Source organism: Lachnospira hominis (ex Hitch et al. 2025), assembly GCF_040096395.1.
Classification (GTDB): domain Bacteria; phylum Bacillota; class Clostridia; order Lachnospirales; family Lachnospiraceae; genus Lachnospira; species Lachnospira hominis.
Window position 1 is genome coordinate 1 of the sequence record NZ_JBBMES010000022.1, and the last position, 43,282, is coordinate 43,282.

The 43,282-nt window shown below is 36.3% G+C and carries 48 protein-coding genes and 3 pseudogenes; 13 read left to right on the forward strand and 38 right to left on the reverse strand.

Annotated features, from left to right (window positions below; genetic code table 11):
* Nucleotides 1–1,170: pseudogene (dinB, locus tag WMO38_RS13355) on the reverse strand (DNA polymerase IV); the annotation flags it as partial.
* Nucleotides 1,171–1,381: 211 nt separating this feature from the next.
* Between dinB and WMO38_RS13360 the strand changes: the two are divergent.
* From WMO38_RS13360 to WMO38_RS13370, 3 genes are all read left to right on the forward strand, one after another.
* Complete coding sequence (locus WMO38_RS13360; RefSeq protein WP_008115820.1) at nucleotides 1,382–2,077, forward strand: XRE family transcriptional regulator; 696 nt, start codon at nucleotides 1,382–1,384, stop codon at nucleotides 2,075–2,077.
* A gap of 83 nt (nucleotides 2,078–2,160) precedes the next feature.
* Nucleotides 2,161–2,442, forward strand: coding sequence for a helix-turn-helix transcriptional regulator (locus tag WMO38_RS13365; RefSeq protein WP_186837485.1), 282 nt, complete (start codon nucleotides 2,161–2,163; stop codon nucleotides 2,440–2,442).
* Nucleotides 2,435–2,698: a hypothetical protein gene (locus WMO38_RS13370; protein ID WP_117699036.1), complete on the forward strand. Its 264-nt coding sequence runs from the start codon at nucleotides 2,435–2,437 to the stop codon at nucleotides 2,696–2,698. Before WMO38_RS13365 ends, WMO38_RS13370 begins: the two co-directional genes overlap by 8 nt.
* A 103-nt stretch (nucleotides 2,699–2,801) precedes the next feature.
* Here the strand turns inward: WMO38_RS13370 and WMO38_RS13375 are convergent, their stop codons facing one another.
* The gene (locus WMO38_RS13375) at nucleotides 2,802–4,220 is read right to left on the reverse strand and encodes a methyl-accepting chemotaxis protein (protein ID WP_349163042.1); all 1,419 of its coding nucleotides are present in this window, start codon (nucleotides 4,218–4,220) and stop codon (nucleotides 2,802–2,804) included.
* Between the two features lie 32 nt (nucleotides 4,221–4,252).
* Between WMO38_RS13375 and WMO38_RS15335 the strand changes: the two genes are divergently transcribed.
* Together WMO38_RS15335 and WMO38_RS13380 are read left to right on the forward strand one after the other, a co-directional pair.
* A complete protein-coding gene (locus tag WMO38_RS15335; protein WP_498072068.1) occupies nucleotides 4,253–4,591 on the forward strand; it encodes a transposase family protein in 339 nt (112 codons plus the stop codon).
* Nucleotides 4,494–5,267, forward strand: a complete 774-nt coding sequence (locus tag WMO38_RS13380) for a transposase (protein WP_186837487.1) — start codon at nucleotides 4,494–4,496, stop codon at nucleotides 5,265–5,267. The genes WMO38_RS15335 and WMO38_RS13380 overlap by 98 nt, the downstream gene beginning before the upstream one ends.
* A gap of 144 nt (nucleotides 5,268–5,411) precedes the next feature.
* On the opposite strand, the pseudogene ftsH reads toward WMO38_RS13380, so the two are convergent.
* From ftsH to WMO38_RS13395, 3 genes and pseudogenes are all read right to left on the reverse strand, one after another.
* A pseudogene (gene ftsH / locus WMO38_RS13385) lies at nucleotides 5,412–7,227 on the reverse strand (ATP-dependent zinc metalloprotease FtsH).
* A gap of 50 nt (nucleotides 7,228–7,277) precedes the next feature.
* Complete coding sequence (gene bsh, locus WMO38_RS13390) at nucleotides 7,278–8,267, reverse strand: choloylglycine hydrolase (protein ID WP_349163043.1); 990 nt, start codon at nucleotides 8,265–8,267, stop codon at nucleotides 7,278–7,280.
* Between the two features lie 21 nt (nucleotides 8,268–8,288).
* Nucleotides 8,289–8,480, reverse strand: coding sequence for a phospholipase D-like domain-containing protein (locus WMO38_RS13395; protein WP_117482452.1), 192 nt, complete (start codon nucleotides 8,478–8,480; stop codon nucleotides 8,289–8,291).
* A gap of 151 nt (nucleotides 8,481–8,631) precedes the next feature.
* Here WMO38_RS13395 and WMO38_RS13400 point away from each other — a divergent pair, with 151 nt between their 5' ends.
* The gene (locus WMO38_RS13400; RefSeq protein ID WP_007887600.1) at nucleotides 8,632–8,970 is read left to right on the forward strand and encodes a hypothetical protein; all 339 of its coding nucleotides are present in this window, start codon (nucleotides 8,632–8,634) and stop codon (nucleotides 8,968–8,970) included.
* Between the two features lie 207 nt (nucleotides 8,971–9,177).
* Here the strand turns inward: WMO38_RS13400 and WMO38_RS13405 are convergent, their stop codons facing one another.
* The 10 genes and pseudogenes from WMO38_RS13405 to WMO38_RS13450 form a co-directional block, all read right to left on the reverse strand.
* Nucleotides 9,178–9,750, reverse strand: a complete 573-nt coding sequence (locus WMO38_RS13405) for a CDP-alcohol phosphatidyltransferase family protein (protein WP_055053943.1) — start codon at nucleotides 9,748–9,750, stop codon at nucleotides 9,178–9,180.
* On the reverse strand, nucleotides 9,740–10,804 hold the full coding sequence (locus WMO38_RS13410) for an FUSC family protein (protein ID WP_349163044.1): 1,065 nt from the start codon (nucleotides 10,802–10,804) through the stop codon (nucleotides 9,740–9,742). The genes WMO38_RS13405 and WMO38_RS13410 overlap by 11 nt, the downstream gene beginning before the upstream one ends.
* Before the next feature lie 31 nt (nucleotides 10,805–10,835).
* Complete coding sequence (locus WMO38_RS13415; protein ID WP_349163045.1) at nucleotides 10,836–11,879, reverse strand: HAMP domain-containing sensor histidine kinase; 1,044 nt, start codon at nucleotides 11,877–11,879, stop codon at nucleotides 10,836–10,838.
* Complete coding sequence (locus WMO38_RS13420; protein WP_003693048.1) at nucleotides 11,879–12,589, reverse strand: response regulator transcription factor; 711 nt, start codon at nucleotides 12,587–12,589, stop codon at nucleotides 11,879–11,881. The genes WMO38_RS13415 and WMO38_RS13420 overlap by 1 nt, the downstream gene beginning before the upstream one ends.
* Complete coding sequence (locus WMO38_RS13425; RefSeq protein WP_349163046.1) at nucleotides 12,568–14,001, reverse strand: phospholipase D family protein; 1,434 nt, start codon at nucleotides 13,999–14,001, stop codon at nucleotides 12,568–12,570. The genes WMO38_RS13420 and WMO38_RS13425 overlap by 22 nt, the downstream gene beginning before the upstream one ends.
* A 175-nt stretch (nucleotides 14,002–14,176) precedes the next feature.
* Nucleotides 14,177–14,602, reverse strand: coding sequence for a MarR family winged helix-turn-helix transcriptional regulator (locus tag WMO38_RS13430; RefSeq protein ID WP_006858455.1), 426 nt, complete (start codon nucleotides 14,600–14,602; stop codon nucleotides 14,177–14,179).
* A 1-nt stretch (nucleotide 14,603) separates the two neighbouring features.
* Complete coding sequence (locus WMO38_RS13435) at nucleotides 14,604–15,968, reverse strand: citrate/2-methylcitrate synthase (protein WP_349163047.1); 1,365 nt, start codon at nucleotides 15,966–15,968, stop codon at nucleotides 14,604–14,606.
* A 254-nt stretch (nucleotides 15,969–16,222) separates the two neighbouring features.
* Nucleotides 16,223–17,782 (reverse strand): cardiolipin synthase, encoded by a 1,560-nt coding sequence (gene cls, locus WMO38_RS13440; RefSeq protein WP_186837496.1) that lies wholly within the window; start codon nucleotides 17,780–17,782, stop codon nucleotides 16,223–16,225.
* 35 nt (nucleotides 17,783–17,817) lie between these two features.
* Nucleotides 17,818–18,498 carry a GTP pyrophosphokinase gene (locus tag WMO38_RS13445; protein WP_186837497.1) on the reverse strand — a complete coding sequence of 227 codons (681 nt, stop codon included), beginning with the start codon at nucleotides 18,496–18,498 and terminating at the stop codon, nucleotides 17,818–17,820.
* A 37-nt stretch (nucleotides 18,499–18,535) separates the two neighbouring features.
* Nucleotides 18,536–18,670 (reverse strand): annotated as a pseudogene (locus WMO38_RS13450) (linear amide C-N hydrolase); the annotation flags it as partial.
* 2 nt (nucleotides 18,671–18,672) lie between these two features.
* Between WMO38_RS13450 and WMO38_RS13455 the strand changes: the two are divergent.
* The gene (locus tag WMO38_RS13455; RefSeq protein WP_186837498.1) at nucleotides 18,673–19,407 is read left to right on the forward strand and encodes a transposase; all 735 of its coding nucleotides are present in this window, start codon (nucleotides 18,673–18,675) and stop codon (nucleotides 19,405–19,407) included.
* A 148-nt stretch (nucleotides 19,408–19,555) separates the two neighbouring features.
* Here WMO38_RS13455 and WMO38_RS13460 read toward each other — a convergent pair whose 3' ends face one another.
* From WMO38_RS13460 to WMO38_RS13510, 11 genes are all read right to left on the reverse strand, one after another.
* Nucleotides 19,556–19,750, reverse strand: coding sequence for a hypothetical protein (locus tag WMO38_RS13460; protein ID WP_186837499.1), 195 nt, complete (start codon nucleotides 19,748–19,750; stop codon nucleotides 19,556–19,558).
* A 141-nt stretch (nucleotides 19,751–19,891) separates the two neighbouring features.
* On the reverse strand, nucleotides 19,892–20,191 hold the full coding sequence (locus WMO38_RS13465; RefSeq protein WP_186837500.1) for a hypothetical protein: 300 nt from the start codon (nucleotides 20,189–20,191) through the stop codon (nucleotides 19,892–19,894).
* 29 nt (nucleotides 20,192–20,220) lie between these two features.
* Nucleotides 20,221–20,952, reverse strand: coding sequence for an AlkZ-related protein (locus tag WMO38_RS13470; protein WP_186837501.1), 732 nt, complete (start codon nucleotides 20,950–20,952; stop codon nucleotides 20,221–20,223).
* 15 nt (nucleotides 20,953–20,967) lie between these two features.
* On the reverse strand, nucleotides 20,968–21,606 hold the full coding sequence (locus WMO38_RS13475) for a hypothetical protein (protein WP_186837502.1): 639 nt from the start codon (nucleotides 21,604–21,606) through the stop codon (nucleotides 20,968–20,970).
* 1 nt (nucleotide 21,607) lies between these two features.
* On the reverse strand, nucleotides 21,608–22,417 hold the full coding sequence (locus WMO38_RS13480) for a helicase C-terminal domain-containing protein (protein WP_243105604.1): 810 nt from the start codon (nucleotides 22,415–22,417) through the stop codon (nucleotides 21,608–21,610).
* Nucleotides 22,414–23,181 carry a hypothetical protein gene (locus tag WMO38_RS13485; protein ID WP_349163048.1) on the reverse strand — a complete coding sequence of 256 codons (768 nt, stop codon included), beginning with the start codon at nucleotides 23,179–23,181 and terminating at the stop codon, nucleotides 22,414–22,416. Before WMO38_RS13485 ends, WMO38_RS13480 begins: the two co-directional genes overlap by 4 nt.
* Nucleotides 23,182–23,238: 57 nt before the next feature.
* The gene (locus WMO38_RS13490) at nucleotides 23,239–23,859 is read right to left on the reverse strand and encodes a nuclease-related domain-containing protein (protein WP_243204409.1); all 621 of its coding nucleotides are present in this window, start codon (nucleotides 23,857–23,859) and stop codon (nucleotides 23,239–23,241) included.
* Between the two features lie 271 nt (nucleotides 23,860–24,130).
* Nucleotides 24,131–24,466 carry an ASCH domain-containing protein gene (locus WMO38_RS13495; RefSeq protein WP_021866287.1) on the reverse strand — a complete coding sequence of 112 codons (336 nt, stop codon included), beginning with the start codon at nucleotides 24,464–24,466 and terminating at the stop codon, nucleotides 24,131–24,133.
* 496 nt (nucleotides 24,467–24,962) lie between these two features.
* Nucleotides 24,963–26,597, reverse strand: a complete 1,635-nt coding sequence (locus WMO38_RS13500; protein WP_349163049.1) for an HNH endonuclease — start codon at nucleotides 26,595–26,597, stop codon at nucleotides 24,963–24,965.
* 215 nt (nucleotides 26,598–26,812) lie between these two features.
* Nucleotides 26,813–27,193 carry a DUF7225 domain-containing protein gene (locus tag WMO38_RS13505; protein ID WP_349163050.1) on the reverse strand — a complete coding sequence of 127 codons (381 nt, stop codon included), beginning with the start codon at nucleotides 27,191–27,193 and terminating at the stop codon, nucleotides 26,813–26,815.
* A 504-nt stretch (nucleotides 27,194–27,697) separates the two neighbouring features.
* Nucleotides 27,698–28,033: a nucleoside triphosphate pyrophosphohydrolase family protein gene (locus WMO38_RS13510; protein WP_117915781.1), complete on the reverse strand. Its 336-nt coding sequence runs from the start codon at nucleotides 28,031–28,033 to the stop codon at nucleotides 27,698–27,700.
* 456 nt (nucleotides 28,034–28,489) lie between these two features.
* Between WMO38_RS13510 and WMO38_RS13515 the strand changes: the two genes are divergently transcribed.
* Nucleotides 28,490–28,732, forward strand: a complete 243-nt coding sequence (locus WMO38_RS13515) for a DUF6061 family protein (RefSeq protein WP_008397019.1) — start codon at nucleotides 28,490–28,492, stop codon at nucleotides 28,730–28,732.
* Between the two features lie 180 nt (nucleotides 28,733–28,912).
* On the opposite strand, the gene WMO38_RS13520 is transcribed toward WMO38_RS13515, so the two are convergent.
* From WMO38_RS13520 to WMO38_RS13560, 9 genes are all read right to left on the reverse strand, one after another.
* Nucleotides 28,913–29,275 (reverse strand): hypothetical protein, encoded by a 363-nt coding sequence (locus tag WMO38_RS13520; protein WP_008397018.1) that lies wholly within the window; start codon nucleotides 29,273–29,275, stop codon nucleotides 28,913–28,915.
* A 138-nt stretch (nucleotides 29,276–29,413) separates the two neighbouring features.
* Nucleotides 29,414–30,097 carry a hypothetical protein gene (locus WMO38_RS13525; protein WP_008397017.1) on the reverse strand — a complete coding sequence of 228 codons (684 nt, stop codon included), beginning with the start codon at nucleotides 30,095–30,097 and terminating at the stop codon, nucleotides 29,414–29,416.
* Nucleotides 30,097–30,732 carry an ABC transporter ATP-binding protein gene (locus WMO38_RS13530; protein ID WP_015559483.1) on the reverse strand — a complete coding sequence of 212 codons (636 nt, stop codon included), beginning with the start codon at nucleotides 30,730–30,732 and terminating at the stop codon, nucleotides 30,097–30,099. The genes WMO38_RS13525 and WMO38_RS13530 overlap by 1 nt, the downstream gene beginning before the upstream one ends.
* Before the next feature lie 14 nt (nucleotides 30,733–30,746).
* Nucleotides 30,747–31,547, reverse strand: coding sequence for a hypothetical protein (locus WMO38_RS13535; protein WP_008397014.1), 801 nt, complete (start codon nucleotides 31,545–31,547; stop codon nucleotides 30,747–30,749).
* Complete coding sequence (locus WMO38_RS13540) at nucleotides 31,534–32,364, reverse strand: ABC transporter permease subunit (RefSeq protein WP_008397012.1); 831 nt, start codon at nucleotides 32,362–32,364, stop codon at nucleotides 31,534–31,536. Before WMO38_RS13540 ends, WMO38_RS13535 begins: the two co-directional genes overlap by 14 nt.
* A gap of 54 nt (nucleotides 32,365–32,418) precedes the next feature.
* Nucleotides 32,419–32,838, reverse strand: coding sequence for a hypothetical protein (locus WMO38_RS13545; RefSeq protein ID WP_008397010.1), 420 nt, complete (start codon nucleotides 32,836–32,838; stop codon nucleotides 32,419–32,421).
* 18 nt (nucleotides 32,839–32,856) lie between these two features.
* Nucleotides 32,857–33,135 (reverse strand): cyclic lactone autoinducer peptide, encoded by a 279-nt coding sequence (locus WMO38_RS13550; RefSeq protein WP_306787648.1) that lies wholly within the window; start codon nucleotides 33,133–33,135, stop codon nucleotides 32,857–32,859.
* 98 nt (nucleotides 33,136–33,233) lie between these two features.
* Nucleotides 33,234–33,905: a hypothetical protein gene (locus tag WMO38_RS13555; RefSeq protein WP_008397007.1), complete on the reverse strand. Its 672-nt coding sequence runs from the start codon at nucleotides 33,903–33,905 to the stop codon at nucleotides 33,234–33,236.
* Nucleotides 33,906–33,920: 15 nt separating this feature from the next.
* A complete protein-coding gene (locus WMO38_RS13560) occupies nucleotides 33,921–34,442 on the reverse strand; it encodes a matrixin family metalloprotease (RefSeq protein WP_008397006.1) in 522 nt (173 codons plus the stop codon).
* A 337-nt stretch (nucleotides 34,443–34,779) separates the two neighbouring features.
* Here WMO38_RS13560 and WMO38_RS13565 point away from each other — a divergent pair, with 337 nt between their 5' ends.
* The 3 genes from WMO38_RS13565 to WMO38_RS13575 are packed head-to-tail and all read left to right on the forward strand — an operon-like array spanning nucleotide 34,780 to nucleotide 37,426.
* Nucleotides 34,780–36,132, forward strand: a complete 1,353-nt coding sequence (locus WMO38_RS13565; protein ID WP_349163051.1) for an ATP-binding protein — start codon at nucleotides 34,780–34,782, stop codon at nucleotides 36,130–36,132.
* The gene (locus WMO38_RS13570) at nucleotides 36,129–36,863 is read left to right on the forward strand and encodes a LytR/AlgR family response regulator transcription factor (RefSeq protein ID WP_015559482.1); all 735 of its coding nucleotides are present in this window, start codon (nucleotides 36,129–36,131) and stop codon (nucleotides 36,861–36,863) included. The genes WMO38_RS13565 and WMO38_RS13570 overlap by 4 nt, the downstream gene beginning before the upstream one ends.
* On the forward strand, nucleotides 36,860–37,426 hold the full coding sequence (locus tag WMO38_RS13575; protein ID WP_008397001.1) for an accessory gene regulator B family protein: 567 nt from the start codon (nucleotides 36,860–36,862) through the stop codon (nucleotides 37,424–37,426). The genes WMO38_RS13570 and WMO38_RS13575 overlap by 4 nt, the downstream gene beginning before the upstream one ends.
* Before the next feature lie 74 nt (nucleotides 37,427–37,500).
* Here the strand turns inward: WMO38_RS13575 and WMO38_RS13580 are convergent, their stop codons facing one another.
* Nucleotides 37,501–39,066, reverse strand: a complete 1,566-nt coding sequence (locus tag WMO38_RS13580; RefSeq protein WP_015559481.1) for a MobA/MobL family protein — start codon at nucleotides 39,064–39,066, stop codon at nucleotides 37,501–37,503.
* Nucleotides 39,067–40,120: 1,054 nt separating this feature from the next.
* Complete coding sequence (locus WMO38_RS13585; RefSeq protein ID WP_008396997.1) at nucleotides 40,121–40,354, reverse strand: helix-turn-helix domain-containing protein; 234 nt, start codon at nucleotides 40,352–40,354, stop codon at nucleotides 40,121–40,123.
* A gap of 237 nt (nucleotides 40,355–40,591) precedes the next feature.
* Between WMO38_RS13585 and WMO38_RS13590 the strand changes: the two genes are divergently transcribed.
* Together WMO38_RS13590 and WMO38_RS13595 are read left to right on the forward strand one after the other, a co-directional pair.
* Entirely contained in the window at nucleotides 40,592–41,215 is a 624-nt protein-coding gene (locus WMO38_RS13590) for a helix-turn-helix domain-containing protein (RefSeq protein ID WP_008396996.1), read from the forward strand.
* Between the two features lie 83 nt (nucleotides 41,216–41,298).
* Nucleotides 41,299–42,597 (forward strand): tyrosine-type recombinase/integrase, encoded by a 1,299-nt coding sequence (locus WMO38_RS13595; RefSeq protein WP_008396995.1) that lies wholly within the window; start codon nucleotides 41,299–41,301, stop codon nucleotides 42,595–42,597.
* 148 nt (nucleotides 42,598–42,745) lie between these two features.
* On the opposite strand, the gene WMO38_RS13600 is transcribed toward WMO38_RS13595, so the two are convergent.
* The gene (locus WMO38_RS13600; protein ID WP_117915780.1) at nucleotides 42,746–43,198 is read right to left on the reverse strand and encodes a hypothetical protein; all 453 of its coding nucleotides are present in this window, start codon (nucleotides 43,196–43,198) and stop codon (nucleotides 42,746–42,748) included.
* Nucleotides 43,199–43,282 lie beyond the last annotated feature (84 nt).

The following is a 43,282-nucleotide window of genomic DNA, read 5'->3' on the forward strand; positions in this document are numbered from 1 at the left end:
GACAGAATCCTGTCCCGGTACATGAGTCCCCTCTGGATACTGTAAAATCCAAATCTTCTGCGTATCTCATCCACCGCCGAATCCATCTTCATCTGCTTTTCACGCTTCTCCACACTTGAGAACAAATCAATCTGTTCCCAATAATTATCTGTCACTAAATCTGCACCTCGGACACCAACACTGCGGATTGGCTTTGTATAGCCTGTATCCAGCCTCTGCAATCTCTTTGGTGATATTGCTCGCATTCTGTAACTTTACCTGTTTTGAAAAATGGAACAGTTCTTTGTCACGGACACTGATCTCAACAGTCCGGCACCGGAAACCATTCTCCCGGAGTCTTGCCGCTACACTTTCTGCCAAAATGTATAACACAATCTTGACATCTTCATCTGTTTCCATATCCTTGGGCGTTGTTGTACTGTTGCCTACGGACTTGACCGGAGCTGATGTGTTTTCCAGCTTTACCGGAGATTCATCATATCCATTAGCAAAAGCCCACAGAATACTTCCCATCTTGCCAAGTTTTCTGACTAGCAGGGTTTCATCAGATTCTGCCAGATCTCCGATAGTCCGGATTCCCATGCTATATAACTTTTTATTCGTTGCATTTCCCACATATAACAGATCAGAAACTGGAAGACACCAGGCTTTTCTCTGAAACTCATCCTCATACATAGTAGTAATGGCATCCGGTTTCTTGTAATCCGAACCAAGTTTTGCAAAAATCTTGTTGAACGACACACCCACGCTCACCGTAATGCCAAGTTCTTTTTTCATCCTGCTGCTTATTTCCTGTGCAATGTGAAATCCATCTCCCTTGAGAGTTGCACTGTCTGTCACGTCCAGCCAGGACTCATCAATTCCGTATGGTTCCCTCTTATCTGTATAGTCAGCATAAATTTCCTGTGCCATTCTGGAAAATCTGAGATACAGGTCCATTCTTGGAGGAAGAAATGTTATGTCCGGGCATACCTGTTTTGCCTGCCATAATGCCATTCCGGTTTTTACACCATATCTCTTGACCGTATAATCAGCGGTCAGCACAATTCCATGTCTCGCCTCAGGATCACCTCCTACTGCTACAGGCTTTCCCCTAAGCTCCGGATGATGCAGAAGCTCTACTGATGCATAAAAACAGTTACAATCACTATGCAGTATTGTCCGGTTCACTGAATCACCTTCTTTCCTGCTGCCGGATGATATGCCATCCGTCTACATGGCATAATATAATACTTTTTATATTGCTATTCAACGGTAATTTATTGCATATTATCAATACAGTTGATATTGTGTATTGATTTTTAGGGATTCTTATGCTAATCTTGATATATCCCAATAGGGAGATCATACCTGATATGATTACTTAGAAAGGCATAATACTATGAAAGATTTAGGAAAGACCATTGCTAAATACAGAAAAGAACATAAGCTGAACCAGAGCCAGCTTGCAAAAGAACTGGAAAACTATGACATCTATGTAAAGCAGAATTCAATCAGCGCCTGGGAGCTTGGCACAGCAACACCAAATGCCAGACAATTTCTCGCCTTATGTGAAATTCTTGAAATATACGATATCTATACGGATTTTATTGGTCAAAGTCCCCTTAACCCATTCCGAAACCTGAATGAAACGGGAATGAACAAGGTTCTTGAATATATCAGAGATCTGGAAAGCACCGGCAACTATAAACCGGCAGATATCATTCCTATTCACGTGATCCAGGAAAGAAAAGTATTTTACAATACAGTTTCTGCCGGTACCGGCTCTTTCCTCGATAGCGATGAATATGAGATGATTTCCTCTCCTGATATTCCGGAAGCCGCAACCTTCGGTGTATATGTAGATGGTGACAGTATGGAGCCTAGATATCATAATAAGGATCTCATCTGGATTGAACAGACAGCATGCCTTGATGATGGCGAAATAGGTATTTTCTATCTTGATGGAAACGCATATGTGAAGAAATTTCAGAATAACAGACTCGGAACCTATCTCATATCACTGAATAAAAAATATGATCCAATCCCGGTTACAGAGAATAGTTCCTTCAAAATATTCGGCCGTGTTCTTTCATAAGTCCTTTTTTGGGGACACTTAAAACTGTAGTATTATTATAGCGGAACAGACCTGAACAATTCTTAATTTGGAGGTGCATATATATGAATACTGATATGGATATAGACATAAACACCATGACAGACACAATTACTTGCAAACTTGTTGAAGCAAGGGCAGATCTTGGCATTACCCAGAAAGAACTTGCATCAGCAACCGGCATCAGCCTGAAAACTATTGCCAATATCGAGTCAAAACAGCATATTCCTTCTCTGCTATACGCCATGAGAATTGCAGATTTTTTTCACAAACCGGTAACAAGCCTGTTCTGCTATCATCCTGGTGTTCAGCAGACTCCCTCTAAAGGAGATGATCTGAATGAATAATAAAAAAATGTTAGATTTCCAGACAATCGCTGTTGATTTTGATGGCACTCTCTGCTACAGCAAATGGCCGGAGCTTGGTCAGCCAAACCAGGCACTGATCGAATATCTCCAGGAATGGAAACGCAATGGCAACAAACTCATTCTCTGGACCTGCCGCGCCGGTGAAGCTCTGTCGAATGCTGTCGAATGGTGCCGGGAACAGAATCTTGAATTTGATGCAGTTAATGACAATCTTCCGGAAAACGCAAAGGCATAGAACCCGTAATGGGACTATGCCTTTGTGCTTATTCTGGCATTCATTTTTAGTTAGTGCAGGTTATTTACCTAATACAGTTCTTCTCATAATAAAAATCTGTTAGTTAAACTTTTTCAAATTTTGCTACTTCATCCGATAAATCTTCCGAAAGGTTCATATTTTCGTCCGCCTGCACTGTAATTGCTGAAATTGCTGTTACAAGTTGTGATATCTCTTGTGCTACGTTTGTAACACCTTTTGCAGATTCTTCAATTGCTATAGAAATGTTATTGATACCTTCATTCATATCATTCATTGTACCTAAGCTATCTTTTGACTTAACTGCAAACTCGTTAAATGTATTACTTGCCTGATCAGAATCAGCATCATAATTTCCAATAATTTTTACAAAGTTGTCATAATCAAGTGCTACCTTTTCATCTACAAAACGAATCATTTCCGTTGCATTTCCAGACAGATTGTTTACTGCCTCAATAACTTTTCCACTGATTTCCTGAATATTGTTTGCTGTATCACGTGAACTATCTGCAAGCTGTCTGATTTCATCTGCAACAACGGCAAAGCCCCTGCCTGCTTCCCCTGCTCTTGCTGCTTCAATCGATGCATTAAGTGCTAGAAGATTTGTCTGTGCTGCGATATTTAAGATATTTTCTGTAAGTTTTGCAATTTCATTTACAGACTTAGATGCTTCTACTGCCTCCGCGACATCCTTTTGAATGCCATCAAATGTTTCTACTGTTTTTTCTTTTGATGCAATCGCTTCTTTATAGCTATTTTCTGCAGTAAGCTTCACTTCATGCATCTTCATTGCAGAGTTCTTAGCATCCTCATTCATGCCTTCCATTTTCTTTAGCAGATTATTACATCCTTGGGCTAAATCATATAGAGAAGCAGATACCTCTTCCATGGATGCTGCAAGTTCTTCCGATGTTGCACTCACATTGGATGCACTCATATTTGAAGATTCCGCCTCATTTTGTACAAGATAGGAAGATTCTTTCATATCTTTTGATACACTCTGAATCTTTACCATAAGATTTTGTAATGTTTCAATAAAATGGTTGACACCACTTGCAAGCTGACCAATTTCATCACTGGTTTCATCAAATACTCTTAACGTAAGATTACCCTGTCCTGATTCTATACCTAAAATGATATCATCCAAATCATTCTTTGCTCTTTTTGCTGGACGAACAATGGACTTATTAATAACAATCGAAAGAAGTACGATTACAATAATATCAGCTACCACAAGTGCAAGATCAAAAATGATGCTTCCATTTATTCTGTAGTTGATATGTCTGATGGCTTCTGCCACTTCTCCTTTTGCTGTTTCAAAAACCGCGGTATCATTATTTTCCACTGCTTCTTCATATTGTTCAAACTGTTCTATAAGCACATCATTCTTTCCTCGAATAGCTTGTAATGCCATTAAATTCAAGGCTGTAATCAAAACTGCAAAAAAGCCTACAAACACTAACATTGTTACTAACTTTTTTCCCAAGTTCTTTCTCTTTTTCATGTTTATTTTCCTTCTTTCTGCGAAAAGCACCAATGCGTTATGTTTTGGAATTTTTTAGCATCATTCTACCCCACCCCACAAAATTTTGTCAATACTTTATTCTCTTGATAGAAAATTTTAATCTTTACTCTGATGAGGATGGCGTGAAACACATCCGTATCAAAGCCAGACCTAATAAATGGCATGAGAATGACTGCCCTTTCTGTCACAAGTCATGTCCTGCTTATGACAAACATTCCAGCAGACCAACCACTTGGAGGGGACTGGACTGGGGTGGTATTCTGGTCGAAGTTGAATACCAGACGCATCGTATCATCTGCCTTGAACATGGGGTTATATGTTGCCGAAGTTCCATGGGCATATCCAGGTAGTAGATTTACCAAGGATTTCGACCTTACCGTTGCATGGTTTGCATCCTATCTTCCAAGAAGTACCACATCATACTTCATGAGAGTGGACTGGGAAACTGTAGGCCGCTGTGTCAATCGTGCTCTTCACGATTTAGAACCGGAGCACTCAAGAAGACTTGATAGTCTGGTTAATATCGGCATTGACGAAACCAGTTACAAAAAGGGTCACAAGTACATTACAGTAATCGTTAATCACGATACCAACACAGTGGTATGGGCATCGGAAGACCATGGCAAATCCGTTCTTGAAAAGTTTTATAAACAGCTTACTCCAGAGCAGCTATCCAGCATCAAGGTTGTTACAGGTGATGGTGCCAAATGGATCACAGAGTGTGTAAATGAATACACTCCTGACTGTGCCCATTGTGTTGATTCCTTTCACGTAATCGAGTGGGCTATGACAGCTCTCGATGAAGTCAGAAAAGATATCTGGCATGATGCCTACAGCGAATATAAGCAGGTCAAAAAAGATAATCCATGTAGCAAGGGTCGTCCTAAAAAGGATGATCCTGAACTTGCTATTGTGAAAGCAGCTAAAGCTAAAGCAGATGAGATAAAAGGCTCTGCATACATGATAAAGGTTCTCTGTTTCCTTTTTGATACCAAATATCATATGCATTATATAATATCTTTCTAAACTCTTCCATGTTTCTATTATTGATAGTATTAAAATCTCCTATGAGAATATACTCTTCGTTAGAATGTTTCTGTAAAAATGAATACAATTCATTCCAAAATTGTTCATCATATTTGGGTGGAATTGGTTATCTAATTAACTACATTATTTTCTGTCTAAAATATCCATAAATTCGTCACCTGTAATTGTTTCCTTCTCATACAGGTACATAGCCAGTTCGTCCAGTTTTTCCCTGTTTTCAGCAAGGATTTTTCTTGCTTTTTCATGCTCTGCTTTTACGAGCTGCACGACTTTTTCATCAATTTCCTTCTGGGTATCTGCGGAACAGGAAAGAGACGTATCGCCGCCAAGATACTGGTTGGTCACGTTTTCCATTGCCACCATGTCGAATTCATCTGTCATGCCATAGCGGGTGATCATCGCTCTTGCAATTTTTGTTGCCTGTTCGATATCATTGGAGGCTCCGGTCGTGATCTCACCAAATACGATCTCCTCTGCCGCACGTCCGCCTGTAAATGTAGCAATCTTATTCTCAAGTTCTTTTTTCGTCATCAGATATTTATCACCCTGCTCAACCTGCATAGTGTAGCCGAGTGCACCTGAGGTACGTGGGATGATCGTAATCTTCTGGACCGGTGCTGAATGACTCTGCAATGCAGCTACCAGAGCGTGTCCTATCTCATGATATGCAACAACCTTCTTCTCCTGATCTGAAAGAACCGCATTCTTCTTCTGATATCCTGCAATAACCACTTCTATACTTTCTTCGAGATCAGATTCATTTACAACGGTCCTTCCACTACGGACAGCACGTAATGCTGCTTCATTTATAATATTGGCAAGCTCCGCACCGGATGCACCCGATGCCATACGTGCAATCGTATGCAGGTCAACATCATCAGATGCTTTTATCTTCTTTGCATGAACCTTTAAAATTGCTTCACGGCCTGCAAAATCCGGCAGTTCAACCGGCACACGTCTGTCAAAACGTCCCGGACGTGTAAGTGCCGGATCTAACGACTCCGGACGGTTCGTTGCAGCAAGAATGATGACACCATTATTTCCTTCAAATCCGTCCATCTCTGTAAGAAGCTGGTTTAAGGTCTGCTCCCTCTCATCATTTCCGCCCATTTGTCCGTCACGCTTTTTACCAATGGCATCAATTTCATCAATAAACACGATACATGGTGCCTTTTCCTTTGCCTGTCCGAAAAGATCTCGAACTTTGGAAGCTCCCATACCGACAAACATCTCAACGAACTCTGATCCGGACATTGAGAAAAATGGTACATTTGATTCACCCGCCACTGCTTTCGCAAGCATTGTTTTGCCGGTTTCCGGAGGTCCTACAAGAAGGACACCTTTTGGCATAGACGCACCTACATCGGTATACTTCTTCGGATTGTGAAGATAATCAACGATCTCTGAAAGGTTTTCTTTCGCCTCATCTTCTCCTGCAACGTCTGAAAAACGGATTCCCTCACTGGATTGCACATAAATCTTCGCATTGCTTTTTCCCATTCCAAAAGCCATCGAATTTTTTCCTCCGGCATGCTCCATCAGTTTCTTCGCCATATAATTTCCCAGTGCGATAAAAATGATCAATGGCAAAATCCCGGTCAGCAGGAAGCTGATGATCGGTGACATCTGTTTATCGATATCTTTTGCGAATACTGCTCCACATTCATATAGCCTGTCCGTCAGGTTCGGATCGTTCATCAGACCTGTTTTATAAATATTTTTTTTGATTTTTATCTGTAAAGATGATCTGATTGTCCTCAACTTCTACTTCACCAATATTCTTCTTCTCGATCATGCTCATAAAAGTGCCATAATCCGTTTCCTTCACCTTATGCTCCATAAGGATTGGTGTGACAACCAGATTAAATACGATCAGCACTATTAACACAATCCCATAATAATATGCCAGTGGTTTTTTCGGTGTTTTAACTTCTTTCATGTTCTTTCCTCCTGTTGTTCTGCGTTATGCTTTCTCCGTGCATTTTCGTATTATTTATTCTGCCATCTGACTTTGCCCTTGGACAGAAGCGGATAACAGATCAGCTGATCTGAATCCAGATTTTCGGCATGCATGTCAACCGCTGTGATCTGATGATTATCATAAGTCGTATAATAGTAAATACCTTTTGCTGTATTACAACAGGACGTGTATATCGTGATCTCATATTTGCCTTCTGTCACCTCACAGCATCCACGCTGCTGATCTACGGATCCTAAGATATGGAAGAACTGACTTACACTCTCATCCTCTTCTTCACCGGAGATCGAATTTAATTTTGTAAAGGCAACTTTCACAAATCTTGACTGGCTGGAAAGATCTCCAGGTATTCCCATTCCACCCATTCCTCTGCTATATGCATCAAGCTGTAATACTCCTGCAAAAGTACTCTCTGGCTGTTTTCTGGATACTCCGGCATAATTATTCAGTGCAAACATCTGACTCAGGAATGGTGGATTATTGGTAAGCACTCCTACCGGATTATCATATACATGCAGCCCATCTTTCATAGACTCAACAACGATACAGGAGTCTTTGTCTGCAATGATCCAGTGAAGCTGTGCTGTCGGCAGCTGTTCACTGAATGCTGTACCTGTCAGTCTCATTGTTGCCAGCTTCTCTCTCGCCTCTGCTACAGTAGCACACTGTGTAAGGATCCATGGGATGAACTCAAACTGTGCCACCTGGCTGACTTCTGTTTCATCTTCCGGCAAAGCCTCTTCATATGCCGCATTGCCGACAAAATTAAGACCTGCCATTCCAAGGCCTTTTTCATTAACAGCATCATAATAAAGCGGATAACCTTCTGCAACAAATGCCATTCCGATCAAAGCATAATGGCTTTTTATCTTCCCGGCAAACCGGAAATCAAATTCGTAATTTCTTGGCGTTATCGCGATCTGTTCCCCATAGGAAAATTCATAATCAAGCGTTCTGCCCATATAAAAATCTTTTGTTTTGTAAGTTGCTGCTGTACACATATCGAACACCTCTTCTTTCTGCTATAATAATCCTGCAAACAATCGCATAAACAACTGTCCGAGCCGTAAATATGCACTCCGTCCTGTGCGGTACTTTTCTGTCACTTCCCTGCATTCATTCATGGTTGCTCCCAGATCATCTCTTATATCCAAAACTGTCTGACTATCCGCCATAAAACAACCATTTTCAAAGTGGTGATAAAGCAATGCCATTCAGTTAAGCATCATTTTAGTGGTTTTCCGTCATAGAAAGCCACTGTTTTTATACCTAAAAACTTTAAAAATATTACAAAAAACAGTTGACAAGTAAGCCAATATATGTTGCGCAAGCCTTGATTATAAACATATTTCAAGGAGGCTCATTATGGCTGATTTTTTCTTATCTAATTTAAAATCCACACTCGACAACTGCATCACAGAACTCGATGAAATCCACTCCATGTTCTGCCGTAATCCGGAAAGTGATTTTACCAGGAACCGCAAACTTTCTTTCCGCGAGTATATTCAGTTTATGCTCCAGATGCAGAGTAAATCCGTTTCAAATGCAGTAAACATATGCAGGGCATATCTCAAACACGATGGTAACGAAACAGAGTCCATGCTTCTCATACAAAAGTATCTGACACCTGTCAAGTACAATCGAAAATATCCTATCCACCTCCGTCCAAAGAGAAATAGGGATTTCATGTATCGGGTTGCATAAATCTCGTTACCATTATTCTGCATTATAAGGCAGATAAGCAATCTGTCTTTTTGTCATAAAAAACCTTATCTAAATGACATTGAATGATTTATTTTCTATCTAAAATTTTATTAAACCGACTAAAGACTCCATAGTTTGTGTGTTTGACTTACTGTTTATATCTATCTTCTCCTAAATATTTTTCTAGTCATTGCAATATAAAATTGCTTATACAGTCTCTCCCTTAAGAGTCCTGGTATTCTGGATAATATACAAAGCGACCGATATGACCATCATTATAGCGCACAAACCAATCAACAGATCTGATACCATCGGTGTAATGTGGAACCATATAATATGCACCGCTGCAGTTCCATATAATAAAAAGGTTACTATCTTTCCATGCCAGTCTGCACCATGTACTTTTCCTGTCTTTTGTATCACAAGACATCCACTGACTACCATATACAGCTCCTTACCTGCCATTATTACGATTAAAAGAAGCACATGCGGAAAACGAGTAAACAGACAGATTAACATCGCTGCCTGTGTCAGCTTATCAGCCACCGGATCAAGTATTTTTCCTAAATTACTAATCCTATGGAATCTTCTTGCGATATATCCATCAGCAAGATCCGTAAGACCAGACAGCAATAAGATTTCACCAGCTAACAGAGGATTTTTCTTTACACAATAACTCCATATAATTACCGGAATCAGACAAAGCCGAAAAAAAGAAAGAAGATTAGGAACCGTAATAATTCTATTCAAATTTTCTTCCTGATTCACTTCACTCTGCATGTACGGTCACATCACTTTCCTTTTTTTTAGACATAAACCAATAAAATATAACACAAAATGCTAAAGCAAACACAACACCAAAAACATTTTGAATCACTCTAAGACTAACCGCTCCTTGTAGTCCATAAGTCTCTACAGCAATGGCTAAAGCACCAAATGTGTTAAATACTGCCTGCCAGCCATATTGTGCTGAAAATCCTACACCGATTCCTCCAAGAATTCCTATATATGCATAGATTGACGAAGGAAGCAGAAAATATAACACTGTAAAACATATAACACCTGCAATATTTCCGACAATCCTTTTACGGACTCTGTAGTGCATATCTTCCATAAATGGCAAAATCGCTGACATGGCCGCAATACCAGCCCACATTGCACGTGGCATATTACAAAGTTCTGCAATGCAAAGGACAATCGGCACGCATAAAATCTGACATATCTGCCATTTTGTTCTGGAAGAAGTGATATCAAATTCTTGTATCAGATCTTTCAGATTTCTTTTATAAGTTCTGTTTTTATGATTTCGATAAAATACGAAGCAGGTAAGTGCTGCACCGAAAGCCATTCCGACTAATCGCATCTGATAGCTTTTTCCCGTAACATCATAACCATATAACAGTAGATACCCAAGAACCAATGTAGATTGATTAAACATGAATGGATTATGGCATCCGAACAGAATCAACACAGCCAGTGCCGCAATATTTAACAGCATTCCCAATACCGGTGAAAACTGATTTGCTAAATGCGGACATACAGTCATAATTACAAAGAACAAAGCCAAAAGCATCGTAGATTGTCCGGTGTGGATCCCCAGATCCGCATTCCGAAATACCATAAGGCATAATAAAACTACTACACCCACAATACTATTCTCATTTCCAAATAGGATGCTGAAAATAGTAACAAATAAAAAACAAAATGCCATTGTAACAGCTATCTTTACCAAATATACCAGTATATGATATGATTTTTCTTTCACTGTTTCACTATTTTTCAACAGATTTTTAGAACCTGCCTGATTTAACTGCAATTCCTGATAAAATGTCATGTAATTCCTCCTCTATCTGTTTTTCTTAAACTTATATGGCCTCATCTTTCTGTATTGGAAGCTCTACAACAAATCTGCATCCACCATATTCCCGGTTTTCTGCCTTGATTGTCCCGCCAGCACTATCTACGATCCGTTTCACAAGTGCAAGGCCGAGACCATTTCCTTCTGCTTTGTGAGAACCGTCTGCCTGATAAAATTTATCAAATATTCTGGATTTTACATCATCCTCTATTCCCGGTCCTTCATCTTCCAGAATAAACATTACAGAATCCTTTTCCTGCTTCAGAAACATCATAATTGTCCCCTTTGCAGGACTGAACTTAATCGCATTATCCAAAAGATTTATCCAGATATGCATAAAAAGTCCTTCATTCCCAGTATATTTAACTTCCTCCAGCTCTACCTGGAAACCAATTTCTTTTTCTGTCCATTTTGTTTCCAATGAAAGAAATGCCTGGCGGATCTGTTCATCCAGACGATATTCTGTTTTTTTCATTGGTATATTCTGATTCTCTAACTTGGATAACAGCAAAATATTACCAACCAATCCGGAAAGTCTTTGGGTGTTAAATAAGATTTTTTCTACATATTCCTCTTGATCTGGAGACAGTTCTTCTCCCTGAAGCAGCATTGTATACCCTTCAATGGCATTAATCGGGGTCTTAAACTCATGAGAAACATTAGATACAAAATCCATCTGCAGCACCTCTGTTGCACGAAGTTCTTTTGTCATAACGTTAAAACTTTGATAAGATTCTCCAACTTCTGCTATACGGCTGTTCGTTTCCAAATGCTGTTCAAAATCTCCCCGAGAAACTTCCTTCATTGCTTTACTAAGCCTAGTAATTGGTTCCAGTAACTTTGCATTGATAAAGGAAGTGATCAGCCCTGCAATCAATGTATTGAAAATCAAAAGCCAGCCAAGCACAGGTATGCTGCCCGGCAGATTAAAAAAATGATTCAAAAAAGCAAATAATAAAGCAGATATGACTGTTGAAAATACAAGTGCCAGCCAGATTGCACCAGTCAGACAGGATCGGATCCGCAATCCTTTTTCTTTCTTTTGTTCCATTATTTTTTCACCACCTTGTATCCAATTCCACGCATTGTTACGATTTCAAAATCAGGGTTATCTTTAAAACGCTCTCTGATTCTTCCTATATGTACCTCTATCGTATGTGGGTCTGCCTCCGTCTCGTATCCCCATACTTCATCCATCAACTGTTGTTTTGTAAATGTTCTGCCTGGCGAAGCTGCAAGCTTATATAAAAGCAGGAATTCTTTTTTAGGCAAAACAAGACTTTCCTTATCAGTTGTAACCGTCATTGCATCATAATCAAACTCTGTTGAACCGATCACAATTTTGTGTTCATTCAGTATCTGTGCACGGCGAAGCAGTGCTCCGACTCTTAAAACCATTTCATTCACATTTACCGGTTTTACCATATAATCGTCACTTCCCGAAAGAAATCCCTGGCGCATATCATCAAAGGAACCTTTCGCAGTGATCATAAGCACTGGTATCTGATATCCTGCTGAACGAAGTTCTGACACCAGTTCATAGCCATCCATAACCGGCATCATAATATCAGAAATGATCAGATCAATATATTCCTTATCCAATACTTCTAATGCCTGTGCTCCATCCGATGCACTTTTGACTTGATATCCATTCTTCTCAAGCACTTTTTGGAATAGCTGGCTTAATTCTTTATCATCTTCTACAATCAATATTTGAAACACGTTTTCCTTCCTCCTTATTAAAACAGATACCTTGCCCATCCAAGCAGATGCTGTACCAAAAATATTTTTCTCTGACGTTTCTTTGTTAATTCGATTGGCTCTACATGATATGGATCACGATAGGTTCCATCTTCCAATACCTGGCGGGACACTCTTTCATATTCCATCATGCCCTCTTCCAACTGTTTATTAATATCTTTACTGCGAATTACAAGCATCAGTTCCGTATCCAGATATGCACTTCTCATGTCCATATTAAAGGAACCGATTACAGACAGATCATCGTCAATCAGAATACTTTTTCCGTGGTATGAATAACCGCCTTCATATTCCCAGATATTAATTCCTGTACTTAAGATTCTATTTCTGTTTTTCGCATAATCGGCAGCCCCAAATGGATTCCCATTGTTGGCAACCGAATTGGTCATGATAGAAAAATCCGGAACTCTCTCCGCAATCTCTTTCCATGTATTATACATCATATCATTGCAGATAATATATGGTGTATGAATTTTCACGCGCTCTTTTGCATTTTTCATTAGTTCTCCCAGTTGATACCAGACTACTGGTTCCTTGGGACCTGTGTGGATAGGATTTGACACTAATGCAATCTTTTCTGTCTCAAAAGTTTCGTCCGTGTAATCGGTATCGCAGATTCTTTCCTTATTCTCTTCAAAATATTTCTGATAGCCGTTCTGCAGCTCTAAAACTGCGTTCTTTACAGATTTTCTATTTGCCAGTTTTTTATTGTCATGAAAATAACCACTGTCTTCTTGTTCCCATATCGTTTCAAAATACTCTAACAACTGGTTAACTGAATTTTCTTTCTCAGGTTCATCGCAAACCACTAACACGTCTCTGTCATAGTTCTTATGTCCCGGAAAATCACCCAGGAAATAATTGTATGTATTTCTTCCCCCAAGAATATATCTCTTTCCATCTGCAATCAAATATTTATCATGCATTCTACCCATCGTCTTCCATGGTTTCAACGGATTGGCCTTATTATATAGTTTAATTTCAACATTCTCATGGGAAGATAATCCATAGAAATACGGATTTCCTTCCATATCAATCCAGCTCTCCATTCCATCTACTAACAGACGAATATGTACACCTCTGTCTGCCGCATCATGCAGTGCTCCTAAAATCAATTTTCCACTTTCATCGGATTGAAATGCAAAAGTAGAAAGAATAATTTCCTTTTTTGCATTCTTGATCAAACGCACTCTTTGTAAAAGCGCTTCTGGATTCTTTTCTATGATTACTGCCCGTTCTGTATTTTCACTGCATTCGTTCCATGACCCATTTTTTGTTTCTTTTTTGGTTGTATTGGACACTTCCGGCTGCTTTTTATATGCAACGCAGATTCCGAGCAATTCATAAAAAGCCACACATAAAAAAATTGCCAGTATAACAAGAAGGATTTTACATATTTTATACTTTTTCATTGTACATCACCTGATTCCTTTTTATTTCATACTGATACAATACAAAGTCAATCTCAATTTAACCTCAACAAAATTTATTTTTCATAAAAAAATATGACAGGCTTCTTTTTAAAGAAACAGTCATATTTTTATTCTAATATATGAAGGAGCTTTTCTTACTCCGTTGTATTAATCACTATTTTATTTCTTCCATAAGCTGTCGGATTTTTCTCAATGTACACCGTGTAACTGCCAGGTCATCTTCTTGTATATTCGATATGATTTTTTCATAAGCTTCTATCATTTTTTCTTTCTGACAATTACTTAATTCAATTGCCTTGTTCGTCAAAACAAGGTACGTTCTTTCTTTTTTTTCATCTAATTTCCAGATAATATATCCTTTATTTTCAAGACTTTTTACCATCTTAGATGTTTCTGGAATCGATAATTTCATGTATTCTGCCACTTCTGAAAGATATACTCCTTCATGACAGTCTGATTTTTCAACACATTCCTTTATACTATAAAGGAACAAATAATCTGTTCTTTCGACAAATTCAAATATACTTTCAACATTGATGCTCTTTAAAAAAAACTCCTCTGCACTGGTTCCTGCTCCCATATTATCGTTCCTCTCTTTCTATATATTCTTTTTTGCTGACTAGACTCTTATATGCCGGGCGAATGATCTTATCTGTAGTTATCAATTCTTCCAGGCGATGTGCACTCCAACCAGCAATTCTTGCTATCGCAAATAATGGCGTGTACAATTCTCTTGGAATATTCAACATGTCATACACAAAACCACTATAGAAATCTATATTAGGACTTACTCCTTTGAATATCTGACGCTGCTTTGCAATCAACTTAGGTGCAATCTTCTCAATATTGTTATAAAGGGGCATATCTTTCTCACGTCCTTTATCCCTTGCGAGTTGTTCTACAAAGCCTTTGAACACCCTTTCTCTCGGATCGGAAATAGAATATACAGCATGTCCCATTCCATAAATAAGTCCTTTCTGATCAAACGCCTCTTTCTTCAAAATCTTACTCAGATATGATGCAATTTCCTCTTCGTCTTCATAATCTTTCACATGACTTTTAATATCATCCATCATATTCATTACCATCAGATTTGCACCGCCATGTTTTTTTCCTTTTAAGGATGACATTGCTGCTGAAATAACAGAATAAGTATCTGAACCTGAAGATGTTACTACCCGTGTAGTGAATGTAGAATTGTTACCACCACCATGTTCCATATGTAACAATAATGCTATATCCAGTACTCTTGCTTCCAGTTCTGTGAATTTTGTATCTGGTCTTAATAGGCGCAGGAAATTTTCAGCAATAGATAAATCTTTTTCAGGTCTATGAATATACATACTTTCGTTTTTTTCATAATGACAATAAGCATGGTATGCATATACTGCTAACATAGGAAATGCTGCGATCAACTGCATACTCTGCCTTAGCACATTCGGAATTTCAAGACTTTCTTTCTCCTTATCGTAAGAGCCCAATGTAAGAATACTTCGAGTCATAGAACCCATAATATCTGATGTAGGTGCTTTCATAATGACATCTCTGGTAAAGTTAGTTGGTAGTTCCATACAATCAGATAGTCTTCCCTGAAATTCCATTAACTGTGTATCAGTTGGCAATTCTCCGAATAAAAGAAGATATGCTCCTTCTTCAAAGACAAACCTTTTTCCTTTACTTCCTGTTACTAAATCTTTTATATTATAACCACGATAAGATAACTCGCCATCACATGGACTCTTTACTCCATCACGATATTCAAAAGCTTTTATATCAGAAATATTTGTAAGCCCCGTCAACACACCTTGGCCTTTTTCATCTCGTAAGCCTCTTTTTACACCATACTCTGAATACAGATTCTTACTAATGCTATCATTTTGTTCACAAAAAACTGCTTGCTGTTTCATATAATTTTCCAAATTGCTCATTTGAACCGCTCCTTTCATTCTGTTACGAACTTACATACTATACTCAGATATTCTTGTTTCCAGTGCATTCAGCATTGTCTGTTCTTTTTCTTATTCTTATTCATTAGCAATACAATACAATGGAAAACTCAATTTAACCTCAACAAGGTTTGTTTTTTCATCCATGCAAAATCTTCTTTGTACAACAGACTGTTAGATATAGCAAAAACGGCCTTTCAAAAACAGTTAACTTCTAAATCAACTGTTTTTTGAAAGGTCGTTTCATCAGATTCTTATAGCAATCCAGCAAATAATCTCATAAATAATTGTCCCAGTCGCAAATATGCACTTCGTCCGGTTTGATATTGGTCTGTCACATCACGACATTCTCCCATCGTTCTTATCAGATCATTTTTTATTTCCACAACTGCCTGACAATCTGCCATAAAACAGCCGTTTTCAAAATGGTGATATAAACTTCGATAATCCAGATTAATTGTTCCACAAGTTGCCATACAGTCATCTGCCACACTCATTTTTGCATGACAGAAACCAGGAGTCCACTCATAAACACGAACACCATGTTTAACTAATCCATGATAAAAAGAACGAGTTATATTATAAATGAATTTTTTATCAGGGATACCAGGTGTGATAATTCTTACGTCTACCCCTCGCTTAGCAGCCAGACATAACGCATGCGTCATTTCATCTGTTATGATTAAATATGGAGTCATAAACCAACAATATTTTTCAGCTTTATTTATCATACTGATATAAACTTCTTCTCCTACCTGCTCATTATCCATAGGGCTGTCTGCATAAGGTTGAACAAACCCAGTTTGCTGTGCCGCATAATCATAGTGGAAAAGGTATTTACTAAAATCAGGATCATTAGCATCCTTAGCACTTACTGCATTCCACATTTCCAAAAATGTCACCGTAAGCGACTGAACAGCATCTCCTTCTAAACGAATACCTGTATCTTTCCACTGTCCATACGGGTGTGTGTAATTAAAATATTCGTTTGCTAGATTATATCCACCTGTAAATCCGACTTTTCCATCAATAACTGTTATTTTTCTATGATCACGATTGTTCAAAAACAGATTTAAACCTGGCATAAACGGATTGAATACACGGCAATGAATTCCTATTGCCTCCATCTTTTTCACAAAATCTGTGTTAATAAAGCCTATAGAACCCATATCATCGTAGAATACCCTGACTTCCACACCTGCTTTTACTCGCTCTTCCAGAACATCTTGAATCTTATGCCATGCTTCAGCGTCTTCTATCGCATGATATTCCATAAAGATAAACTTCTGTGCTTTCTCCAAATCCTTAAGCTGTGCCTCTAATCCTTTCACTGCTTCATCAAAATACACAATATCCGTATTCTGATAGATTGGATACTGCGAATTTCTTTGTATGTAACTTGCTATATTTCCTGCTTTCGGAATTGTTTCTTTTATTCTGCTCAAACACTCCTGACTGTCCGGAAGCATTGGTAACAATTTGCTATCAATTTCTGCATATCGCTCACGCATTTTATGTGTGCCACCATTCAAACCAATCAACAAATACAGGCCTACACCCATAATTGGGAAAATTAGAATTAAGATGACCCAAGGCATTTTCATAGAGGATGTCTTATTTGATGCGTACAATCCCAAAACCAAGATTCCACTCAAAATCCTTGTAAATAAATTTATGATTTCTGCATATTCATTCAAGCGTGTTACGATAGTAATAATAAAAATCACTTCCAAAAGAATGCAGATTATGGAAAAACACAGCCGTTTTACCCCATTTTTTGTTTTTGCTTTGCCCTCTAAAGTATCTTGTTTCATATATATTCCACCTTCCTACTTGCTCAGTTTTCTCCCTAAATTTCATGGAACATACCAATTTTGTCTTTTATTCTCTGCATTTCATTATCTGCTTCAATGATAGCTCTTGCAGAATGAAGTAATTCTTCACTTATCTCATCATAGCCAGGCATTTCTTCAATTCCTTTTTTATAGCGAAGTTGATGTTCCAATGTTGCCCAGAAATCCATACCATTGGTTCGAATCTGTAATTCTACACGCATAGGTGTTTTACCCTTAGCAAAAAAAACTGGTATTTCAACAATCATATGATAGCTTCGATAACCATTCGATTTTGGATTTTTTATATAATCTTTTATTTCAATAACTTTAATATCATCCTGTTGGGTAATCAAATCTGATATCATATAAATATCGTCAATAAACGCACAAACTATTCGAACGCCTGCCACATCATTGAGATATGTCTGTATATTTTCTGTTGTAAATTCATATCCCATCTTCTGCAGTTTATTGTAAATACTATTGGGCTGCTTAATTCTTGTTTTTATAAAAGAAATAGGATTTCGATTGTTCTCAACTGAAAATTCATCATCCAAAACCTCAAGTTTAGTTTGTATCTCCCGAATAGCACAACGATACATCATCATTAAATTATAAAATTTTGTAGCATTATTTAAAAACTGTAGTGATTCCGGACTGTTCATCCTGAGTTTTTTTACTTCATCTTTTGTCATGGAACTTTCCTTTCTACCCATCCCTGATTTCAAAACATTATTTATTTTGATAGTTGATTCGTTCTCCTTGAATTACTGGATAACAAATCATTTTATCACTATCCAGATTTTCTATATGCATATCTACTGCACTGATCTGATGGTTTTCATAAGTATTGTAATAATACCATCCTTATGGCAGACAGTGGTTACGAAAGTTTTAATACCTTTGCACACCTGATCCGGAAGGGAATGTATTTCGTTATCCGCATGAAGGATATCAACAGTAATGGTATCCTTTCCTCTTATGATTTGCCTGACAGCGAATTTGATACTCATATAAGGACAACACTTACCAGACGCCATACGAAAGAAACACTGGGGAATCCTAACACCTATACCATACTTCAGCCTTCTACCGATTTTGATTTTCTTGATGAAAACTGCATGTATTACGATATTGAATTCCGTATTGTACGTGTTCGCCTTGATAATGGAACCTATATATGTATTGCCACCAATCTTTCAGAAGAATTTCCTCTGGAAGAAATCAATAAACTTTACCGGATGCGCTGGAGCGAGGAAACAAGCTTCCGTGAACTCAAATACACCATCGGTCTGATTAACTGGCACAGCAGCAAATATGATGGAATCCTTCAGGAAATCAATGCCCATATGATTCTGTATAATTTCTGTGAATTAGTGACTTCTCACGCTAAGGTAAAAAAATCTAAAAATACCAAACACGTCTATAAAATTAATTTCGCCATCGCAGTAAACATATGCAGGGCGTATCTCAAACACGGTGGTAACGAAACAGAGACCATGCTTCTCATACAAAAGTATCTGACACCTGTCAGGTACAATCGAAAATATCCTATCCCCCTCCGTCCAAAGAGAAATAGGGATTTCATGTATCGGGTTGCATAAATCTCGTTACCATTATACTGCATTATGAGGCAGATATGCAATCTGTCTTTTTGTCATACACAAAAAAATGATTTGAACTCATCATACACCTGCTTTCTACGCATTAGTGCACCAAAAAAATACAGCATTTCTTAACTGAACAGTATTTTCAATGCATGAACGCATATGATATACTGTTTTCATCATAAAAAACCTTATCTAAATGACATTGATTTTTAACACATTCATATAAGTAAACCAATTGTCCCACTATGCTTTCGCATACATCAATACAATCCAAGTTTATTGTAGCAGCTGAAACATATTCATTAACCAGAATAATCAAATCATCTTTATTAAACATAATTCCACTTCCTCCAAACAAGAAATAATTAAATGCAACTGAGTATACAAGATAACATTCTTTTTATCGTCCTTATCAAGTTTTTTAATTTCCTTAACAAATCTAACATGAATATCACGAAATTCTGCTTCTGAAATCAATTCATGATTCAATATTATTAAATTTATTACACATGAGCAGATATAGTTCTGCGTTTTCTTTATGCAAAAATATCGTTTCTCTTGAAATATCATACTCTATTTCAGTAGTACCTTGATTATTATATCCTACGGCAAATACTTGCCAATATGTCCATATGTTAATTTCCTGACACAAATCTTCTCTCTGACGTAAATCACACCAGCCAAGTGTCAGGCTCTTAGCATATATAGGATTTTTACGATATTTGTTTTTTACAATTTCTATCAGGTTGCGATAATCTGCTGATTTTTTTGCATTCATTTATATATTCACCTCAAAAATGCACTGTTTTATTTTAACACTTTCCTTATCTGCTTATCCGTTGCATCCGGAAACATCTCATGCATATAGTCTACAAGAAGTTTCCATGAATCCTGTGGATTATCCTTGTAGCAGGAAGTCACATAATCGTATCCATAGATATGCTCAATGGATGAATACACTGCCACATCCCATCCATATTCAATACCTCTTTTATTCACTCTCTTCTTAAAATCGCAGTTGCACAGATATGTCTGCATCATAAGATTCGTTATTGCACCATCAAATCCCTTTTCTCCATCCTTACCAAATCCAGCTTGTTTTTTCAATTCATTTGAATAAATCTCTGAATCAGCATTATCTTCCATAAAATTGACCATTATCTTTTTATGCTTATTAGGTGCTTTCCCATCATCATATAATGCATCAAAATCATATCCATCCCGGCGGTAATTAGCAAATACAGGAAGCCACTTTTTTGATATAAATCCTGCCTTCTTATCAAAGAACTTTCCATAGACGATATCATGCTGCCTTGCTATAATAGCCCGCCACATCCATGGATCAATCTCCGGATTATCACTCCACCAGTACTCTGGAACAGTTCTTTCTTCAAGTGAAAACCCGTCTATATCATTCTTAAATAATGGTAAAAAGCCAAATTCATTTATATACTTGATTGCTTCATCTACAGAATGGATGCAATCCGGATTATCCCACTTCATGCCATGCATAATCCATTCACCTGATTCGTTTCCCATAATATGTGTACCTCATTACTTAGCGTACTTGTCAATCCAATTTTCGCCATCATATTCATCAATCTGTTTTACTAATCTCGTAAGATAATCTTGTAACCTACTATCTTCTTCACTTGCATACCACACATTTGCCCGTCCAAATCCATAAGCCCAACCATTTGATTTTCTTGGGACTTCCCATTGTACCTTTCTTGATCTGATCCCTGCAGGAAGTAAGACACAATCAGATGAGTTTGCAATTGCATTGTAATATTGTATATCTTCTGGAGCAAACACTGCCTCTTGATAATGTCTGAAAACTGTAGCATGTTTATACCATCCCACGACCGTCGTAAACTTATGTGCCGGATGCTTTGCACAATAAACGACAAGCACATCATCTACTGATTCTTCTTTTTTTAATAGTTCACAACCTGCAATATTCTCAATCCGCATTTGATTGACATCTTTACCATTATGTGATTTTGTCTCAAAAAATCCCAGACAATATAAGCCTTCCCTACCCTCCATATTCACTGGTGTAAAATTATATTTTTCATGGGCATCTCCTGTCTCATCAACATAGCTTCCACCATTTAACGGAGTATCCTTTCCATCTTCATTTCCTCGATACTCCTTCATCCACGCTATGTTACAAAAAAGTATTCTCATCATATCAACCTTCTTTTCCCTTTGAAAATGGACTCAAGTCGATAAACAGTTTCTTCAATCCGCTTGTGTCCTTGAACTCCTTGAATAAATACTCCAGAAGTTCTTCCTGCCTTGCCTGCCCTAATGTAAGCCGGTAAAGAGACAGAATCTTTATCAGCCTTTCATAATTAACCTCATCCTTACTCATAGGATACATTGGCACAAGCCTTTCTATTTTAACACTCTGATTTTTTCCGAAACACCAGAATGGTACAAGCTCTGACTGGTCATTCTGCTTTTCCGCTTTAGCAGCCTCAAACATTTCTGTCCATATGTCTCGCTTAAATGTGATACCATCTGCCTTACCATATTTATCAGCAACATTCTGTCTTATTGCCAGACACTTAAATCTATTGATTCTGCCTTCCCTTTGTTCCAGGTCGATGGGATTACTTGGAAGATTCCAGTGCATAATCACTCGGCAGTAATTATGAAAATCCAGTCCTTCCTGTCCGATTGATGTTGTGGCAAGCACAAATGGACGCATTGGTGAGTTAAAGGCATTTCTGATATTTTCTTTACGCATGACTACCTTGGAATTATCTCCTGCATCCTTTGTAAATCCAACTGCATAACTCGACCTTATTCGACATCCATCACTCTTCCTGTCAGCTCCATTAATACGCTTTTTGAAATCAGGATAAGTATCAGCGATATAGGTGGCTGTATGTATTTTCAATGAATCCATCATCATGTCATGCACGATCTGATACTGATTTCCATCCGACTGAAAACCTGCTGTTTCTTTCAGCATATGGATATATTCATCAATCATTGCCTGAAAACAGCCATCTTTACAGTATTTAAGTACATTCTGCCAGTGGGAATTATCATCCCTGCATCTGCCATAAGCAAGATCAATGATAGCTGTTGACTCCGCAAATTGAAATTATTGACAAATACCTTTGCAAGCGATGTTGCTCTGGCTGTGCTTCTTCCATTAGAACGATAAATGCATATTGCTGGCGAACCCAGTACCATATTTACCAATGTTTCCAGAAGATCCTCCGGCTTTCTTCCAAGATGAATCTCCTCCGGGGCATCCAAATAACTTCTTAGCTTATCAATATGAGCAATAAAGCCCTTATTTCTCTTATCCTTTGAACTGCTTCTGACCTCAGATGTTGTATCCTCTTCGTCTGTATTCATTTCCCACACAATATCCTCTATCCAATGCTTTGCATAGATGACTCCATCCATGAGCATCGGTGCAAGATAATACCACCTGGCATCTTCCTTATTGTTACCCGAATCACCATACTTTTCTTCGATTATCGCAAGCTTCTCTTTCAGTTTCAGCCGTACAGATTTCTCTATTACTTCTAATGATTCATGATTATTCAATGACTCAATCGGTAAATACATATCAGAAAGTGTCTTTGAAGGATAAAGCAGGGCAAACAGGCTCATGCCTCTTACTTCTCCATTTGAAACATTAAACCTGAGCCTTGCCACCGGGTATCGTCTCGAACCATCCGCAAAATACCCCGTATTCTTCTTATCCTGATTCTTTATCTGATGTACCAGTTTTCCAAGCACTTAAGTTTTGTTACTCAAGTACTTGCTCTTATTTTTAATAATTATAATCTACCATGATTATACAAGCATCTTCTTAATTGATTCAACCGTGTCCCTACTCAGATGATTTCGTTTAAATGTATGAATTGCCCTATCGATATCTTCGACACTCTGCAAAATATATGTACTTTGAACTGGACTGTTACTTCTGATTAAAATAACATATCCTTCAACCCACACATTATAGCCTTCCAGATATTTCGCAAGGATATAAATCTGCCTTTTTACCTGCTTAACAGGATTTTTGACTTCTTTCACAAATGTATTTCCATATCCGTCATCTTTATATTTTTCCCAATTATAATCATCCTCATTGCCATAAAGTTGACCCTTGTAATTCTTAACTTCAAAAATAAACACACCATATTTATTTACAACAACATTATCAAGTTCTGTGTGCTTTCCATCGTACGATACAGAAATATTGGTGAATAAATAATCTCCTTCACGAAGTACTCCCTTAATGATTTCTGTCGCTATATGTTCTCCCCGACGACCAGCCCGCTTTTCAGGTGCTTCAATCACCCACGGTTCATAAGTATGTGGCTTTTTATTATTACCGCTACTATTATTACCAATATTAGTTACAACGATAATAATAAGTACAGCTATCAATATCGCTATGACTGTTATAATCAATTCATATCACCTCTGTATTTAAATTGATTCTATCATAAACCTATTTTAAAAATTAATAAAGAATAAATAAACCCACTGGGTTCGAACCCCGGTAAAGTAATCCTCATCCATTACCAATAACATTGACAACCTCCTATAAATAAAATAAGAGCAGGTATTTAAGTTTTATTACTCAAGTACTTGCTCTGTTTCTTTGTATCAAAGTTATTATATATGGTTATAGGTTGGTGATTTGCGGGTATTCTGTAAAATATAGTCTAGAAACTGGAAGCTATAAAACTTTTATTTCAATGGCAACAACACCATATTTCTCTATCATTTCTTTAGAATAATACATGAGCATTTCTTTTGGATTTGCAATCTCATCTTTGTTATATCCAATGGATACTTTACTGTGATGCTGATACAATTCTTCAAAAGATAGATACCGATACATGTTGATTACCATGCAGTCTATTTTCTCTTTATTACTTGTATCTGTAAATATAATGGTATCACCTGTTGATATTAGCGAACGCTTCTCATCAAACAGTCGCATTTCTATTGTTTTTGTTTGTTCTTTTATCTTTACGAAAGAATCATGCCATATGTCCATTTCGTGTGTCATAGCATACCTCCACACTTCCGATTCTTTTTACCCATTTTAACATAAAACTCACCCAAATTAAAACTACAATTCTCAATCATTCCACTCCCCCTGACACCAAGTGCCACAAAAGTGCCCAACTCCATATCAAATATTTCCAATATTTATGCGGGTTTTCAAAATCACAATAATTAATGCATGGAAATAATAAAGAATGAATTTCTTCACAAGACGCCCGTTCCCCTCCTAGTCACTAGGCACGAAAAGAAAAAAGGGAACGGTTTTTCAACCATTCCCATCTTAATGAGCCCACCGGGGTTCGAAGCCATAATACTGCCTCATGCACTGACTTTTTCAAGTTACCTTTATAGCACTAGTCCAGTAGGAGATAATCGCTTCTGCAATAATTATGACCTAATTATTCTCTTATATATTAGTGCCTGAAAAGTGCCCAAATTTTCTTGAAACATTCTCATCCATATACTCTAAATTACCAAATGTTGCATTTTATATAAAATTAACAATCAATAATTATTTTATCTGCCTTTGCTCTATTACATTTCCAACATAATGTCTGCAAATTATTTTCTTCTGTCATACCCCCTTTAGATATAGGAATAATATGATCCACTTCTAATAATAAGTTAGGTTCATTATATACAGAATTTTTGCATATACAACAAGTATAGTTATCCCTCTCTTTTATGTAAGCTCTTAATTTTCTTGTCATTAACGCCCTTTGCTCTTTTATCTGAGCTGTTGTCGTTAATTTATTTTCCAATTGATTAATCAGTTCAATTATATTTTCTTCTGTCATTGGAACAGAAAATGAGCGTTGTGCCATTCCTCCATTACTCGTATATACAAATTTATACTCAATTTCCAATATACTTTCATCTATTGTTGCAAACCCCAATCTTGAATAGAATCCATTCTCATCTAAATCCAATATAAAAGAAGGTACATCTTTAATATATTCTTGATATTGTTTTTTATAATTATCAATAATCACCTTTGCTTCTTTTAATGTTTCTAATTCTTCTATGAGAGTTCTTAATTTTTCTATTTGTTCCTTATATTTTCCTTTATTGGGATAAAAATATTTTATAACATACCCTATGGGATTATTTTCTGCACTTCCAAATACTGTTGCCGAAACTTCTGCAGTAAAAGGTGTAACCGTTTTTTTATAAGTTCTTATAAAATTATATACATCTTCATTATTGGTTTCGTTTCTTGTTACTCTTGTTCCAAATAATTTAGAAACAGATTTTGCTTTTTCAGCAATATACTCATTAAATTCTCTTTGAGACTGCATTAGTTTGTCACATATATTTTTTACATTCGCAAAATCCGGAGAACTATAATATTGATTTATCATATCATCCTCTTTTATTATAGCTCTCACTTCATTATCTTTATTTGAAATAAATTTATCTAACATTGACCATTCTTGGCTATCAACTGTTTTAACCTTTTGAATACTATTAATTGTTCCTACAAATAATTTTGAAATCAATTCATCTAATCTGTTAACTTGTTTTTTTACAATCAGATTATCTTTTCTCTCATTCGCAAAATCAATAATTTTATTAACCCTGTCATAATAACAACTTTTTCTTTTTTCTAGCAATTCTCTTGATTGTTGTTTTATATACTGATTATATTCCGACTTTGTCATTAATAACTCTGGTCTATTTATCAATTCCTCTATTCTTTTAGCATTAACAAGAATATATTTGTTTGCAAGATTATTACCTGCACGAGTAATATAATTAACACTGATTCCATAACCATTTAGTCTCAGCATTAACTCTTGAAGCTTTTTTTCTCCATATTTGTAGTAATAATTGTGTTTATGATTGTTATTTTTCAAAAACTCCTCTATATTCTTTTTTAAACTACTCTTATATTCAATCACTCTTTTTGCTGTTGTCAGCTTATCTTTATTTTCCTTGAAAAACTTAATATCATCATAACTTTCTAGAGCACTTCGACTCTTTACAGTTACAAAACTATCTATTTTTGTCACACCATTAATGTTAGTAACTCCAATTGCGGCTAAAAATTCTTTTTCTATTTTCGTCTTCTTATTCTTATCAATTATTAATACAATAAATGTTAAAATTATAATAATGAATACAGTTGCCATAATTATATCACGCCTCCTACGAAATAAACTCATACTTCATAAAACATTTTGATTAACTTTCTCTAATTTATTTTTCTTGCTCTGGTTCTATATATCAAAGTTATTATATATAGTTGTACTTCATTGATTTTTAACTATCTCATGAGTTATAATCTACAAAATATAATACTTTTAGTCGTCTCCATCTATTTAAGCATCGCACATCACGCATCCATTTACCGTGGATTCCATTCAACAATTATTCCATTTTCCCATCTTCCTATTATACGAGGTTCTTTATCGCCTTTACCCTTATGGACTATTTCACCATTGTATTTATAGTTCTCCCCTAATAACCTATAATAGCCTCTTTTAACACATTCAAACATATGAACATCATTTTTAAAATTATCAATCATGCCTTTATTCGTTTTATTATAGCAATAATCAGAATTTAGGTAAAATACACTTTCTGGCTTAATGTCATTTTCTTCGAATAATTCAATCAATTCTTTATTCTTCATAACAACATCATAACCATTTAACTTGACATACTCATTAACAAAATCTGCTATTTTTCTCTTGTCTTTTTCCAATGTATCTCCACCCATTCCCATAATACATACCTCCATTCATCTACTGTAATTATGATTTTTTCATATTACTTTTTATATTGTACTACCGCTATCATTTATTAACAACATATCTAAAATTGGTTCTGCAAATCAAATTGTTTTAATATATTCCACTCTTCCAGACACCAAGTGCCACAAAAGTGCCCAACTTCATATCAAACATTCCCAGTGTTTATGCGGGTTTTCAAAATCACAATAATTAATACATGGAAATAATAAAGAATGAATTTCTTCACAAGACGCCCGTTCCCCTCCTAGTCACTAGGCACGGAAAGAAAAAAGGGAATGGTTTTTCAACCATTCCCATCTTAATGAGCCCACCGGGGTTCGAAGCCGTGAGACCGCTTAAACACTAGCTTTCTTTGAACTCCTTTATGGCACTAGTCCAGTAGGAGCCGATAGCCTGTGTAATGATTAGTGATGAAATAAGTGCCGGAAAAGTGCCCGAAATTTCAATAATGATTATACTATTATATTTTGATGAATTTATATATCTCCTTTTAGGCGCACTAGAGATTTTTTTGTTTCAAATCCGTCTGGATATCTCATCTTTAATTTATCGATATTTGCTTTAAAAATATCTTCAAGAGATATATCTAGTGCTGTCGCAGCTTCTGCCAAATACCAAGCTACATCTCCAAGTTCCTTTGCCAAATGTTCCTTGTCCAATTCATGTCCTTGAGCCATCCATTTTTTTACTATATCAATGGCTTCTCCTGATTCGCCACATAATCCCATTACACTATTTATTAATACATCTCTTTTGCTTAGTTCAGGATTTAAAGTCGTCATTGCCAATTCCTGATATTCATTAATCTTCATTCTAATCTCCATTTCTGAGCAACTTTTGTTGCGAAGAGGCGAAGAAAAATTTGCGCAGGCAATTTTCCTCTGCCATCAATGGCTATTTGTTCTGCTCATAAACAAATAGCCGTGTGATAAAATAAGCTATCGAGCTTATTTTTCACACCAATATTCCCCATAATGTACAAACTGAAATTTTGATACCTACAATTCTTTAACACCTAACTGGTATTATAAAGTGTTACGATAAAATCCGCAATGCCTTGATTTTACTACAGTTTTGGCAAGTGAGCTTTCCCTTAGACTTTCCCTTATGTTATATCCTTTTCCCTTGTGTTACGACACCTCATAAGGGCAAAAACAAGGGAAGCAAAATCCGGTAACAGCTAATAACATTATATAAATCACATAATCGGCTGGAACTGGTCAAGATGCTTCTACAACTGAAACAGATAAGAGAAAGGACTTTGCAATATGAATATCGTTCATGCAGAATATAATAAATATCACAACATCATAGACATCAATTATTACAATGGCTACATACTTCGGATTGACTGTGGCAAGGCAGAAGATGGATTGATTACTACTCCTAACTCTCAACGAATGTTGGATGCACTGGCGATTGACAATCCACTAGAATATGCCCGTTTGTATCTTGATTCAGAAATGCAAGATTGGGTGAATGCGATGAATATGGAATGGTATAGCACTTGATAAAAGAACATAAAAATGAGAAGAAATCTGTCAAAAGTATTTCTATAAAATACGATATTTCTTTAGCCCTTCCATAAATAATGAAATAGAGCCGATAACTCACAATCGAAATAACGAGTGATTCATCGGCTCTATATTTTATGGTTATGGATATCATGAGTATCGCTTTATATGCAATTGCTATTTTGTTAATTCCCAATATTTATGACCCATAAAGAAGATTGTTAATTCGTTTTGATCTACTTCTATCTCAAAATTCACGCTATTATCTCTCTGTTCCACAAAAATCATATTTGAGGAAGATATGCTATATAATGCATTGCCACAGGTAATACCCAATTCGGGCATATCTTTGTTTACAACAAGTCCTCCATTTTCTTGAAAGGTAAACACTTCCTCTGCATTTGCATTCTTCCATGTACCAATAATATTTTTTTTATTCTGAATGTGCTTTATTTTTCCAACACATACAACGATAAGTATAGCTACACTTACAATTAAAGCAATGCCTACAACACTCTTTGCCAATTTCTTTTTATTCAATTTCTATTATCTCCATTTTTAGTTTCTTTAAGATTGAATGATTCCATATTGCTTAATTCAGTATCTCCATGAATTTCTAACATTGATACGCTTCTCACAGGAAATAGAATAGGAGAGATTCATTCATAAATAATTAAATCATTCATACTTACCTGAATTTGTAATGTTTTTCCATATTTTCTCATAATTATCTACTATAGTTTTTTCTGAGGTCAAAAATGCAAACATAGATATACTTGAATAGAGAGTTTCCGCCGAATCAAAAACCACACAACTTTCATCATGAGTTAGATTTCTCTTTGAATATATTTCCGATACAGGCATAAATGAATTTTCTTCCTCTTTGGTGTATTTATACCCATCAATACATCCTAGATTTTTTAAAAATATTAAATAAGTATCTTCGGTCTTCAGATATTGCCATCCGTTAGTGTAAAATTCTTCACCTCTAACAAATGATACAGGTTCTATAATGTAAATACAGTCACCTACTGAAAGATTAGCAGAATTATCCTTATAGATTTCCTCTATTTTTACCATTGTTTTTGTTGATCGTAAACTCATTTCACGAGAATTTGTTACAGTTATACGAGCTATTAAAGAAGAATCTTTTTCCATATCATCCAATGAGTAATTACTTTCATTGTTAAAGTAAGAAGTTTTCTGCCCTCCTGTATAGAAAATTTCCATAGCTGTATTTTCTGATAAAGCAATATCAGGATCATGAACCCCTGTAGTTGTTTTTATCCCAGTCTTTCCATAGAATAAGGCTGTCACCATACAAATGATTACAACACAGATAGTTAATACAAATTTCTTCATTACATCAACTCCTTAATTTTACCAAATTCCATGCATATCTTCTCATCCGCTAATATTTCAATATCTTCTTTATTATGGCTTGTCAGTATAGTAATGGTATCATTCTTTTTTTCTTCCAATATACGTTCACGAAATAAATCAATGCTATGCTGATCCAATGCGTTAGTTGGCTCATCCAAAAGCAAAATTTTTGGATGTTCCATCAGTGCTTGACAAAGAGCTAGTTTTTGACGCATTCCTAATGAATATTTATTTACTTTTTTCTTTGATTTGGGATCAAGACCAAAGTATATCATTATTTCATATATTTCTTCATCTGATACAATTCCTTTTATATTGGAAAGCATTTTCAAATTTTCAAATCCTGAATACATACTCCAAAAAGAAATATTTTCAATAACAGCTCCTAAATCTGGTAAAACATCCATATCTTTATGTAATGCCTTGTGATTATATTTTATGTATCCTTTGTCTGTATTTATAAAACCTGCAATGGCTCTGAGTAGCATTGTTTTACCTGAACCATTTTTACCATATATTCCATATATTTTACCAGATTCAAATGTATAACTGATATCATCAAGCACTTTTTCACCTTTAATTGACTTTGAAATAGATTTTACATATAAATTCATGGATATCATTCACCTCACAATATTTGTTTTTTTTCGCAAAGAAATTTACCTATCCACACCAAAACAGCGGATGATATAACTGAAATGAGACAGCTTGACTTAAAATTCAATAAATCTATATTGCTTGTAGTCCATTCGTAATTTTCTTCGACATAATATATAATAAGCTTGTTATGCCAATTAAATAAAGGAATATGTAGCAAGGAATAATGCCAAATTTTCCATATAACATTTCCCATTGAAAAATAAAATCCACACACCATTACTGGAATAAAAAATACAATAAATGCAACGATGTATCCTATAATTGAATCTTTCCAAAATGAAAACAAATAACTAATCATTTGCAAATGAAAAATCTCTATCAATAGCATAAAAATAACTTTGAAATCTTCTAAGCCATTAGAGGTATGCTCTACAAAAAGAAAAAACAAATAATCGGAAACAACTACAATACAGTCACGTAATATCATTTTTATTAATATATCCTTATAAATTATGTGTTTTTTCCCATAACGAGGAAGTAGAATTACCATGTTATCATTTGCATCATTAAATAAGTCCATTGTAAGATAACAAATCTCAAGGATAAACAAAATCGCAAAAAATGATAAAGATATAAGGTCAAACGAATGATCTATTAGTATTCCCCCAAAATATATTTGTGAACGTACTCCTTCTGTTATTGTAACCAGACTATTATGAAACCCCAAGTACACATTAGCATAAAAATATCTAATTACAAATGTTATAAGTGATACTAGTAAGCATTTTCCAACATTAACATTCAAAATTTTTTTCTTATATAACTTCATAATTTTTTATTTTTCTCTGTATAATGCCAATACTTAATCCAAAAATAAGCAATATCAGAACAATTTCTCCTATTATATTTCCATGAACATTAGGCATAATATAACCTTGTATAGAGAATTCATTTAGCCCAAAGACAGAAACAATCAAATTAAAAACAATATAGAATATAAACAAAGCACCAGGTATCTTTGCGAAATATAGAACTTTCATTTTGTTATAATATGAAAGAGCATAAGCTAAGATAGCTAATCCCGAGCCAAAAATTCCGTAATTAAAAATGTATATTAGATTATATAAAGTTGGATGTTGCAATCTCACCATATCAAGAAAATTGTCAGCGTTATATGATACCAAACCTATAGCGTAATCAGGTTCTCCCCAAGCACTGTCATATCCATGTATTGGATATGTCAAGTGGCATAATAATAAATTTATGAGCATTGGTATTGTTATTGTCAAAAAGGTTACAATCAGAATGCCAAATAATTTTCCTGCTAAATATTTCTTTTTCCCGATTCTTTGAATAAGTAGGATTGAACTATTGCTTTTTTCTTCTCTTATTAAGGAAAGTGATGCAATAATTGTTGCATAAACAGGCAATAACAGATACATTATATATGGAATATATGCCGCTTCAGTGCCCTGTAATACGAAATTTTCATTTGCTGAACGAATAAATTGATAACTTTTTCCTATATCATTTTTTACACATAAAATATACGAAGCAATATTTAAAATCATTAGAGCAATAAAAACAACTTTATATTCTGCACGATCAATACAATGTTTGATTTCTATAAGAACCATTTTTTTCATAATCTTTACCAAAAGGGCATAAACCCACGAAGAGGTTTATGCCCATCCCTTCTGTTATCTAAAATCTACATTTCCACTTACAAATGCAGTTGATAATTGAGATTGATAATTTTCCATTCCCATACCGACCTGTGTGTTAGTAGAATTATAACCGCTCTTGGTAAAGATTAAATTACAAGATCCTGTTCCAACACCCTGCTTATACTTATTAGATATTTTACTCTTGCTGTTATTGACAGCCCAGAAATTTGCGTAAGAGGTATTGGTAATTGCTGTTACCTCATTTGTGATGTAATCATCGGATGTTGTTTTTGCATGCATAGAGGTAAAGTTATTAGTCTTATTCAGTTTAAGTGCATAAGCGGTGTAAGATGCCGCCTGAGAATATGCTGCTGAAGAAAGAAATACACATCCTGCACAAAACAAACCAATACCTACTTTTGCAATCTTCTGTTTTAAACTTTTTAACATCATAGTCAATTCCTCCCAATCTTATTTTTTTAACTGCGTTGGTACTTTTGGTTCATACAACAAACCACGGCACAATGAATTTGCATTACTTCGAGCAATAGCAGTCACTGCCTGAAGTACGAGACGGGCACTTTTCTGGGGTGCCTTGTTTACTTGCTTATTGTCCATCGTTTTCACCCCCCCCCTCCTTAATTGTCTGACAATTACAGACAACTTTATTTGTTTACCATGGTATGTGCTTAATATAACAGAGTATTTAATTTTTTTCAATCCCTCTATGCACGAATGGTAGCCCAACATGCACGAACTGTTCTACATATAGGTATAAAACCGAAAAGATGGCAGATAGGTTAAGCACCTACCTGCCATCTTTAATCTATATATTTCAGAAATAATGATTAATTATTGTCAGTCTCATATATAGATTTATAACGCTCTCGATCAACTGGAATAATCTCATTATCATTAGCATCTTTATATGTAATAAACTCATCGTATTCTGTAACTGATTTTTCCTCTGAGACAGAATTAATAGAATACATATTCGAATCGTTACACATTACATTTGAATTTGGACCAGAAATTAGTAACGAACCATCCTCTTGTGCATATGCCAAAAAGATATAAATGGAATTTTCGGAAGGCAGTGAATCATTCTCAAACAGATAAATAGCATCTTGTTTTTCTGAAATTCCGCCTTGTTTAACAATAGGAATAGGTTTATCTGTAATAAGTTCACCTTTTATATTTTCGAGAACCTGAATAGTATAATTAGTGTAAGGCGAACCGACCTCCTTAGGATTTCCTTTTTCATCTTCAGTCGTTATAACATTTCGATACTCGGTTCCATCGCAACTGACAACCTTTGCTACAAATACGTAATCACAGATACCAACAGCTTCGCGAATGTTATCAGTATCATATACAAAAGATGCGTGCATCTGGTGGATTGGCAAGTTAGATACATTTGTATTCAGTTGACTTGCATTATTTTTGGATGCACATCCTGTAAAAAACATTCCTACGATAAGAACAATAGACAAAATACCATAGATACTTGATTTTTTCATAGCGTTCTCCCTCCCCTAATAATTATTATATGCGGCATCATATGAATCTTTATCATTTTGAGATAATGCCTGCGTACTAGTATGTCCCGTAATTGCTGCATCCATAACATCTGTTGAAGTACTGTGATCCAACCCTAATGCATGTCCCAATTCATGTGTCGCTACATTCTGTTTTTTACTATTACTATAACCGCTCATATAATAGGTATTGAGTTCAATTTTACCACTAGAATATGTCATGCCTGCCCATCCATTCGAAGCATTGACATCGCTTACGTATACATCTTCTACAACAAAAGCACTGTCTTTTCTGATTACTCCAGATTTATATGCATTCCATGTGGCAGCCCCAGTGTTAATATAACTCATGTAAGTGCTGTTTCCGTCATAGTCTAGATGTTTGCCAGAATCAACAAGATCCCATGTTTGTACATAAGCTTGTGCAAATGCCGTAATAGGAAATAGCATTGCTATAGCCATTAAAGTTATAATGCTATACAATAAATGATTTTTTAAAACAGATTTTTTAAAATGCATACTCCTTCACTCCTTTTCAATCATGTAACAACGGTTATCTTCAATTATTCTTAAAGGTTATCTTTATGAAAATTGAAACGCAACACATACTAGTACACATTATATATCCTGTTAATATTCCTAAAGTACGACATCTTATCATCTCCACTCCATATTATAGATTCTCAGAATACTTAAGATGTAGTAGTATACCTTGAATATAACAAAATCTTTATACTTTTCAATACCTCTATGCATGAATGGTAGCTCACTATGCACAAACGGTAGCATATTATGTTGTGTACCTACTTTATTGATGATAAAATATGACGGAGAATGATTAAAGGAAGTGGTAGCTATGCTATATATTGACTCAATATGGGAATATATTGTTAATTTCTTAGAACTGGCATTGTTTATAATATTTATCCATAAAAAATTGCGTATTCGAGCAAATTATAAACATCAAGCAGTTTTGATGTTTCTTTTCGTATCATTTCAGTTTGCTGTGTTATGCACGCTGAATAAAATGGGAATATCATCCTACAGCACTTTGATGTCATCTTGTGTTTTGGACATTGGATATGCAGTATTGTTCTATCGTGATAGTATAATTCGCCGTATCTTTTGGGGCTTTTCGTATTCCATCATTTGCTTAGTTGCAGAACAGATTTCGTTCTTTATTCCCGTTACTCTTTATAAAGGAGCGTCTCTGGAGCTATTATTAGGTGGAACATTACGGAAGCCATATACCATGTTATATTTGGCAATGATAGCTGTTTTTGTCTTGTTATTTCATTCTATTGGAAACAAAGACATATCTCTTTCACCGTTCCAAAAAGTTGCATATATTTTCATCGCAATTTCTGGACTTGCAATCGGGCACTACATATTAAGGCTGACTTTGGAATCTGTTGATAAATTTGGTGATTCATCCTTTTCAGCTAGGCTATCATTGGTTGACTTGTTTTTTATTATTTTATTTTTAGTATTGATGCTATACATATACCAGCTAGGTTATTCAAAAGAAGAAAACATACGATTACTGGAAGAACAAAAGATTTATGAGCTGGAAAGGACTGAGTTCAATAGCTTATCTGAGACAACTGAACGATTACGAAAAATGAAACATGATATGCAGATTTATGTGGATGCAATCAACGTATTAGCAAAAGACAAGAAATGGGATGAACTTATAACATATACAGAGCAATACCATAACACTCTTGCAACTACGCAAAGTGCCATAGCAACGGGAAATATTGCTATTGACTGCATACTTACCGCAAAACTTGATTATGCTGAAAAACACGGAATTAAGACAGAATATTCTATTATGGCTCCTGAAAATTTTCCGCTTGATTCTGTTGAGCTTTCATCCATACTTGGAAATATATGGAATAATTCCATTGAAGCAGGAGAAAGACTTATAATCTCTGATCCAACCGAGCATCCATACATTTATTTTTATATTAAACCTTACCAGAATATGATACTGATTCACATTGAAAATAATTATGATGGTGTGATAAAAGGTAGCATTGATGGAGACATTTTGAGTGTTAAACAAGGAAAAGAACATGGACTTGGGATAAGACGAGTAAAAGAGCTTGTAGAAAAGGCAGATGGCGTATTGCAGATTACATCTGATAACAAAATTTTTTCCGTACATATTATGATACCGGATAAGGAGAATAACAAACTACTATGAAAATGAAAATAACCATACTTGAAGATTCTGTGATCGAATCAGAACGGCTGAAAAATGGAATAAGAAAATACGGGCAGCAATATGATTGGGATATTGAAATTGACGAATACGAATCGGGCGAAGAATATTTTTCAAAAAATTCTGAAGGCACAACTATACAGGCTTCAGCATTTTTCCTTGACATACAAATGGGGCAAATGAATGGAATTGAGGTTGCTAAACGCCTTCGTGAATCTGGTTATCAAGGTATTATTGTATTTTTAACAGCTTTTAGAGAATATGTATTCCGAGGATATGAAGTCAGAGCTTTAAACTACTTGCTAAAACCCGTCAAGGAAAATACTCTTTTTCTGTGTTTGGATGAAATCGCGAAGGAGTTATCTAATAATACCTACATATACCGAAACAAGCAGGAAATTGTAAGTATTCCCTATGCAGATATATTGACATTTTCGAGCAGATTACATTATGTGGATATATTGACCGTAGACGGCAAATGCTATGAACAAATGTCTACCCTAAATAAGATTATTGTCCATTTGCCAAGTGAATTTATCCGAACCCATCGTTCTTATATTGTAAATATGGCACATATCTATCGTATTACATCAGGAACGATTGAATTGTCAAATCATCTAACTACACAAATCGCACGTTCTTATTCCAAAGACGTGATAAGTGCTTTTGCCAAATATACAACAAGATTTGATACAAGCGGGGATTTTGAATGATTACGAAGTGGGCTACATCTATTGCTAATAAGTTAGCAGAACTATCCGGGGAGGATGTTTCTGCGGATCAATTAGAAATATACATATATGGCTTAGAATGTTTTTTGAATACTTTTATAACCATAGTGTTATTGTTCGTATGGGGAGTTTTATCACATACACTCGGCTATACCCTAATTTGGGTAATTACCTTTTCATTGTTACGACATTATACCGGAGGTGCCCATGCTCCAACGCAGTTAACATGTATCTTAGGCAGCTTTTTTCTCGGTTGTCTTGATAAGTGGGCTATAATCTATTTAAAGCCAACTGTACTAGGATATTTGATACTTGTCCTTATGTGTATATTATTTGCACCTATAAGTAACCATAAAATATGTTTAACCACCAAACAAAAATGGATACATAAACTTATTTCTGTGATAATTGTTAGCATTGGATTTCTGCTGTTTTATAAAATTGGAAACACGAAGATGAATACCACATTGTTTTATTCCTTTTTCTGCGTAATCATTCTTATGATAGTCGAAACAATTAAAAATCTAATGAGACACTTTAAATAGCAGGATGACTTTTCATAAATATTCAAAAAAGATAAAGAATTTGATGGTCTTTATCTTTTTTGAATTTAATTAGATTATCTAGCTCCTCTGTCTGATGGCGAACGATAGTTAAAATCTCTGTCCTGTTCCCGTTTCTGAACTTCTGCCTGTTTTTCTGCCAGCTTTCGATGGATTGAGTTTTCTCCATACTTGGAGTTCCATTCCTTGTTTGCTTTGACATAGGATTCATACTCGGACTTGCCTTGTTTATAGACTTGCAGGAACGCATCTACCGTTGGATATTTGTAATCCTGCACGATATGGGATAATCCCTGCTTCATAATCTTAATCGTTTCTGCGTATTTGTTAGACTGTGCCTGCAATTCCTTTCGTTTCTTTCCTTGGAATAATCCTGTACAGTTCTTCAAATCCTCGTCAATAAGGTCTTTTTTCACTTCCTGCGTATGAATGGCTCTGTTTTGTCGTTTAAGTTTCTCCATAATCTCTTCAAGTCGCATCTCATAATCGTGTGCCAGCTCAGACATTCTTGGTCTTGGCGGAATAACGGTCTTTTCTGCGGTAGTAGTAGCAGGTGCTTTGAATGGTTGGGTCACAGCAGGAATTGTCTGATTGTCTGTCTGTGTAACGGATGGAGCTGGTTGTTTCTCTTGTTTTTCATTTCTTCGCTCCATAAGGTCGGAGATTCTGGCTTTCTGTTGTTCCTGTTTCTGTATCAGCAACTTTATGAGTTCTTTTAACAGCTCGATTGCCCGAAAGATAATCATAAACAAAAGCTCCGGATGATTGCCATACTTGTGAATGGATTCCTTAATCGGAGTTGAAATCTGTTCCTGCTTTACCTTTAAGATTTCCTTTCGCTCCATCCCCGATACCAAAGCGTGATCCACAGTACGATTCCAGTCCTGTATGACCTTATTATTGAGTGTAATCTTATCTGCCTTTGGATTGTTCTTACCGATTTTCTTAGTGGCAAGATAGACATCCCCACGCTTGAATGCAGACAGCTTTTCTTTCTCATCTTTGACAAGTCCGTTGATGACATCGGTATAAAATACCTTGACCTCATCTAAGAAATGTTCCTGCTTAAAGCGAGCGTCCTTGATGGTAAACATCTGTCTTTCGTAGACCTCACCTTTCTTGATCACCTTACACCTTTTACGGATAGTTCCATTCTCGTCTAGGATTTCTTTCTTGGTACGAACATGATTACCTTTCTCATCATAGAACATATTTCTGGTGGCAATCTTTTCTATCGGTTCGTCAAGATAATTTCGTTCTGCAAAGATAAGATGGATATGATAATTCGTCTTTCGTTTGTTATGATGGAGTGCTGCAATACAATCAACACCATACCGACTTTTGAATTTATCCGTCATATATTTTAATAGTCCGTCTGGCGGATAATCCACAAAGGATTCCGGCAGGGCAATGATAAATTCTCTTGCTTCGATACATTTTCCCTCTGTACCGCTTTTCTTAAATTCTGCCTGATTGCACTTGGCAAGTTCTGTCCAAAATTTTCGGTCTGTGGTTTCATATACCGCATAGAGATTTTCCTGTTTTTTGTCACTGGAGATATAATAGATTCTTCCACGAACATTATGGAGCTTTGACATCTGCACAAATGAATTTCTTGGCATAGCGATTTCCTCCTTTCCCAGTTTTGATTTTGGAAAAGAGGACAGATAAGATAGATGAGATGTGAGTAGTAAACTTTCCCTGTGAGCGAGTGCATAGGCACTCGTCTTGCGAACACATCCGCCTTGTGGCGGCTAAGCCTCGCAGAGCGAAATACACAGAGTACAAAACGAAGTTTTGTGCGATGGGTGTATTTCGCTCTCAAACGCCGAGGGCTTGCTTATGAAGTTCACTTTTAGCTGTAACTGTTCCCTCAGCACCTAATTTTGTGCCTTTAATGGCACACTTTTTATGTGCCGTATCCGGCACTCCCTTTTCTTAACAGAAATGCTAGAAGATTGCTATGAAAATCAGCGAAACAATAGACGAATCCGTTAGCACTTTTGCCTTAACAATAGCATTGTTCTATTATTCAGACTTTTTAGCAAAAACCGTAGAAACAGTAGAAGTCTGCTATTAAAATCGAAAAAACAATAGCACGATTCGTTAGCATTTTTGCCCTGACAATAGCATTGTGTTACTTCGCTTACTTTTAAACTGTGTCTGGCAAGGAAGTGGTAGTAAAAGTTCCTATTAAATTTCATTTTTAATAGTGCATTGTTTTATTACATTTTGATTTTAATAGAGCTTTTTACTATTAACTCTTTGAAAATGTACCCCATAGATTGGACACTCAAAATCATAGTAGCGTACACTTTTTGTCATAGGTCGGACAGCTTTTTTCATAGCTACACTTGGTATGACTTCTCACAGCACTTTTTGTAAGTTGGGTGGACTTGTCCTACCAGTCGGCTTCACTTGGGTGGATGGTTGCACCCACTTCATTTTCTGGCTTGGGTGGACTATTCATAACACCTTTTGCATCTTGGGTGGACTTGTCCTACCAACAAGCTATAACTGGGTGGACGATTGCACCCATTCACATCCATCTTGTCCTCATTTTCCAAAAGTTCTGGTTGTATCTGAGGACTTGTCCGTGATATAATCTATTTGCGTGTAGGTATATCATGGCTTTTAGTCAGATACATACCAGAGGGATGGTCTTAGGACTGTCCCTTATTCATTTTTCATTGTTCCCTTGACCGCTTTTACTGCGTGTCTGTCTCGTAAATCCTTCCCCTCATTGAGAATCAGAAACTCGTCTAATCGTTCCCTGCGGATTAAGATTTTTCTTCCCACTCTAAGGATAGGCAGCTTTTCCCATTCCACAAGATTTCTAAGAGTGTTTCTTCCGATACCTGTATAGTCGGCAGCTTCTTCAATGGAGAGAGCAAACTTTAATTCTGTCATTCGATCACCTCATTCCTGCGTAGGATTACAAGTCTTGTATATCAGAGGATGTTCCTTTTTGAAGAAAGGATTAGCCTTTTTTAAAACTTGCGTTACGCAATTCTGATTAAAGTATATATCTTTTATAACGCTATGTCAAGCCTTACGAAATTCTATCATCTTTTATAGAATTGCGTATTGCAATATATCGTGTTATGTGGTATAGTAATGACATACCGAAAAAGGAGGTTCGCAAGTATGTTAAAAGATAAAGAATTGCGAAAGACAATCGGTAGCAGAGCAAAAAGCCGTAGACAGGAGTTAGGATTGAACCAGCCTTATGTCGCTGAAAAAATGGGCGTGACAGCCTCAACCATTCAGAGATACGAAGCAGGAACGATTGATAACACCAAGAAAATGACCTTAGAAGGTCTGGCAGATGCACTTCATGTATCTGTGGAATGGCTGAAAGGTGAGACGGACGAATACGAAACAGACATTACGGATAAAAGAGAATTACAGATTCGTGATGTGATGACTTCCATTCTGAATAAGCTCCCTTATGATATGGAACAGTCCGAAAGTGATTTTTCCAAAGACCTGCTACTACTGATGTTACGGGAATACGAGCTGTTCGTGGATTCGTTCCAGTTCGCTTGTAAGAATTTCAAAGGAAATACAGATAACAAAATGCTCGCCCAGACAATGGGGTTTGAATCCAATAAGGAATACAATGAGATTATGTTCCTTAGAGAAATCACCCACACCGTCAACGCATTGAACGATATGGGCGATATTGTAAGACTGTATTCTAAGAATCCTGAGACAGCGAAAAATCGACTAGCCAATCTTTTATCAGAAAAAGATCCCGATTCGGTATAGATAGGCAGACGGAGCTATGATATACTTACACGCAAGAAGCATTTCACCAGTTCCGATTGCCGATATCGAAAGGAGAAACGATTATGGCAAAAGGTTCTGTAAGGAAGAAAGGCAAGAAATGGTACTACCGCTTTTATGTGGAGGATGCAAGTGGTAACTTGGTTCAGAAAGAATTTGCAGGTACGGAGAGCAAATCAGAGACAGAGAAAATGTTACGCAAGGCTATGGAGGATTATGACGCAAAGAAATTTCTAGCCAAAGCGGACAACCTCACACTCGGACAGATGCTAGATGTATGGGCAGAGGAAGATTTGAAAACGGGTTCACTTAGCAACGGTACAGTCGGTAACTATTTACAGGCAGTAAACAGGATTAAACAACACCCAATCGGAAACAGAAAACTAAAGACAGTCACTTCGGAGCATTTGCAGAAGTTTATGGATTTACTTGCATTTGGCGGTGAGGAAGGAAATTTTAAGTCAAAGGGTTACACCATCGACTATATCCGTTCTTTCCACGCAGTCCTGCAACAGTCCTTCCGATTTGCAGTCTTTCCAAAGCAGTACATCACATTCAATCCAATGCAGTATGTGGTAATGCGTAGGAAAGCCGAGGAAGATGTGGATTTGTTTTCTGATAATGATGAGGATGCAGAGGTTATCAACCCGATTACACCAGAGCAGTATCAAACGCTTATGGAGTATCTGGAAGAAAGAAACAAGCCTGCTGTCCTGCCGGTACAGATAGCGTACTACACAGGTCTTAGACTTGGAGAGGTATGCGGACTGTCTTGGAGTGACATTAACTTTGAGGAACAGTATCTGACAGTACGAAGAAGTGTCCGTTACAACGGAGCAAGGCACAAGACCGAGATTGGTCCGACAAAGCGAAAGAAAGTCCGTATCGTGGATTTCTGTGATACGCTCGCTGACATCTTAAAGAAAGCGAAAAAGGAACAGAGAAAGCAGGTATTCAGTTACGGAGAACTCTATCAGAGGAACTACTACAGGGAAGTTAAGGAAAAGAATCGTATCTACTATGAGCTTTATCATTTGGATGGCACAGAGGACATTCCGCTTGATTACAACGAGATTGACCTTGTATGTATCAGACCGGACGGAGCATACGAAGCCCCTGCAACGGTTGAGACAGCTTTAAGGACAGCAAGGAAACGATTGTCGGAGCTTGATGATAATTTCCACTTCCACACCCTGCGACACACTTATACCACAAACCTGCTCTCAAATGGAGCAGCACCAAAGGATGTACAGGAATTACTTGGACACTCGGATGTAAGTACCACTATGAATGTCTATGCACACGCTAACCGAGAAGGTAAGCGAAACTCAGCCCGACTACTTGATAAGGTGGTTGGAGAATAAAATCGAATAAGAAAAACTTTCCCTTGTAGATACCTCATAAGGGCAAAAACAAGGGAAAAGGATACATATAGAGTGGCAAGGCATACCGCCAAGTCGCATAAAATAAGGAAAGTTGAGATTTTAGTTATACAAATTCTAATTGTTCTGCTTAGTTTGGCAACTCGCTTTCTTCAACGGGAACTGCCTCTAAGTCAGTGTTGCTCCAATAAGAGCTAATATCTGCACTTGTAAAGTATTCAAAATTATCTGTGGAAGATTTCAGATTGCCTTTCTTTACTCCATAGCAGCCATAAATCAGTTCATAACTTGTTCCATCAGAAAGGTTAAATCTGAAACTTGTTATCTCTGCTCCAGCGGTTTCCTCTACCTCTTTGAGTTCCAAGGATAGCCCCTCAAACATATCATACAAGTTCTTTATGGTTTCTTCGGCAACAATGACCTTCTTTTCTGCTGACACAGGTACTCCAACAAAGTGATACATTTCTATATTTTCAACATCACCTACCTCAAAAGGCAAATCAATATTGACTGTCTTGTTGTTGCACCCAACCAAGCCAAGCACACAAACCACCGCTAAAACTAATGCTATCAACTTTTTCATACAATCAACCTCGTATTATATAGTAGTAGTTTTTAGAGACCATCTCCAAGGTCTTAATAACTGTTAAATCATAGTCTCTTCTTT

Coding starts and splice junctions, on each gene's coding strand:
- WMO38_RS13470 (WP_186837501.1), bottom strand. CDS start 20,952: ATGGGAAACGAATCAGGTGAATGGATTATGCATGGCATGAAGTGGGAT.
- WMO38_RS13480 (WP_243105604.1), bottom strand. CDS start 22,417: ATGATTGATGAATATATCCATATGCTGAAAGAAACAGCAGGTTTTCAG.
- WMO38_RS13495 (WP_021866287.1), bottom strand. CDS start 24,466: ATGACACACGAAATGGACATATGGCATGATTCTTTCGTAAAGATAAAA.
- WMO38_RS13550 (WP_306787648.1), bottom strand. CDS start 33,135: ATGTTGGGCTACCATTCGTGCATAGAGGGATTGAAAAAAATTAAATAC.
- WMO38_RS13475 (WP_186837502.1), bottom strand. CDS start 21,606: ATGATGAGAATACTTTTTTGTAACATAGCGTGGATGAAGGAGTATCGA.
- WMO38_RS13460 (WP_186837499.1), bottom strand. CDS start 19,750: ATGTTTAATAAAGATGATTTGATTATTCTGGTTAATGAATATGTTTCA.
- WMO38_RS13500 (WP_349163049.1), bottom strand. CDS start 26,597: ATGGCAACTGTATTCATTATTATAATTTTAACATTTATTGTATTAATA.
- WMO38_RS13570 (WP_015559482.1), top strand. CDS start 36,129: ATGAAAATGAAAATAACCATACTTGAAGATTCTGTGATCGAATCAGAA.
- WMO38_RS13530 (WP_015559483.1), bottom strand. CDS start 30,732: ATGAATTTATATGTAAAATCTATTTCAAAGTCAATTAAAGGTGAAAAA.
- WMO38_RS13595 (WP_008396995.1), top strand. CDS start 41,299: ATGGCAAAAGGTTCTGTAAGGAAGAAAGGCAAGAAATGGTACTACCGC.
- WMO38_RS13580 (WP_015559481.1), bottom strand. CDS start 39,066: ATGCCAAGAAATTCATTTGTGCAGATGTCAAAGCTCCATAATGTTCGT.
- WMO38_RS13365 (WP_186837485.1), top strand. CDS start 2,161: ATGAATACTGATATGGATATAGACATAAACACCATGACAGACACAATT.
- WMO38_RS13465 (WP_186837500.1), bottom strand. CDS start 20,191: ATGAATGCAAAAAAATCAGCAGATTATCGCAACCTGATAGAAATTGTA.
- WMO38_RS13360 (WP_008115820.1), top strand. CDS start 1,382: ATGAAAGATTTAGGAAAGACCATTGCTAAATACAGAAAAGAACATAAG.
- WMO38_RS13415 (WP_349163045.1), bottom strand. CDS start 11,879: ATGGAACAAAAGAAAGAAAAAGGATTGCGGATCCGATCCTGTCTGACT.
- WMO38_RS13510 (WP_117915781.1), bottom strand. CDS start 28,033: ATGAAGATTAATGAATATCAGGAATTGGCAATGACGACTTTAAATCCT.
- WMO38_RS13410 (WP_349163044.1), bottom strand. CDS start 10,804: ATGACATTTTATCAGGAATTGCAGTTAAATCAGGCAGGTTCTAAAAAT.
- WMO38_RS13435 (WP_349163047.1), bottom strand. CDS start 15,968: ATGAAAGGAGCGGTTCAAATGAGCAATTTGGAAAATTATATGAAACAG.
- WMO38_RS13540 (WP_008397012.1), bottom strand. CDS start 32,364: ATGAAAAAAATGGTTCTTATAGAAATCAAACATTGTATTGATCGTGCA.
- WMO38_RS13555 (WP_008397007.1), bottom strand. CDS start 33,905: ATGAAAAAATCAAGTATCTATGGTATTTTGTCTATTGTTCTTATCGTA.
- WMO38_RS13545 (WP_008397010.1), bottom strand. CDS start 32,838: ATGATGTTAAAAAGTTTAAAACAGAAGATTGCAAAAGTAGGTATTGGT.
- WMO38_RS13375 (WP_349163042.1), bottom strand. CDS start 4,220: ATGAAAAAGAGAAAGAACTTGGGAAAAAAGTTAGTAACAATGTTAGTG.
- WMO38_RS13525 (WP_008397017.1), bottom strand. CDS start 30,097: ATGAAGAAATTTGTATTAACTATCTGTGTTGTAATCATTTGTATGGTG.
- cls (WP_186837496.1), bottom strand. CDS start 17,782: ATGAAACAAGATACTTTAGAGGGCAAAGCAAAAACAAAAAATGGGGTA.
- WMO38_RS13420 (WP_003693048.1), bottom strand. CDS start 12,589: ATGGGCAAGGTATCTGTTTTAATAAGGAGGAAGGAAAACGTGTTTCAA.
- WMO38_RS13395 (WP_117482452.1), bottom strand. CDS start 8,480: ATGGCATTGCTTTATCACCACTTTGAAAATGGTTGTTTTATGGCGGAT.
- bsh (WP_349163043.1), bottom strand. CDS start 8,267: ATGTGTACAGCAGCAACTTACAAAACAAAAGATTTTTATATGGGCAGA.
- WMO38_RS13565 (WP_349163051.1), top strand. CDS start 34,780: ATGCTATATATTGACTCAATATGGGAATATATTGTTAATTTCTTAGAA.
- WMO38_RS13575 (WP_008397001.1), top strand. CDS start 36,860: ATGATTACGAAGTGGGCTACATCTATTGCTAATAAGTTAGCAGAACTA.
- WMO38_RS13405 (WP_055053943.1), bottom strand. CDS start 9,750: ATGCAGAGTGAAGTGAATCAGGAAGAAAATTTGAATAGAATTATTACG.
- WMO38_RS13590 (WP_008396996.1), top strand. CDS start 40,592: ATGTTAAAAGATAAAGAATTGCGAAAGACAATCGGTAGCAGAGCAAAA.
- WMO38_RS13425 (WP_349163046.1), bottom strand. CDS start 14,001: ATGAAAAAGTATAAAATATGTAAAATCCTTCTTGTTATACTGGCAATT.
- WMO38_RS15335 (WP_498072068.1), top strand. CDS start 4,253: ATGCGTTATGTTTTGGAATTTTTTAGCATCATTCTACCCCACCCCACA.
- WMO38_RS13400 (WP_007887600.1), top strand. CDS start 8,632: ATGGCTGATTTTTTCTTATCTAATTTAAAATCCACACTCGACAACTGC.
- WMO38_RS13515 (WP_008397019.1), top strand. CDS start 28,490: ATGAATATCGTTCATGCAGAATATAATAAATATCACAACATCATAGAC.
- WMO38_RS13370 (WP_117699036.1), top strand. CDS start 2,435: ATGAATAATAAAAAAATGTTAGATTTCCAGACAATCGCTGTTGATTTT.
- WMO38_RS13455 (WP_186837498.1), top strand. CDS start 18,673: ATGGCAGACAGTGGTTACGAAAGTTTTAATACCTTTGCACACCTGATC.
- WMO38_RS13505 (WP_349163050.1), bottom strand. CDS start 27,193: ATGGGAATGGGTGGAGATACATTGGAAAAAGACAAGAGAAAAATAGCA.
- WMO38_RS13600 (WP_117915780.1), bottom strand. CDS start 43,198: ATGAAAAAGTTGATAGCATTAGTTTTAGCGGTGGTTTGTGTGCTTGGC.
- WMO38_RS13430 (WP_006858455.1), bottom strand. CDS start 14,602: ATGGGAGCAGGAACCAGTGCAGAGGAGTTTTTTTTAAAGAGCATCAAT.
- WMO38_RS13560 (WP_008397006.1), bottom strand. CDS start 34,442: ATGCATTTTAAAAAATCTGTTTTAAAAAATCATTTATTGTATAGCATT.
- WMO38_RS13535 (WP_008397014.1), bottom strand. CDS start 31,547: ATGAAGTTATATAAGAAAAAAATTTTGAATGTTAATGTTGGAAAATGC.
- WMO38_RS13585 (WP_008396997.1), bottom strand. CDS start 40,354: ATGACAGAATTAAAGTTTGCTCTCTCCATTGAAGAAGCTGCCGACTAT.
- WMO38_RS13445 (WP_186837497.1), bottom strand. CDS start 18,498: ATGACAAAAGATGAAGTAAAAAAACTCAGGATGAACAGTCCGGAATCA.